A 57,671-nucleotide genomic window follows, 5' to 3' on the forward strand; every position below is an offset into this window, starting at 1 on the left:
TACATTCATAAAGGAGAGTTAGACAGTGCTGTACGTGATGTGAAGATGGGTTTGACCATAGATGCTGTTAAACCTGTTGGTTATTCCCTAATGGGTTATATCTACCTTAACAAAGAGGAGTACCAAAAGGCTGAGAAAGAATTTACTACTGCTATAGAGCAAGATTCCTTGTTTGTCACTGCATATGTATTTAGAGCAGAGACTTATGTCAATACACATCAGTACAATAAAGCAATTCGAGATTACACAAAGGTGATAGATTTATCACCGTCTTCAGCGATGTATTATCAGAGAAGAGGTCATACTTTCATGAAGATGAAAAAGTACAAAGAGGCACTTTCTGATTTTAATAATACCATTGCTTTAGACCCTAGAATAATCGATGCTTATATTTTTAAAGCAGAGATTAACACTATGCAAAATGAGTTTGATGAGGCATTGTCAACAGTAGAACAAGGACTTTTGATTGATCAGAATAACATCAAACTTTTAAGCTTGAAAGGAGATTGTTTATCGAATTCAATACAGTTTTCAGATGCTTTAAAAGCCTATAATCAAGCTTTATTGTACAACCCTCAATATGCCTATGCTTATTGTAGAAGAGGGGAGCTGTATGCTAGACTTGAGAAAAATAAAGAAGCTATAAATGATTTTAATAATGCTATAAAGTGGGCACCATCTTATGGTTTCGCCTATTATAAAAGAGGTATCTTGTTGACTAAATCAAGAAAGTACCTTGAGGCATTAAGTGATTATGATAGTGCGTTGAAATATTTTCCTACCTATTATAATGCCTTAGTTGAGAAAGGAAAGACGGAGTTAGCATTAGGGAGACTAGATGATAGTATGGCTTCTCTTTACAAAGCCATTGAAATAGATCCTTCTAAAGCTTATACCTATGTATTGATGGGAAATGCTTATTTGGGTAAAAAAGAATATACTCAAGCAAAAGACTTTTTCTCTGAAGCGATATCACATTCTACAAATTATGGATATGCTTACATGCAACGTGGTTTTGCTTATAAGCTTTCAGAGGAACTTGATTCGGCATTAACGGATCTAGATAGAGCAGTAAGTTTAATGAAGAATAACTCGAAAGTATATTCTTATTTAGGAGATGTCTATTCATTAAAAGGAAACTTAGAAGAAGCTCAAGCAAATTATACAAAAGCATTAGACATTACCCCTCAGTTTTCTTATGTTATTCATCAAAGAGCATGGACATCTATCAAATTAAAGGATTATGAAAATGCTTTAGAAGATTTCACTTTACTTCATAACCTAGGTAAATCCAAGTACGTTGATCTCTATGGAGAGGGTGTTGCTTTGATGGAATTAGGGGATTTAACGAAGAGTAATGAAATATTGGAAAGTGCGGTGCAAAAATATCCAGATTACTCTTCTGCTAGAATCTTACTGGGCTACAATTACGCATTACTTGGTGATAATGATTTAGCAGAAGATCAAATTGTTGATGTATTAAAATTAGATGCCAGTGCAGAAGAAGTGAGTGGTGTTAGGGGCATAATCGCTTTCAATAATAAAAATTATAAGAAGGCATTAAAATATTTGAATTCGGCATTGAAGAAGAATCCAAAGGATAAGAAATTATACTATTACCGTTCTCTCACTTTTACGAAGTTAGGAAAGGCAAAAAAAGCTTTAGACGATAAATCGAAGGCAGTAGCATTGGGATATAAAAGTAGTTCGGTCCCTCTAGGTTCTGAATTAAAATAAAAAAATAGAGCATGTGGATTCATGCTCTATTTTTTTTAGGTACTAAGTCAAAAATAAATAGAATTAGTATTAAATAATTTTGTAATAACACACTGTAAAATAAATTCTCGTTAATTAATATAACTCCTTTTATGAAGGATTAATGGTAGTGTGTTGTGGTTCGCGAGGACGTTTTAATAAAACGTCCCTACAGAACTGCATTTTAGAAAAATTATTATAAAACCTTTGTCTTTTAACATGTAATCAGACCATCATTTAGTAGTATCTCCCTCGGCCTAGAAATGAAATTCTGAACGCTTTTGACTTCAAAGCCTTGACTTTTTTGCTTCGTTTTTGTGTTAAGACAAAAATGAAGAAGAAGAAAGTTTGAAAGTTTATCCTATAAATGCTGGCAGAAAGGTTGATTGAAAGTTGACGAAAATTTAGTTTACAATTTGCTTAGTATTTAATGATTTTTTGTGGAGGAATGTTAGTGTATTGTGCTAACAGTTCTAATGAGTTTTCAGGAAGTGAAAATAGAGCTTCATCTTGATAACGTTCAATGTTTGTGTGAATATAAAGCACACTACCTCCTTTGATATATTGAATTACTTTTTTATGATCTTGATATGATACCGCAGGACAACCAAAACTTCTTCCCATATATCCATTTTGATGAATAAAATGCTCTGAAACATATTTAGCAGGGTGGAGAACAATCGCTCTCTTTCGTGCATTATCATTAATGTTTCTCTCCAATCCATCTAACTTAAGTGACAAGCCATACTTACCAGTGTAAGTTTCTGCTGCTTTGTAAATACCTAATGAACTTTGTTTCGAATTGACGATATTACTAAAGTTCTCTGCGTAAAGTAAGCCTGAGTTGACCCCATGAGACACATAAGTTTTTAAAAGTAACTTTCCTGACGTTACATCAATGATATAAAAACGCTTGGCGGTTGAAGGTTGGTTGAAATCGAGTATACTTACTACTCTTGTGTTATTGATTTGTTTTTTATTAATCAAATTTAAGTAGGCAATCATTCCCTTTTTAAAGGCATCAAAAGACAAACCCTCATCCTTTAGGTGAGCAGTATCGTATAAAGTAGATAAAAGGGACTCATTTTCCATCTGTAGTAAGTTGTCATCTTTATAATGATAAGTACTGGCATTAGGTGAAGATGTTGTTACAGTGATAATGAGTAAGAAGAATAAAAAAGTTCTTAAAAAGATCATTTTAAAATTTCTTGTTGTAGTTTATAAAGTGCCTGTGTTAGGCTGCTCTTAGTAGAACAAAAATACATCAACTTGAAACTATTTTAAAGTATATGATGTTAATAAAGAATTTTTATGCTGATAATCAGTTCTTTTTCAATAATTAATGGAATTAAATCAATTTTTTAGATGAAAATTGATTTATCTTTCACTCTTTTGTGTTCATATTATAAAGAGGTAACGATAATAATAGAATGTTAGATCTACTCACAAAATATATTTCACTACTCTTCATCAGTGCTGTGAAATTCTTATTTGGACCTATAATAGGACTAACGACTGGACTTACAATCGTAGAGACTACAGTGATCACAATTTTAGGTATGATGCTGACTGTTGTTACTTTGACATATATGGGAACCAAAGCAAGAAAAAAGATTCTGGAGTGGATGAACCGTGGTAAAGTACGCCGTTTATTCACGAAAAGGAATCGTATGATTGTGAGAGTTTGGCAAGGCTACGGAATGAAAGGAGTTGCTTTTTTGACCCCAATTCTTTTTGGACCACCTATAGGAATGTTAATAGCGTTGTCTTTTGGTGAAAAAAAACGCAGAATAATATCATATATGTTTTTAAGTGCCGTATTTTGGGGCATAATAATGAATATTGTCATTTTTTACTTTGGTGAGCATTTTGAATGGGTTAGAAATAACACGATCACCACTGATTAATAAATTAATAGACTAAAACATCAAACGATGGCTTTTGAGTTTCATCAGGATAAAGAGGTATATTTTTCATATCAAACTGATAATGCTAACAAATATGTTATTCCCTTTATCGAACAATCATATCCTATAACAAAAAACACCAGAGTACTAGAAGTAGGTTGCGGAGAAGGAGGAGTGTTGAAAGCTTTTTTAGATAGAGGCTGTATTGGTATGGGTATAGAGTTAAATTTGGATAGAGTAGCTTTAGCAAATCAATTCCTAAAAGAATACATTGATCAAGGACAGGCAAAAGTCATTGGTAAAAATGTTTATGACATAGATGTTGAAAGAGATTTGGATGATAAGTTTGATTTGATTGTGTTGAAAGATGTCATTGAGCATATTCCTAACCAAGAGAAAATTATCCACTATTTCAGAAGTTTCTTAAAACCTAAGGGAAAGATATTTTTTGGATTTCCACCTTGGCAAATGCCTTTTGGAGGTCATCAGCAAATTTGTGCTAGTAAAGTATTATCAAAACTTCCTTATTTCCATTTACTGCCGGCTCCAGTTTATAAGTTTATTCTTAAAAATGGAAATGTGGCAGAAGGACATGTTACTGAATTAATGGAAATAAAGGAAACAGGTATATCTCTTGAACGATTTGAGAGAATCAGTAAGGCTTCGGATTACAAAATCATTGATAGAACTTTATACTTCATTAACCCAATCTATGAATATAAATTTGGGTTGAAACCAAGAAAGAAAATTCCTGTTTTAGGTGATATTCCTTGGGTAAGAAATTTTGTGACCACATGTGGTTTTTATCTGATCGAAAAGCAATAAAAAACACCTGATTATAAATTAACCAGGTGTTCAATGAAAAATAAGTTACCCTTTTTAAAAAGGGAAAAATCCCTACTCAAATGACTAGGGATTTTTTGTTTCGTGGATGTATTATATTGTGTTCCTAGAATCAAGAAGGATTAGTTTCTTGGCTCTTTGTCTAATACTGTGATGTTGATTTTTTCAGAAATCACAATGTTAGCTACTACAGTTTCTTGGAAAGAAGCAATAACATCATATTCTCCTTTAACTAGACCTTCTACTTTAGCAGTCATAGTTGTGTTGATAGGACCTTCGATTTCAGGCATTTTACCCATTAAATCAAATTCAAATGTCTCACCAGTTTTAACGTTTGTGAAAGACACTTTAGGTTCTGCAATTGTACCGCTTAAAGAAGAAACAGCTGTTTCTAAATCGAAAGCAATAGCACTTGTAATTTCAGCACCATCTTCTAAGTTTGTAATTTCAATAGAAGATACAGGTTCTGGTGTAATTTCATCGTTGTCTTTGCTACAGCTTGCAATAGTCAAAGCAGAGATAGCAACTAGGAAGAAACGTAGAACGTTTGCAGAGATCGTCTTAGTAGTAAACTTCATTTTATTTTAAGATTAAATTATTATTAAAAATTGGTTTTGATAGTTACTATAACGCCAACAACACGCTCTAGATTTACCACTTTAGACTTTTTGTTTACCACTTTAGTCGTAAAACTTTAATAAGCATTAATGACTGTATTTTTCCTCAATTCTGATGGAGTATACCCATAATGTTTCTTGAAAACCATAGAAAATTTAGATAAATGGGGGTAACCAACCTCTTTAGCTACCGTTGAAACTGGTTTGTCTGTCATCTCAATGAGGCGGTGAGCATCTAACATTCTATGCGTTGTCACAAATTTGAATATGGGTTTTCCAAAAATGGATTTAAAGCGCTCTTTTAATTTGGTCTCACCAATCCCAAACTCTTTTGCGATGGTAGTAATGGTAGGGATGTTCTCATAATCTTGCAGTAAGTAATCTTTAATCTCATAATAAAGCTCTATTTCTTCTTGAGACATTTGATTAGTTTTAATGCTTTGATTTTGGAACTTCTGATAAGTTTGAGTGAGGAAGCGTCCTGCAAGTTCTAACCCTTTTCCAATAATGATAGAGGAGCGACCTATAATAGTACTATTCTGAACTTTTACAATCTCTTCTATTATGTGTAAAGTTTCTGATGTTACTTGATCTATAATAACGTTTTCTGAAAGATAGTTTGCTAATTCTTGGTAAGCTTCAACGGAGTGGTCAAGTAGAGAAACTAATTGATCTCTATTCAAGCGAAGTCCCACTAATGATAAAGACTGATCCTTTGGGAATTCTAGAATCACTTTATTAATATTAGAGTAGATGATGAACTCGTGCTTCTTTACTTCTTTCAATTTTCGTTCTCCCGTATTTGCCAAAATAGAACCATCTTCTTTAACAATGAGCATATACACATTGCCTTCTCCATTATCAACGTTATTATAAATATGTACTGTTTTATTAAGGCTAATTTGATTAATGCTGATATTAAAATCTTTGATATGATTAAAAGATTCTAAGTGTACATTACCTAAGTTGGTATTACCAATGATTCTATTATCAATCCTCTCTCCTCCAATATTTTGGTGGATACTAGCATATAGGCTATCAATAGTAGTTGAATCTAGTAAGATGTTGGTTTTATTTTTCATTATAAAAACGGATGGTAGTCTTTTGTAAGTGAGATATATTCTTTAGAGTATTCTCCCTTATCGTTGCGTATATTAAAGTCTATAATTATTTTACGTGTTTCAACCTTATAGAGATACTCCAGTAATACTCTTTTAGGATGTTTTGAGGAATTATGACTGATATTAACCTGTTTATCAATGTGGAAGTTGTAATTCAAGGCCACTTGATTAAGCTGTGGAAGTTGGTCAAAAGGATAGATGATAATTAATTTACCACCTTCATGAAGCAAATTGGATGAGAATTGAAATAAGTCACCCATACTTAAATTGTCGGTATGTCTAGCAGTATTTCTTTGGATGTTCTCTGCCTTGAGACTGTCTTTAAAAAAAGGAGGGTTACTTACAATGGCATCAAACTGAATTTGATCCTCATTTTTAAAATCTTGTATAGAAGAATGTACACTTTTCAATTGGTCTGAGAAGGGCGATTTTTCAAAATTAATTCCCGCCTGAATGCTAGCTTCCTTATCAATATCTAACCCTATAAACTTAGTATCTCCATATCTTTGTGCACACATTAGTGCGATCAATCCAGAACCAGTTCCAAGATCTAATACATTTCTGCAACCGATTAAATTAGCCCAAGCACCCAATAAAATTCCATCGGTGCCGATTTTCATGGCAGAATTTTGATGACCTATGTCAAACTTTTTGAACTTGAAGGTTAGATATTTATCCATATATTCCAATTTTCTATTTTATAAGGTTTTGTTAGTATAGAAGTGATAAAAATATTTCTATTTTTGTGACAATTAAGTGAGTTGTCGATCGTCTATCATAGAAAAACAGTCACAAAGTATATAGGTTAACTGATGCATGAAGTTATCAATTTAATCTGTAAACTTACATACAAACATTATTATCTACTTATAAGACCAAATATTACAAATGTCAAAATTATTTCCATTAAAAGGAATCGTCCAAAACTACGCATGGGGAGGAAGTTCATTCATCCCCGAATTAGTATCTATACCACAAGAAGACAAGCCTTACGCCGAGTATTGGATGGGTGCACACAATAATGCTCCAGCTCAAATTGGTGAATCTCAATTGTTGAACAAGATGATTGAAGAAGATCCAAAAGGAACTATCGGTACTTACATCAATGAAAAATTTGGCCGTTTACCATTTTTATTCAAAGTATTGGATGTAAAAGATGTTCTGTCAATCCAAGTACACCCTACAAAAGTGGAAGCTGAAAAAGGGTTTGCTAGAGAAAATGAAGAAGGTATTCCTTTAACAGCATCGCATAGAAACTACAAAGACGATAATCACAAGCCAGAAATCATGGTGGCGTTGTCGGAGTTTTACTTATTGCACGGTTTCTTACCAAAAGACAAACTGAAAGAGGTCTTAACTACTGTACCTGAGTTTTCTGACTTAGTTGAAGTTTTTGAAAACGGAGGGTACTATGAATTATATAAAACTGTAATGGAGTATACTCCTGCACAAGTGAATGAAAAATTACGTTCTCTTGTGGACAGAGTGATGCCATTGTACAATGAAGGAAAAATCGAAAAATCATCTCCAGATTATTGGACAGCAAAATCTGTTGCTTTACAGGCTGAAGGAGAAGATTTAGATAAAGGTATTTACTCGATTTATTTCTTCAATATCGTAAAAGCTGACGTTGGAGAAGCAGTATTCCAAGATGCAGGTCTTCCTCACGCTTATTTGGAAGGTCAAAATATGGAGTTAATGGCCAACTCAGACAACGTATTGAGAGGTGGTTTAACACCTAAGCACGTTGATGTACCTGAATTATTAAAACACGTTACTTTTGATGAAACACATCCAAATGTGATGGATGGTGAGTTACAAGCTGACGGTTTAGAGAGAATCTACAAGAGCCCAGCTCCAGATTTTGAATTATCTAGAATCTCATTGAAAGGTGGAGATCAGTATACACATACTGCTAAAACTGCTCAGATCATCATTGTTTCTGAAGGTGAGGCAACAATTACTGAAGGCGATGATACTTTAACTTTAACAAGAGGTGAGGTAGCATTGTTGTTAGTAGATGCGAACTATTCTATTTCAACTTCAAGCGAAGCTGTATTATTCAAAGCCACTGCTCCAGTAGCATAAGGCAGAGAAATAAGGATATAAAAAAACGTATCAAGGTGACTTGATACGTTTTTTTATGCTTAATATTTTGCATTGACTATCTTAAATCAACTACTTCAACATCAGGGTGAGAAGCAGTGTTAAATTTGAAGTCGCTATCTGAAACAGAAACGTTTTTATCGAAGTTGTTGATTACATATACATACTTCATTAAGTTCCCTTTTTCATACATTTCCCATTTTACCAACTCTTTCGTAGAAGATTTGATATACATTCTAATACGGAAATAATTAATGTCTAAACTTTTATCTGGGCTAAGATCAATAACATCTAAACCATTCTCTTTACCTGTATATAAGTACTTAAAGTTTTTTTGATATAACGTGTAAATTTGAGAAGGTGAACCCGTTAAACTTTCATCGTCTCCTTCAGCAGATTCAATAGTAACCTCTTCCATTTCTTGATCATATCTATATACATTTTTAGTGTCACTGTAAATAGTTTGACCATCTAATTGAAGCTGATATTTATTTCCACTGATAATTGCTTTCATATCAATATCACCTAATTTTCCTTCACTTGTACTGATGGCTTCTTGGTGAACGTCAGCACTAAATGCATCAAGTCCTTGATAAAAATTACTCATTTCATCTAATATCTTCTTTGCTTTTTCATCTTGCTGAGCGAATAAAGATTGAGTAGAAATAAATAAAAAAGAAAGTAATACGAATATATATTTTTTTGTGGTTGTCATGCTAAATTATGATTCTATTTTGTTCAGTTTTTTGTTATAGCCTATTTAAACGTAAAAAGAAGGGTAAAATGTTTCAAACTTTATTCTAATGTTCTTAAAAGAACTTCAAGATCCATTTCAGTTTTTACATTTACTTGTCTTGCTTTACTGCCTTCAAATGGCCCAACAATTCCAGCTGCTTCCAATTGATCAATAATTCGGCCAGCTCTATTATATCCTAAACTTAATTTTCGTTGAATTAATGATGTACTCCCTTGCTGATGTCTTACAAGTAAACGTGCTGCTTCTTCGAAAAGATCATCTCTATCGTCAACACTTCTTCCACCAGCATCTTTACCTGCTGGCTGTTCTTCTTCGAACTCTGGTAACATATATGCTGTAGCGAAGCCTGTTTGATCCGCAATGAAATCACAAAGCTTTTCTACCTCATCAGTGTCAATGAAAGCACATTGCAAACGAGTAATATCATTACCAGTAGATAATAACATATCACCCATACCAATTAATTGATCGGCTCCTCCAGCATCTAAGATCGTTCTTGAGTCAATCTTAGAAGTTACTCTAAATGAAATTCGTGCAGGGAAGTTGGCTTTGATCATACCCGTAATGACGTCTACAGAAGGACGTTGAGTGGCAACCACTAAGTGTATACCAATTGCTCTGGCTAATTGTGCCAAACGAGCAATAGGGCCTTCAATTTCCTTACCTGCTGTCATCATCAAGTCAGCCAATTCATCAATTACTAATACAATGTATGGTAGGAAACGGTGTCCTTTTTTAGGATTAAGTCTTCTACTATTGAATTTTGCATTGTATTCTTTGATGTTTCTAACTCCTGCAGATTTCAATAAAGAGTAACGCATATCCATTTCTGTACATAGTGAATTCAAGATATGGATTGCCTTTTTAGTATCTGTAATAATAGCTTCCTCTGCATCAGGTAAACTAGCAAGGAAGTGTCTTTCAATTTTATTAAATAGTGAAAGTTCTACCTTTTTAGGATCTATCATTACAAATTTCAACTCCGAAGGATGCTTCTTATAGAGTAAACTACTCAGAAGAACATTGATACCAACTGATTTACCTTGACCTGTAGCACCTGCCATCAAAACGTGAGGCATTTTTGCAAGGTCCGTCACAAATACTTCATTGGAGATCGTACGGCCAAAAGCGATTGGAAGGTCCATTTTTGCTTTTGCAAATTTTTCGGTTGCTAAAACTGAAGAAATAGAAACCATTTCTCTATTACTATTTGGTACTTCAATACCAATAGTACCTCTACCAGGAATAGGAGCAATGATACGAATACCTAAAGCTGATAAGCTTAGTGCAATATCATCTTCGAGGTTACGGATCTTTGAAATTTTAATGCCTACCTCTGGTACAATTTCATAAAGGGTAACTGTGGGACCAATCGTCGCACTGATAGATGAAATGCCTATTTTGAAATGTCTTAAGGTATTTACAATGCGTTCTTTATTCTCTTCAAGCTCCTCTTTAGTAACCTTTGCTTTATTTTCAACAGGAGGATTTAAAAGCTCCAAGCTAGGGTGTCTATAATGACTTAAATCGAGCTTAGGATCATACTCATCCAAATCTTCCACCTGAATGAAATGTTCCTCTTCTTCTTCATCAAATTGAATATTCAAATCAGCTTTGTCTACATCATCAGTGTTGGAGACATTACTCAATTGATGAGGATCTATCGATTTGTCTACCTTTGGTGCCGGAGCAGGTGGATCTAAGGCGATAGGATCTGATTTTTTATTTTCTTTTTCTAATTCATAAGAAGGAGCAGGCTCTGCTTCTTTAGAAGTAGAAGCAGGAATTTCTTGTTTCGGAGGAACCGGAGGTAATGGTTCTTGCTTTGACTTTTGAGTTCTATGTTCAGAATAGTTTTGTGATGGTGGAACCGGAGTAGCTTCACCTACTTGAACATGCTCTACTTGAATGTTGACGTCAACAGAAATTGGATCTACCTTAATTTGTTGAGGTGTATTTTGATCTTGTTTCTCTTCCTCAATTACAGCAGGCGGAGTGATATCAGAGTGAGGTATGATTTCAGCAGGAGTTGGGGTGTCTTTTTCTAAAATAGTATTGACAATCTCATTTTCTAATGCCGTATCTCTTTCTTCTGCTACCTCCTCTTCTTCAATTTCATTCTTAACTTCTGCTTCCACTGAATCTTCTAAAGTAGTATCAACATTGTCTTGAATCTCTTCTTCTTCTGTTTCTTCAATGTTTTCTGAAGGTGGTGGTGTTGAAGTAATAGGCTCTTCTACATTATTCTTAGTCACTCTTCCGATTAGAGAAGTGACTTTTTTAAACTTTGTGATATAAACTGTATGGATTAAAACCGATAAAATCAGTAAAATTACGGTTCCCCACCCAATCAAACTGTAAAGTCCGTCAGCTACAGTAAAACCAATTTTACCACAGAGAAAACCCAAGAAATTAGGAGAGTCATTGACAACTACAAAGTAGCCGAGCAAAATACTACTCCACATCATGTAAAACAGACAGATATAAGATAGCTTTCTAAATCGGATTAATTTTCCTTTACCCAAAGTGAATAATTCATATCCGCCAATAAAAAGCATTGGAATCAATAATGCTGTACCTACACCAAATAGGTTGTAGATCAATAAGTGAGACAAAGATGCACCCAAAAGGCCAAGCCAGTTTTGCACCTCTTTACCAGATGAAATTAAATTGCTAATTCCACCAACATTTTCAATGACGCTTTGATCTGCTTTACCCGTGAAAATAAAAGAGAATAAAGCAAGGAATGTATATATGGAAAGGAACATTAAAGATAACCCAAGGCTTGTCTTCAATCTAGGATCACTAAACTTATTGTTACTGATTGATATGCTTGGCATTTTCACTCTTGAAGGCCTTTCCGTTCTTTCTTCATGTGGGGTAGCAGAAGTGGGTTGAACGGTAGCATTGGGTTTATATATGTTCTTTCTAATATTTCTATTTCTTTTTGCTTCTGAAGCCATATAGTAATTTGCTTAACGCTAACAGTTAAAAAAATTAATTACAGAAATAGTGATCTCTTTCAACGCTGGATTATTAACTAAATAGTTTATCGTTAATAATTCTATTGCATTTTCACTCTTCTTCCGATATCAAAAATTGATTATGCAATGTATCTTACAAAAATCCTATCACTATCTACCCAAAATTAGGGTTTTCTATTGTTAATCGAAATTTTCTCTGTTGATAATTACTTTAAATTATTGATAACCTCCAATTTTAATTCATATAAGCCTTTTTCAAGCCCTACAGGGTATTCGTGTGGATTATAAAAACGCTTGATACTATTGTCAAATCGGCTTAATTCGGTTAAAGTTTTTTCTTTTGAAGTATGAATACTAGGTTTTTCATACACTAATTTTCCTCCATCGAAAATTTGAATCAATAAGTCTTCTCCTTGGTCTTTTTCAGTGATTTTTTTCGATCGAATACCATTATTAGGATCGATTAATGTACAATTTTCACTCATCGAAAATTCTTCATTGTAAATACCATCAGCACTATATTTCCCTTTATCATCTCTAAATCGTCTAATTTGTAATATTCCGGGTGTTGAAATTTTATTGACCTGTTCCGATAATTTTACTTTGTAATCGAATTGCCCTTTCTCATTTTCAATTGCTCCAAGCTTATAGACACCTCCTAATGCAGGTTGATCATATGCCGTTACAAGTTTAGTACCTACTCCCCAAACATTAATTTTTGCATCTTGTTCTTTTTTTAAGTTGTTGATCAAATATTCATCTAAGTCATTACTTGCTACAATATTAGCTTTTGGGAATCCGCCATCATCCAAAAGCTTTCTAGCTTCTATACTTAAATAGGACAAATCTCCTGAGTCAAGGCGGATACCTATCATTTCATATCCTTTTTCTCTTAATTCCAATCCCACTTTGATGGCTTTTTTTACACCTTCTAGGGTGTTGTAGGTGTCAACTAGAAAAATGCAATTTGTAGGCATTGCTTCAGCATAAGCTTTAAATGCTTTTAATTCATCATCATATGACATTATCCACGAGTGTGCATGAGTTCCTTTAACAGGAATATCCAACAATTTTGCAGCTAATACATTTGAAGTAGCATCAAAACCACCAATATAAGCCGCTCTTGTAGCCGCAATTCCCCCGTCTATACCTTGTGCTCTCCTTAATCCAAATTCTAACAAAGTATCCTCTTGAGCAGCTATTCTTAATCGGGCCGCTTTAGTAGCAATTAATGTTTGGAAATTGACAATGTTTAAAATAGCCGTTTCTAATAACTGACACTCAATTAAATTACCTTCCACTCTTATAAACGGTTCATTTGGGAAAATTGCTCTTCCTTCTTCAACAGCGTAAACATTCACGGATAGTTTAAGGTTGGACAAATAATCTAAAAACCCTTTTTCAAATAATGGTTGATCATTATTGTCCTTTTGTTGAGCAAGAAAAGCAATATCATCGGGAGTGAATTCAAACTGATTGATGTAATCTATCACATATCCTAAGCCTGCACAAATTGCATAACCGCCTTTAAAAGGAGCTTTTCTAAAGTATCCATGGAAAACGGCTTTTTGTTCACCTTTACCTTGCTTCCAATACCCATAAGCCATGGTGATTTGATAGAAATCGGTCAATAAAGTCAGTGATGTTTTGTATAAGTCTTTTGAAATATTCATTTGTGCATGATTTTTATACTAAAGAAAAATGAATTTACGTTTCTTTTTTGAGTGATAAAATAACATAAGTTTTTAAGTACATTTGTTACAGGAACTTTTTATTTTATGAAATGAGCGAAGAGAAGAGGGGAAGCGAACTATAGCAGAGCGTTTAATTTTTAATATATGAACATTTTTCAGCAGATATTTTCAATAGGTTTAGATAAAAATATTCAAGGGATTACAAGAGAGAAGGTGATCACATCCAATCAGTTTGCCTTTTACCTGACCTTTTTTCAGATGTTTTATCTTATACTTTCGATCATGAAAGCCCCTGTACTAATGCAGTGGCCATTGATGGGTATTCTGGGAAATTTGGTTGTACTTACTTTGAACCACCTTCGATTATTTCAGGTATCAAGGGTGATTTTATGTTTAGTACCAATGAGTATCGTAATCATCTATAATTCTTATCTAACACCTGAGGGGGCAAACCCTCGTACATCAGGATTTATTGTTGCAATGGTTCACTTATTGATTCCATTCTTAATTTTTGATGTTAGAGAGAAAAAATTTCAATGGTCCTTATTTATTATTTTGGCAGGTTTCTTATTGTCAATGTTCAAATTACAAGATGTTCTGAACGACCCATTGATTGACTACGATACACTTTACGCCCCAAATTCCACTCGTGGAGCTTATTTAGGTTTGTTAGGTATGGGTATTCTGATGCTGTTAATGCAGAGAGAAAGAATGAGTTACCGTTTAGAGTCTGAACGATTAAACCGCGAGAGCATTGCAAGAAATATAGAGCTTGAAAAATCAGATAAAGAACTTCGTGAAGTGTTGGAGAAAGTTCAGATTACAAAAATAGAAGATGAACAAAGAACTTGGACCACACAACGACTTGCAGAGTTTAATGATTTAACGAGAACGGTAGAAAACTTAGACGATCTTATTGATCATTCGACAAGCTTCTTGGCTAAAGTTTTAGATTTGAATCAGGTTGCTGTTTTCTCAAGAGTAGAAGACAAAGAAAGAGGGGATTACCTGAGGAGGCAGTCTGTTTATGCTTATGATCGTAAAAAATATTTGAACTCAAATAAAATAGAACAAGGCGAAGGTCTCATAGGTCAATGCTTCTTGGAAAAAAAACCTATTGTATTAGAAGATGTTCCATCAGGTTATTTGAATATCAGTTCTGGCCTTGGAGATATTACCGCTTCATTTGTGGCTATCTATCCTTTAAAAGCTTATGATAAGGTCGAAGGGGTCATAGAAATAGCTAGTTTTAAAGTTCTCGAAAAATATAAATTAGAATTCCTTTCTAGAGTTTGTGAAAGTCTAGCGATCACCATTTTAAATAAACTTGCATCCGAAAAACTAAAAGAATTGCTTGCGATATCACAACAGCAGGCAGAACAAATGAGGTCACAAGAAGAGGAGATGAGACAAAACCTAGAAGAGATGCAAGCAACTCAGGAGGAAATGAAGAGAAATGAGGACTTTTATCAAACTGAATTAAGTAGAATTCGAAAACAAGGAGAGTAATTAAAGTATCTAAAAATCAGTAACTTATAATTTTAATTTGTAATTACTCGCCTATTACTCTTGTAGATTGGTAGAGTTTATATACTTTTGTATTGTCAAGACGATAAAAACATACTTTTTTTTTTAGTCAGACTCTTTCAATTATAATCTTTAAAAATTAATCCAATGAGCGTAAATTTATACAATGACAATTTAGTACCTGTAGGGGAAAAATTAAGAAATCAACCAATAGGAGTTGTTTACAGTTCTGAAACTTATGGAGCTGGAGAAACAAAGATGTCTTTATTCTCAAAAGAGCAAAAAGAGCAGTTAGATGCGATTTGTGATAGAATTTTGATGAATTTAACAGCTAATCCTGACCGAATGTATAGAATCTCATTGGAAGGTAGAGGTCAAGCTTCAGGTGAAGCAGATGATCGTAATTTAAAGTTAGCATCATTGAGAGGTAAGTACATGAGAGATGCAGCTTACAAGTATATGTTAAGTTATGAGAAAGGTGGTCAAACTATCGCTTCTTTCGTCTTATCAGGTCAATTGACACTAAGAGTAATTGATATTAAACCTTTCTACGATGTAGACAAAGGAAGAATTCTTTGGGCAGATGGAATTGCTGGAGATGCAACATATCAAAGATCGAAATTAAATGTATATTATGAGTCCAAGTTGAGGTAACAACTGACTTGGATTTTGAAAGGTTATATATAAATAGGGCTACATTCTTTATTGAATGTAGCCCTATTTTTTTGCAAAAGTTGCAATGATGATACTGACCTAGAAATTAACCATTAACAATTAAAACATCAATTATAATCACTATGATGTCATATGGTATTGTTCGCCATTCCAAATAACTGATAGACCTCCATTATATTCTGTAATGGAAACAGATTTTTTGGTATCGTCTTTTTTGTAAAAAGTGATTACACTAGGTGTATTCGCATTATACTTTGGTTCATAGCCATGTAAGACTTCTCTGTGTTCAGAACCGCTTTTATCCATGAATTTTAAGACGAGATCTCCAGAAACTTTATCATAGGAAATACTAACATTTACTTCAGAAGAATGTCTAAACTCGACGATATAGAGTTGAATTTTGTCCTCAAATTTTCCACCTTCAGTATAAAAGCTAGCGAGTAGGGGATAGTTGTCGTTTTGAACCTGTGCAAATGAATTGTAAGAGATGAAGAGTAAAGTAAAAAGTAAACTCTTTTGTAGTAATTGTTTCATGTAAGGGGTGTTTAATTGTATTGTTGTGCAGATAAAAATAGTAAATACTTATTAAAAAGACTATTAACTTTACCTTAAGTGATGTACTGTATTTCGAAATTACTAAGAAAAATCTTCTTATTATTTTGTAGAATTGTAATTACTTACACTTTTTCAGGGACAATCTAGTATTGTCACAATATTTAATATTACACCTCAAGCACAATGACAAATAGAAACTTCAGTCTATCTCATCGCCTACTTCACTGGCTGATAGCATTTACGATGCTCTTTATTTTGATGACGATTTTCCTTCGAGAAAATTGGATGAGCAAGTACTATATGCGTGATGTAATTCTAAACTATTTAGGAACATTCGATATCGAAATCACAAAAGATCAAGCTATGAAAGTTGCCAAAGCTATTCGTGGTAACATGTGGCAGTGGCACATCAATGCAGGCTATCTATTGATTGGTCTTTATGTATTAAGACTTCTCACGAATGCAAAAGAAAAAGGAATAAAGCTAAACTTCCTGTCTTCAAATGATATGACTGGCAGAGAAAAAGTAGAAGGATGGGTTTATTTCATTTTTTATGTTTGTATCGCTGGTTCTTTGATCACGGGAATGAGCTTAATTTATGATATTGGAGATCATGAATTAATGGAGGATATGCATAAGCTATCACTTTATTATTTAGTGAGTTTTATCGTGATTCACTTCTTTGGTATTGTTGTGGGTGAATTGAGAGATAAGAAAAACATTGTCTCTAAAATGATTCACGGTAAAAACAACTAAGAATGATTTGAAAGGTGACTTTCGTCATGTATATTTGTAGTACTCGAACCTAAAATATACCACTATGCAAGGAGAAGGAATAATATATAAGATACTATTTATCATCACTCTGAGTACAGTATTTCCAATGATAGGATATTACTTGGACTACAGACATAAACGTAAAATGTTTAGACAGCATCCTTCTCAAAAAGGAAAGTCTGTTCAAGAGAATAAATAAGGTGACGTAGTGCACACAAAACAGCCCTGTAACTATTATAAAGTTACAGGGCTGTTGTATTTTATGACATGTGTGCTATTGTTTCTAGAAGATATAAAGATAATATCCATAATATATCAGTCCTGCTCCCACCATTACAAAGATGTGCCAGACCGCATGATTATATCTTAGCTTTCTCCATAAATAAAATGGAACGCCCAGTGTATAAGCTAAGCCTCCTGCTATAATCCATTGCATACCTTCTCCTAAGGCTTCTAACATTTCAGGAAATACAAAAACACCTACCCATCCCGTTAGTAAATACAGGGTGATGGAAACCCATTGGTAGCGGTCTGCAACAATCATTTTGAATATAGTACCAAGAATGGCAATCACCCAAATCACAATGAAAAGTTCAGTTCCACCTTGATGAGGTATTTCGATCAGACACATAGGCGTGTATGTACCAGCAATGAGCCAATAAATAGCAGAGTGGTCTAAAATGACTAATGTTTTAGTGTAGTTGTCGTCTGAGTGAAGGTGAAGAAGTGTTGAGCAAGTAAATAAAATGATCATACTTCCTCCAAAAAGGATCGCAGAGATGATGTATTTAGGGTCATTGGCATCTATTTGATTGAGTAGGATTGCTAATCCCACTGCACTTAGTAGTGCTGCAATACCGTGTGTTATGCTATTGACGACTTCCTCTTCGGGGGTGTCGCGAGGTATTTCTAGTTCATCTGCGGTAGAGGCTTGGTTAAGTTCGTCGTTTTCTAAAGTGGATGTATAAGAAAGTTTCTTCATGGGATAATTATATTTATCAGAGATAGGTTCAGGGTGATGAAATTTAATGCGTCATCTATTAATATTATGACAATTATGTTAGATGAGTAGCCAAAATAATTTTTTAGTATGCACAACAGGTGAATGTTAATTAAACTTTTTGAATGGGTTATTGGAATTAATATACATAATTTTTCTATCCTAAACAACCTTTTTGTTAATTTGTGAATCGCTAAAAACTCATTTTAGTTGAATTAAAAAAAATATTAGAAAAATACAATATATAAATACATGATAGACCATAGATACCTAGCAACAAACCCTTCAATCTGGACTGGAAGAATAGATGGAGAAACATATGATGTTTTTAGATGGCATCAGAAGGTTCAAGTTGTCAACTTGGAAACGGAAGAGATGCCGACTTTGCAAGAAGGAGAATCAGGGGTAGCTATTATTGGATTCATGTGCGATGAAGGTGTTAAGAGGAATAATGGTAGAGTAGGTGCATTGGATGGACCTTACGCAATGAGAAAAGTAAGTGCTAACTTGCCCGTTCATTTCCCTGAATCAGTACATCTTTTGGATCTTGGGAATATTCAATGTGTTGATGAGGACTTAGAAGGTGCTCAGGAAGCTTTGGGTAAAGTGATTGAAATGGTCTTGACGAAAGGTTATAGACCACTTGTGTGGGGTGGTGGTCATGAAATCGCTTATGCTCACTATTTAGGGGTCAACGCGTATATGAATAAAGTACACCCAGGAAAGAGATTAGGTATCATTAATTTCGATGCTCATTTTGATTTAAGAGAGCCGAACCCACTTCCTAGTTCGGGTACGCCTTTCTATCAAATAGCTCAAAAGCAACAAGAGCAAAATAAATCGTTCAATTATTTAGTGATTGGTATTCAGAAAAACAGCAATACACAAAAACTTTATGATACGGCTAACGAACTTAATGTAAAATACATCACCGGTAGAAGATTATCAGAAGCTGACAAAGTGGGAACAACTCATAAGTTGAGTGCCTTTTTGGATAGTGTTGATTTTGTTTATCAAACTACTTGTATGGATGTGTTTGCAGCACATTATGCTCCAGGTGTAAGTGCATCTGCCTACAATGGGGTTGAGCCTAACCCTACTTTTATGAGATTGTTCAAGAAGGTGTACAAAAGTGGTAAAGTCATTTCATCAGACATCGCCGAATTGAACCCACGTTTAGATATTGATAAGCGTACCGCGAAACTTGCAGCAGCCTTATCATTCGAAATTGTAAAAGCATAAACTATAAATAATATGGAGTTGCCAATAGGTAACTCCCTTTTCATATATGGAAGTAAGAATAGAAACATCTTGGAAGGATAAACTAAATACGGAGTTTGAACAACCCTACTTTGCAAACCTTGTTCAGTTTGTAAAACAAGAGTATGCCACCAAAACAATTTTCCCTCCCGCAGGTAAGATTTTTAATGCCTTTGACCACTGTTCTTTTGATAAGGTGAAAGTTGTAATTTTAGGGCAAGACCCTTACCATGGAGAAGGACAAGCCAATGGTTTATGCTTTTCTGTCAGTGATGGAATCAAACAACCTCCTTCATTGGTCAATATTTTTAAGGAAATTGAAGCTGATTTAGGTATTCCTAGACCTGCCTCTGGTAATTTAGAACGTTGGGCAGACCAAGGTGTATTATTATTGAACGCAACTCTTACGGTAGAAGCTCATAAAGCGGGATCGCATCAAAACAAAGGTTGGGAGCAATTTACAGATGCTGTGATTGAAAAAGTAGCCAATGAAAAAGAAGGTGTAGTATTTTTCCTTTGGGGTTCCTATGCTCAGAAAAAAGGAAGAGTCATCGATCCTAAAAAACATCTTATTTTAAAGTCTGTACATCCTTCACCTTTGTCAGCACATAGAGGTTTCTTTGGAAATCAACAATTCCAGCAAGCCAATAATTACCTGGAACAACAGGGTAAAACACCAATTAATTGGTAATTAAGTACTAAGGCGAAATTATTTAATACTAATTCTATTTTTGACTTAGTACTTAACACGAACTACTAACTTTTATCGTTGATACATTGTAGGCCATTGAGCCCACAAGTGGAACTTATCCCCTAATTGCAAAATTTTTAATAGACCAATGAAGAAAAAAATCGTTGGAAGTTATCCTTATACTAACGTACTATTCAGTATCTCAGCAGCATTATTTATGATCGCTCTGTTTGGGCTTTTTGCTATTGGAACTAAAAGATTAGCCAATAGACTATCAAGTGGAATAGAGATGCAAGTGATTTTAGACAAGGACATGACAGAGCAGGAGCAAGAAAGCTTAGCCGCTTCGATTCAAAACTTTTCTTTTGTTTCAAAAGAAGAAGCACCGCAGTTTATCAGTAAAGAATCAGCAGCTGAAATAATGATCGAAACTACAGGTGAAGATTTTGTACGTTTTCTTGGTGAAAACCCTTTAAGAGATGCTTTTGCTGTACGTGTTGACGTTGGGGTTGAAACAAGTGCCTTGGAAGATGTTAAGTATCAATTGGGGTCTTTAACAGGAGTTTATGAAGTGGTTTACACTAAAAATATGCTTCAGAATATCAGAGGAAATATGCGAACAATTGGTTTTGTTGTCATTGCGTTATCCTTGATATTTTTCTCAACGGCTATCATCTTAATCAACAATTCGATTCGATTAGCCCTTTATTCCCAACGATTTTTAATTCGTTCGATGCAACTTGTAGGGGCCACACAAATTTTCATTAAACAACCCTTTTTGATCAGAGGAGCAATTCAGGGAGCCATCGGTGGTGGAATTGCTTCATTATGTTTGGCGTTGGTGGCGGCATCAGCAATTGCCTCCATGCCAGAATTGGTTTATCTGATCTCTTCAAAAGATATTGGGTTTATTTGTATATTAGCGGTCATTTTGGGATCTTTAGTAGTAGTCTCAAGTGTATACTTTTCAATAAGTAAATATTTAAAGTTAAAGTTAGACGACCTGTATTAATCGAACAATCATGGGGAGAAAAAATAATAATGACGGAGGCGATTGGAAAGATCGTTTAGGTGTAGTTTTCAGTACTGATCCTGATTATGAATATGAAACAGAATCAGATTTCGAGGAAGAAACATTACCACCCAACCAACAAGACTTAAGAGTAATGTTGGATCGTAAAAATAGAAAAGGAAAATCAGCCACTTTAGTGACAGGTTTTGTGGGGAGTGATGATGATTTAAAGGATTTAGCCAAAACGCTGAAATCAAAATGCGGCGTTGGAGGAAGTGCTAAAGATGGAGAAATTATCATTCAGGGCGACTTCAGAGACAAGGTCATGGAACTGTTGAAAGCAGCAGGATACAAGGCTAAAAAATCTGGGGGTTAAAAAAACAAATATAAAGACTTGTTGTTGTGAAAAGTTGTATTTTTACACTAATAAATAAGATATGAATGGACCTCGATCTATAATTTTTGTAGAAAGAGGTTTTTTCTTATTTAATGAATTTTTTTATCTATTGTCAGTTTACTAGCTTTAAATAGAGATTCCCATTATTAAAGTGCATTGTAAACCAAATTTGATCCATGATAAGATAAGTGATGATCATTAAAAGAATCATGGTTTTAAAATGGATGTTATTTGAAGATGAGCATAACTATGTTTACAATGTGTATAGTACTTATCATAAAATCTGAAGATATTGACTTTTTATTATGAAAAAGACACTTTTTACCATATTTCTATTCCATATATCTATGTTGCTCTCTGCACAAGAAACCTTCCATCTTGTACAGTTTCACGATAAAGCATCAACCACTTTTAGTTTATCCAATCCGGAGGAATATCTTTCAGCGTCAGCGATTAATAGAAGAACATCAATGGATATCGCAATTGATTCTTCAGACTTACCTGTTGTACAATCTTACATTGATGATGTTGCATCGACAGGTGCTAAAATATGGCACCCCTTAAAATGGTTCAATGCCGTAATTGTCAGTAATGCAGATCCCGTTGAAATCGAGAAAATTGAATCCGTATCTAAAGTGATGGACATGTCAGATAAATCGATGGGGGGGATAGAGAGAGATTTAAAATCAAAAGTGTATGACTATGGTAAATCGGAACAACAAAATGCTCTTTTGGGGATTGATAAAATGCATGAAGATGGTTATAAAGGGGAAGGAATCCACATTGCAGTTTTAGATGCAGGATTTCGTAATTACTCTTCTAATCCATTTTTTGAAGATTTGATTTTAGGCGAATCTTTTGATTTCTATGATAAAAATTCAGAGGTTGCTGATGATCATTCACACGGAGCTGATGTTCTATCTACAATGGCCGCATTTGATGAAGGAAGTTATGTAGGTGGAGCCCCTGAAGCGACATATTACCTATACAGAACAGAAAATACAGCCTTTGAAAGTAGAATTGAGGAACTAATGTGGGTCGCTGCAGCAGAGCGTGCTGATTCTATTGGTGTAGATATTATCCAAAGTTCTTTGGGATATTATGATTTTGATGATGCCACACAAAATTATACTCATGATGATTTAACGGGACATAAAGCATGGATCACCATAGGTGCAAACCATGCTTATTCAAAAGGTATTTTGGTAGTTTCATCTGCTGGAAATGAAGGTGGAGGTAATTGGAAGAAAATATCATTTCCTGCTGATTCACCTTTTGTATTGACGGTAGGTTCTGTAAACAGTTCTACTCTTAAAAAAGCATTCTCAAGCTCTGTAGGTCCTTCAGCTGATGGACGTGTAAAGCCGGATGTTATGGCAGTCGGAGAAGGAGCATGGGTAGTAAGATCAACTGGAGAGGTAAAAACCTCTAACGGAACATCATTTTCAGCACCACAAATGGCAGCATTGTGTGCAGGTTTACTGCAAGCATTGCCTGAAGGTACAATGCCTATGGATGTAATTTCTAGGTTGAGAAGATCAGGAGATAACTTTTCATCACCGGATACATTGTATGGCTATGGAGTTCCAAATTATAAAAGAGCTTTGCTGGTAACAGGTTTAGAAGAAAATGAAAGCTTATTTAAGAAAGTAAAAATATACCCCAACCCGGTGGATGGAACAACGGTTAAAGTTGAATTACCATCTAAATTGAAAAGGGTGGAATTAGAGTTTGTATGGTATACAATGGCAGGGCAGCCCATAGAGAAATTGGAACGTAAGAACGATTCTGCTGTCATCTCTCTAGATCTACCTTCAGGCTATAGAGGACAATACTTATTATTAAGAGTATCTACCGAAGAATATTATAAGACCTATAAAGTGAAAGTGAATTAATTTGATCTTATTAGAGTTAGAATTATTAGGTCAAATCATCTTAAGATTAATTTTTAAATAAAATGTCAAAAAATCAAGTATTAGTAACAGGAGGAACTGGCTACATCGGTTCTCATACAGTTGTTGAACTTCAGAATCAAGGTTATGAAGTAATAATAGTTGATGATTTATCCAACTCAGAAATAGAAGTTGTTGATAGAATAGAAAAAATAACAGGCCAAAGACCCTTTTTTGAAGAGCTCAACTTAGTCAACGAAAGTGGTGTTGAAGCTTTGTTTGAAAAATATCCAAATATCGGTTCTGTAATTCACTTTGCCGCTTTTAAAGCAGTGGGTGAATCCGTAAAAGAACCGTTGAAATACTACCAAAATAATATCTGTTCATTGATCAATTTATTGAACAGCATGAAGAAGTACAAAGTGGAAAATATGGTATTTTCGTCTTCTTGTACGGTTTATGGTCAGCCTGATGATTTGCCTGTAACTGAGTCGGCAAAAGTGCAACCTGCTGAATCTCCATATGGTAATACAAAACAGATCTGCGAAGAGATTTTGAGAGATACGGTCAAAGCTTTTCCTGAGATAAAAGCGATTGCACTTCGTTATTTTAATCCTGTAGGAGCACATTCTTCAGCATTGATTGGAGAGTTGCCAAAAGGAGTTCCTCAAAACTTGGTGCCGTTTATTACGCAAACAGCCATTGGCCTTAGAGAACAATTATCTGTTTTCGGTGATAATTACAATACACCTGACGGTTCAGCAATTCGCGATTACATTCATGTAGTTGATTTGGCTAAAGCTCATATTATTGCGGCAGAACGTTTGATAGACAAGAAGAACGAAGAGGGATATGAATTCTTTAACTTGGGTACAGGAACAGGTTCTTCAGTGTTAGAAGTGATCAATGCTTTTGAAAAAATAAATGACATTCCTGTCAATTATAAAATTGTAGATCGTAGAGAAGGAGATGTAGAACAAATTTGGGCAGATACAACGATTGCCAATGAGATTTTAGGCTGGAAGGCTCAAAGTGGAATTGATGAGATGATGGAGTCTGCTTGGAAATGGGAACAAGCAATTAGAAAAGGAAATGCATAAGCTGCATTAATAACCTGAGTTCGATAAAAAAGGCATTATTCTGATTGATGAATAATGCCTTTTCTTTTTATAGAATATTTAGATTCTGTTCTTTAATTTTTTCCAACTCATCTTTCATATTCACCACAATTTTTTGAATATCGACGTCATTGGCTTTAGAACCTATTGTATTAATTTCTCTACCGATTTCCTGTGCAATAAAACCAAGTTTTTTACCGTTTGATTTTGGTTGCTCTAAAGTCTGAATAAAGTATTTTAAGTGCTGAGAAAGCCTTACTTTTTCCTCATTGATATCTAATTTTTCAATATAGAAAATCAATTCTTGCTCAAATCTATTGGCATCAAAGTTTTCGTTATTCTCAAACTCAGCAATTTGATTTCTCAATCTCTCTTTTAATCGCTCAATTCTTTGAGGGTCTAACTCTACTACTTTCTCAAGGTATTCAGTAATCTTCACTACGGCACTTCTTAGTGCCTGTTCTAAAGCATTACCTTCCTCTGTTCTAAATTCTATTGTTTTAGTAATTGCTTCTAAAATACCTTCATTGATAATAGGCCAATCTTCTTTGGTAATATCTTCTTGGTTTTCCTTTGAAAAAACCTCAGGCATATTCATAACTATTTCCAAAAGATTATTTGAGTCCGTATCTAAATCTTCAGAAATACTCTTTAAGCTATTGTAATAACTTTTGATCACTTCTGTATTTAGCGAAGCCGTTAAACTTTCAGAACGTTTAGAAACATAATTCAAGATCAGGAGAATTTTACCTCTTTGAAGTTTTGAACTTAATAAATTTCTTAACTCAATTTCCTTGTCTGAAAAAGTTGATGACATTTTAATATTGCAATCAGCATTCTTAGAATTAAGTGTTTTAATTTCTATTGAAGCACTGAAATGCTCGTTTTCTATTGCTACTTGGCCGAAGCCAGTCATCGATTGTATCATAGGTGAGTTTTATACTTTAAAAAAAACTTCTGTAAATATACTCTATTCTCCTTACCTTATTATTATCCAAAAGAATAATATTACTAATTATAACTTTTAAACCATGAAAAAGGATCGGTTAGGCTAGAAATCATCAAAAATTATTATCTTTTACTAATTTTTTGAAATACGAATAATCACTAAATTATTAAAATGAAATCTTTTGAATACTCTTGGCAAACAGCAGATAATATAGATATATACGGGAAATGTTGGTTACCTGAAGATGAAAAGCCTAAAGCTATTATTGCTATGATTCATGGTTTTGGCGAACATATTGAAAGGTATGCTCACGTTGCTGCTTTTTTTAATGAAAATAATTATGGTTTTATAGGTTATGACCAAAGAGGACACGGTAAGACGCCAGGTAAAAGAGGGGTTGTGCCAAGTTATGATGCTGTATTGCATAATGTAACCGAGTTGCTCTCTTTAATCAAAGAAAAGTTTCCGGATCTACCTATTTTTCTTTATGGTCATAGTATGGGCGGGAATATCGTTTCTTCATATCTATTAAAAGAAAACCCTTCTTTCTTAAAAGGAGCCATTGTGACTAGTCCTTGGTTGAGATTGGCAGTTGATCCTCCAGCTTGGCAAGAGAAAATAGGGAAATTTATAGGCGGTATTTTTAAAGATTTTGTAATTCCATCAAAGTTAAATCCTGCTGACTTATCGACTGATTTGACCGTGGGAGAGATCTATGTAAAAGATCCTTTGGTTCACAATAAGATTTGTACGGCGTTGTATTTTGGCGTAAAGGAAGCAGGGGAATGGGCTATTGAAAATGCAGGACAATTGAAAGTAAATACTTTATTGATGCATGGAGATGATGATAATATTACCTCTTATAAAGCGTCTGAAGAATTTGCGAATAAGGCTCCTTCTGAAAATATGACTTTCAAAATATGGAAAGGATTAAGGCATGAAATGCACAATGAGAAAATCAAAGAAGAGGTGTTGTCAGAGATCCTCCGTTTTATTGAAAAAAGATAAATAAAAATAGCCTCAACTACTAAATAATGTAGTTGAGGCTATTTGATGAATTAACCCTTAATAGCTAATCGTGATTTTATAGTCCTCCAATAATTTGAGCGACAATAATAATAGCAACCAAAGCAAATGGATATACAGTGGCATAAGCTACTTGTGGAGCATCGCTTTCAGTCATATTGTCCATGGCACTAAGTCCTGGAGTAGAAGTCATACCACCTGTTAAAGCACCCATCAGAGACAGGAAGTTTACTTTAAAGAAAACGTGACCTACAATTGTTACAACTAACATAGGGATTAAAGTAATCAATGCACCTATTCCAAATAATTGGAAACCATACTCACTAATTGTCGATACAAGCTTAGTACCTGCACCTACACCAACAGGAGTTAGGAATAACAATAAACCGAACTGTCTTAATAGTGCATTGGCGTTACTTGGTAAGTGCCAAATAATAGGGCCTGTTTTTCCAAGTCTACTCAATCCTAAAGCAGCCATCAAAACTCCGCCTGTAAGGCCTAATGAGAAAGATGAACCACCAGGAATAGGAACTTCAAGTTTACCTAAAAGTACACCGATGATAATACCTAGTGCTACAGGTAAGAAACTAGGAGTTTCCACTATTTTGATACTATCACCAAATAGCTCTGTAAGCCCTACAATGTTTCCTTTTGTAGACGAAATCAGTAATTTGTCTCCAAATCTTAAACGAGTAGAAGGTCTTGGCGATAAATCTAATCCAGCTCTTCTTACCCTTGTAATCGTAGCAAGGTAGTTGTTGTGCAAATCCAATTCACCCAGTGTTTTACCAACTACGTTTCTTGATGATACAACAAACCAACGAATTTCATGTATACCTGATCGAGGTATTTTTTGGTCAGTTGGTTCACCTAGTAAAAGTTCTACTCTTTTTAAAGCATCAACAGTACCAACGGCTTTTACCAAATCTCCTTTATGAAGAACAGTATCTTTCATTGGTGGTTTACTCTCTGTATTAGGTTCCATAACACGAGAGATGTTTGCTTTAGTCATAAAACGAATGTTTAATTCACCGATTGTTTTTCCGTGAACATTATCGTTGGTGACAATAAAGTTTTTGTTGCTTAAGTCAGGTGTATCTGCTGTTGCCTCCTCTTCGTATTTTCTTTCCGTTTCTTCAATGCTGACACCGAAGAACTTAGGAGCTAATTTTACAAAAAGAATGACACCAATTACACCAAAAGGATAAGCGATACCATAACCAATAGAGGCTAGTGGTGATTGTGAACTTTCAATGGCTGCCGCAAGACCTGGTGTTGAGGTTAATGCTCCTGTAAGTAGACCAACTGCGATTTTAAAGTCTACATCAAAAGCAACACCTAAAACAAAGGTTACGAGTCCGCCTGTAACAACAGATAAAGTTGCTAAAATGATCAGTTTACTTCCTTGCGATTTAAAGGCCTCAAAAAATGAGGGACCTGCTTGCATACCGATCGTAAAAATAAATAATAATAAGCCAATTTTTTGAATGATACCTGGTATTGCAAAGTCTTCAAAACCCAGTGCATTCATAAGGTATCCATAAAACATGGCTACGAAAATCACTGCCGATAATCCAAAGGATACACCTTTAACACTGATTTTACCTAATAAAATACCAAATGCAATAATTGCGAATAATGCTACATAGTCTGACTGTAGTAGCTTTAGAAACATCTCCATATGATGAAAGAATGTTTTGTGTGTGAGATAATGAATAATTTGATATTACAAATGAACAACCTTTTATTAATAAAGTTGCTATTTAGATTTCTATAATTATGATGATCTTTTTCATCCTTTTTATTAGAAAAATGTGCTAGTATATATAAGTGTAAAAAATACTATGTAACATTCTATAAACAAAAAAGGTGAGTAGTAACGAGTACCACTCACCTTTTAGGAATTTCACAATTATAAATATTATTTAATTAAATTCTGTCAAAGAAGTTGAAAATATCCAAGGTTTGATTTTTATTTTTATAAATAAGAATCGGAATATTGATATCTGACAGGAGCAGTTTTTCAGCTGTACTTCCCAGTACCATTGACGCCATAAACGTTCTACTTTTAGAGCCAATTATGATCACATCTGCCTTTTCATCTTTAGCGGCTTTGTATATGGCATCGGCAGTAGAGTCATCTTCATCAATCAGTACAGACTTCGTTTCAATGTTATGATCATCAATGGCACTATTGACAAAGTGATCTAATTTCTTTTGAGAGACTTCTTTTAATATTTCCACCATTTCATCATAACTTTTTCCGGTTGAACTATATCCATGAGGTATACGGAAGCAGTTGATGGCGAGCGCCTTAAGGTCACGAATGTGTGTTGCAATTTCTTCAACTTGTTGTAATGTATCTTTACTTGTTTCAGAAAAATTGATAGGAATTAAGGCCTTAGGTTCTTTATCGTATTGCAATAATTCAGGAGCAAAAAGAATAGAACAAGGTGCAAAACTCGCAATCTTTCTTGCTACAGAACCCGTCCCTTTCCCTTGGCTGTTTTTTCCAAGAATCACAATATCAGCTTGTTTCCTCTTGACAAGTTTAATGATGGTTTCGGCTGGGTTACCCTCTTCTATTAAGAGCTCGTGATTAATGTTATCTATGTTTGGGATATGTTCATGAATGAGCTTATCCATACTTACTCTAATAGATTCATCTAACGGGCTAAGCATATTAGGGTATTTATCAGTGACTTCTTTAGGAAGGTCTAAAGACTCTTGTACATGAACGAAGTAAATTTTTTCAGCTTCAGACTCATTGATGTATTTATTGGCATGTTTTAGTAAAGGAACGTCCTTTTTAGATGCATCTAACGCTACGAATATTCTATTTAGTAATCCCATAATATTGATCTTTTTTGGTTAAGTTAATTCACTTTCACTTCCTATTATTAAATACGTTTTCTAGTGATTTTGTATACATAATTTTCATAAATATTTATTAATATCCAATGATGGTGATCAGTAAATTTATTCTTTAATGAAACTTATATTTTTTAACAAAAAGTAAGGCCTTGCTTCTAAAGAAACAAGGCCTTACTTTATAATGAATAACGTATTGATACTGATTATTCTAGCTTGCCAAGACGCATCATTGCGGCAGCATAGTAATTTCCTAGAGGATATTTTCTGATATATGTTTTATATCCTTCAATAGTATCGATTTCTTGTGCACGGTTCCAATCGTCTTCCTCTTTTGCTTGAGAATCATTTTTTAGGGAACTGATTTTATCTTTGGCCTCCTTCCAGTATTTCTTCTGGGTGGTTAGGTTAAGGTAATTAAAGTATGCTCCTAATGTGTTTTCCTCACATGTATTTTTCCAAAGATCTTCTTCGTCCTCATTTACCTCAAATTCATCGTTCTCGAATGATAAACTCTCAATTGGAGATTGTGTTTCGATTTCAGGCTGAGTTTCTGTTTCAATGTCTACTTGAGGTGCAGTTTCAGTTACTGAAGAAATTTCACTGCTATCAAAACCATTTAGAGTACTAGGTTCTTCATTGATGATGGAATCAATACCTTCCTGTAACGTCTCTTCGGAAGAGGAATCACTAGATGTGATTTCTTCAATTTCGAAAGTCGGTACTTCAACCTCAGGTATATCTACTGAAGATGAATCCGCATTATCACTGTCATCTACTGTGTCAAATGAAGTAGGAGTGAAGTCTATCGTTTCAAACTCTTCGCTTGGTGAATTATCTACAATATCTCCATTTTGTATGGTATTGATATTAGAATAAGCATCAGCCAAGTAATCATTCGCTTCAGTACGGTTCAGATATTCTTTGTAAGCGTCTATTGTATTAATAGAAAGTGCTGTATTCCAAAGTGTCTCCTCATCCATTCCATCTATAAATACGGAATTGTTTACCGGCGTTTCTTCAATTTCACTTTGAGGTGCTTCAACCTCGGGTTCTGTTTGAATAGGTTGTTCTTCAACCGTCTCCGCCTCGGGCTCTTCAATGATTGTTTCTTCGACTGTTGGCGGTGCTACTTCATTGAAAGTGATTTCAGGAGTTTCCCCTTGATCAATCTTATTGATTCTATAATACGCTTCAGCAATTTGATCTGCTGTTTTGGTATAGTTGATGTATTCTAAGTACCCATCTTTGGTATTCAACTTCTCCGCACGGCTCCATAATTCTTCCTCGCCTAATTCTTCAAGAGCATTACTTTCAGTAGGAGTAGATGATACAACCGATGAAGAGGTAGTATCAGAAAGGTCTACCACTTCTTCTGTAATTATATCATCTATGACTTCATCAGAATTTTTCTGAGCAGCTTCCGACAGCTGTTGTGCTTCTTCGAGTGAGAAAGAATCTGATGAAACTTCATTGACCTCTGTTTCAGCAAAAGTTACTTCGGTTTCCTCTGCTTGAACTACCGTCTCAGTTGCGGTTTCAACCTCATTAGTAGGAACAACAGTATCTTCCTCTTCTTCTAACTCTTTGATCGCCTCATTCATTACTTCATCTAGTTCAGAAATAATAGGTGAGGGGATAGGAGCAACGTATTCATTTTCCTCTTCATTTCTTTCAAGTAGAATACGCTCGTTGTCTTTCCAAAGCAATACTTCACCTTTTAGGCCTCTTGCTTCTTCAATCTTGGCTAGAATATCTTCTATTGGTTCCATTCTAAGGTCCATTAGAAGTGCTCTATCAATATTAAGTTCTTCTTTCTTTGTTTCTTTTTTATCAATGATTTGAGCAGCAGGAATAGGAGTGATTTCCTCCATTTTCTTTGCTAAAGTCTTCTTGTGAATTTGATCAATTCGCTGGTTAGCTTTATCAATAAAGTGTCCTTCAGGGAACATAGAAAGATAGAATTGATACCCCTCTATACTGTTCCAAATCGCTGTTTTTTTCCAGATTGTGGTTTCCAGCTCTTGTGTTACTTCATCTTTTGCCTTCGGCATCAAGGAAGAAGAAAGCTCGTTTTCAATTTGAGATCTTAATTGTTCTTTTAATTCTGACTCTTTGTTTTTGATTTGCTCTTCTACTTCTTTATCAAGGTCTTTCTTGATTTCCTCTTGAAGTTCAGCTTTAATCTCTTCTCTCAGCTTTTCCTCACGTGATAAGATTTTATCACATTCTTCTTTTCTGCGGAGTACTACAGGGTCTTTTCTATATTCTAAAGCTTTACTGTAATGCTCTTTTGCGATTGTGAATTTATTTTCAAAATAAGCTTTATCTCCCAAGTCAATATGAGAGGTAAACTTCAATTCATTATCACAATAATTGACTTTATCGTTGTACAATCCATTGGTTGAATCGTACTTCAATAATTCAGTATATGTTTGTTTAGAAGCTTCAAAGTCTTCATTGTCATATTGAATATCAGCAATTTTTTCTAATGACTTAATGATTCCTTTGTAAGCAGTGTCTTCATTAATGATTTCCCAAGCTGCTTGGTATCTGTTCTTGGCTGCATCGTAGCTTTCATTCGTAAACATCTGATCGGCTTGATGCAATGTTTCGATGAAAGTAGCCATATTGTTGAACTCATCGTCATTTTCAAAGAGTTCAATACCTTCTTTTAATAAAGGTAAAGCTTCCTCGAACTTCTTATCATTGAATTTATTTTCAATTTCTGTTCTCAGCTTTTTTGCCTTAGAAAACCTTTTATTTAGGCATACTGGAATGTCACCTTCTTCATTAGTGATAAATAATACCTCACGGAGAGATGCTTCCTTACTAAAATGCTTTTTGACATCATTGAGCGTCAATACTTCTCTTTCTTCCTCAATTCCTGTTTGGAACAAGCTCGTTAATTCAGAAGCGATAGTCTGATTAGAATTAACGTTCCCGAATTCAGATACAATATATGTTTTCTTTGGGCCTGTAGGCAGAAGTTCTTTTATAGTAGAAGGGTCTGTATTTTGATCTGACTTTTTAGCTCTTCTGTAGTCAGCATCTAAAATTAAGAACACACGTTTAGCTTCAGATTCATCAATGATCTCCAAGACTTCGCTTAATGGTATACCATTAATATGGCATTGATTAATAGTCGTATGTGGAGAAGAAAGAATCAATTTACCTTTTCTTTCTATGAGGTATCCGGAGTAAAACAAGATCAATGTATCCTGAGTAGCATCGGCCACTTCAGCAATACGTTCTTTAATCATTGTATTCCCTTCTGAATCAACTAAAGAAACAATATCTCTTTCGTGAATTCCAAGAATCTGAGTGTCGGTTAATGTATCTCTTAATAAGCTGATATCTTTATAAACATGCTCACGTCTATGGAGATCATCGTCTTTTAAGAAAGTACCTATACCTATGAGTATAGCTCGAGATTTTGATGAATCAAACATCAATGGCATATTAGAGTATTAATGAAAGTAATTTCTAAAGTAAAAATAGCCTTCCTAATTAAGTGATTATTGGGATAAAAGGAAGCCTTTAGAGAAACAACGTGATATTGTTATCTGTATTGTACAAGAAAGTTTATAATTATCACTCTTCCAAGTCGTTTTCTTGAAAATCGTTGTTTTTTTGTTCCTGATCGTATTCTTTTCTTATAATATTAATATCAGCAAGGAAATCATCTGGGTAAGGACTGAATTTTTCTTCTTTAGAAAGTAGCTTTTTTTCTTCTTCAATTTTATCAACATCTACTTCCTCTTCATTAGAAACTTCGTTTGCTTTGTCTTCTGCTTCTAACGCATCCCAGTCAATTTCTTGATGCTGCTCTGATTTATCTTTACTCATAACTACCTTATTTACATTTACGATGTATTTCTCAGTCAAAATCTGCTCACTTACACTTGCAGTTTGATTACAAAAATAGCAAATATTGTAAGATAATTTTGTCTGAGTATCTAACAAATTATTATAAAAAAAATTGCACAATGAAAGATAAATTTCTCTCATTGTGCAAGACTACAAAAGATATTTAGATAAACATCTCTTTGATATGGTCTTCAAACTAATTGTTGAATATTTTTTCTAGGATTTTTAAAGTGATATAATAAGTTGGTTTTACCCCTGTTAATCCCAAACTACCATTCGCTAAAGTACTTCCGGTAATAAGTGGGTTATCCGAGGCATAGTAAGCATACCTTACTTTTACGTCTTTACTGATATTATTTCTAATTTTTGACGCACCTTGAATTGCTTTTTGGTAGTGGGCACCTTCCATTTCAAGCCCCATTACACCCCATGAAGAATTTTTGAAGTACGTTAAGATATCTTTGTTCTGTAATGAGGTTCCTAAAACGGTAACCATTGGGCCATCTACAAACTTCAGATCCTTGATATCTTTGAAATCCTCTGGCGTAAGGTCATTTTCTACAGGGTAATTGTCTGCAGTACCTTCAAAAATGTGAGCAGTTGGTGTCATCACATCACCTTTTCCTCCTTTTAGAATACCTGCTTTACCCATGATAGAAACACTTTGAACGTCAAGGTTGATTTGTTCGTTTTCTGATTCATATGGTTTCAACAGTTCATCCATTGTTTCAAAGGCCTGTTCACCAAAAGCATAATCCATTACCACAATGACCGGAGCATTTTCAGCATCAATACTTTCAGGCATTTTGATGTTGGTCGGAAGTGAAGCGGGTAGAATTTTAGCGGTATCAAAAATTTGAACTGAAATGTTTGTTCCTGAATCTTCCTGTACCTGAATCATTCCCTTCTCAACGGCAGAGTGATAAATTTTATCTCTCAAGTGACCATTATCTCCTTGGCTGACTTCTTCCATCAAATTAAGAAAGTCTGTATTCTTTCCTTTTTTACCCAATGCATCACAAGCATAAAACGTGTTCATAACACTATGCAGGTTTGAACTGATGATGTGGATTGGTCGTTGAATAAGTCCGTTGTGCAGTAAAGCTCTTTTGATTTTGTTGGCCCATCTTTCACCATAAATGTGGTGTCCAATTCTTTCACGAAGTGTTGGACTGAAACTGATGATACGATCTTCGCTTTTCAATTCTTCATTGATGGCTAATTTTCCTAACCAATAAACAATGTGGAAGAGGCCGTTATTCTTTTTAGAGTGTTTAATAAATCTGTGGTGGGCATCTCTAGTTTCTTGGTAAGTTCTACCCAAAATAGTCGCAAGGTAAGTAAATGCTACTTCCTCGTTTTCCTTTGTCAGTGCCTGTTCACCTGTTACAATTTTTTCTAATTGTTCCCACTCTCTCAGTGCATTTCCTTTTTTATCTTGAGCATGTTGTTTGATTTTTTCAGCCTCAATATAAATAAAGGTCAAGTGCGTGAGAATGTCATAGATTTCACTTCTACCACGAGTGATCTCTATAAACATTTGTTCTTCGTCAATACGATAGCAATTTCTTCGTCTTGCTTGAGGAATAATCTTAGTAAATGAAGATTTCTCGTACCCTTCTTCAGATGTCAATTTAATATATCGTGTTTCTTCAATTCCTTTAGGAAGACGATCAAAAACATAGACAAGTCCGTTAAGGTCGACTTTTTGAGGGTCAGCGAGTGAACCATAAATTTCTGGCTCAAGGATTAATAAATCTTGCATGATGGCATGACCAGAAGCCCCGCCAGGTTTGTAATACCCTCTGATGAAGAGATGTCTCATCACTACATACATTCTTTCAATTGCTGCTCTCGACGCCTGTGCTCTTGTTAATTCTATCATATAATCTATTTAAATTTGAAAAATAATTGATTTAGTGTGCGTAAAATACTTATTTCGATGGTCTTAGATCTTTGATAATGGATTGAATCGTCAATCTTAATCATTACTTAAAGTTAAGGAAACAAGATAGTGGTTTAAATCACCAACGTGAATTAAGTTGACCTTATAACCTGCTACTGCTGCATATTCTTCCAATACAGGGTAACTCACATAAAGCCAGTCAAATTTATCACCTTTTAAATCGCCAAATTCCATCCAATATTGGATTTGGCCATAGTATTCTGCTGTAAGGTCAATAAGGTATGAACCATCCTCATCTTCAAAAAGGTGTATGATATCTGAAGAATCAAAAATGATTTGTCCGTCTTTCTGAATGAAATTTTTAGCTTTTACTAAAAACTCTGCCAATCCTTCGAGAGTGCCTACAAGTCCAATTCCGTTCATGAGCATTAGTAGGGTATCAAACTTTTGACCATCATAATCATAGATGTTACCTGCAATGACGTTTTGTATACCTCTCTTTTTCATGGTATCAACAGCCAATGAAGAAATATCCATGGCAGTAACGTCTCTTCCTCTTTTTTGCAGTGCCAAAGCATGAGATCCAGCACCAGCCCCAACGTCAAGAATTTTCCCTTTACATTGGTCTAAGGCTAATGTTTCTATCTCAGGCATATCCTTCTCTTCTCTAAATAAGAGAGGGACAGGAATATCATCAGGTTCACTAAAATCAGAGTATACTTTTACACAGTAATCCTCATTTCTATCTTCTTCATAGGCCGCAATTGCAGCTCCCATTGCATCTTTTGCTGTATCTAATGTTCTCCCGTATGTGATATGAGACATGACCTTAAAATATGGTTAAAATACTAAAGTGTAAAATTTATGCAAGTAACCACAATTTTTCTGAATGGGCAATTGATTAATGTTAATAACTGTGATTTATAGGAGGGTGACTAAGCGATAAAAATCAATCATTGTAATTCTGAAAGCATTTTTTTCTTCAACGGTATCAAGAAATGGAACTCTTTTATTTCCAAATTCGACTTCAAAAGTGACTTCGTCTTTGTTGAGTAAATTGTAAATTTCTGAGGTAAATAGGAATTGGTCAGCCATGCCGCCTTGTTTATATCTAATTTCCCCTTTAAAATCATCTTTGTGGTCTACCCAATGTACTTTAAAATGTTGATACCCTTTAAAGAATTCGTTAGGGGCCAGCATGATAAAGGCATTGTCATTTTTATCAATAGTGACCAAGTGTAAATTAATGATAGCTTGAGTGGAATCTTGAATCGCTTTATCATAAAGCAGTACGTTCATATGGGTAGCCGTGTCAGTTTGGGGAAGACTGACTTCGTTGTAATAACTTGCTCTCACATTTTTAAAATACATTCTTGTTTGATCATACGTTACAAACTTAGGGGCAAAGGGATCAATGATGACATCTTTGTAAGGTTGACAAGCAAGAGTAATTGTGATGAGAGTTAGTACGATTAATAGTTTTTTCATGAAAACAAAATAAAAAATATGATTCATTTAGATAACTGAAATGCATGCCTTTTCAGTATAAATAGTAAAAGAATCTTTTGTTGTGAAACGTGTATAGTATGATAACTTGCTGGATTTAAAATAGTTATTTTTTTAAGCAAAAAAGTACTAGAACAAACCAAAATCAATGATTTATCCTAGTACTTATTTTAATCGAAAAATGGGATTAGATTATAAACGTTGCATTAATTTTGGTGTAATGCTGTTTTTCCATTCTCTAAAATCACCATCTAAAATATGTTGACGGGCCTCTCTTACCAACCAAAGGTAGAAAGTAAGGTTATGTACACTTGCAACCATTCCTGCTAAAGCTTCATTGGCTTTGAACATGTGACGTAAGTAACCCTTTGAGTAGAATGTACTCACATATCCGCCTAGTTCAGCGTCTAATGGAGTAAAGTCATCTTCCCACTTTTTATTTTTTAAGTTCATGATCCCTTGAGTAGTGAAAACATGACCATGTCTTGCTTGACGTGTTGGCATTACACAGTCAAACATATCTACACCTAAAGCGATATTTTCAAGGATGTTTGCTGGTGTACCTACACCCATCAAATACCTTGGTTTGTCTTCAGGAAGAATATCACAACAAAGTTCAGTGAATTCATACATCATTTCAGCAGGTTCACCTACTGACAAACCACCAATTGCATTACCTTCTCTTTCAAAGCTAGCAATTGTTTCCGCAGATTGTGTTCTTAAATCTTTGTATGTACTACCTTGAACAATAGGGAATAATGATTGATGATAACCGTATAAAGGTTCTGTTTCTGCTAATCGGTCTACACATCTTTGTAACCAACGGTGGGTCATGTGCATAGAGTTTTTAGCATATGTATAGTCAGAAGGATAAGGAGGACATTCATCAAATGCCATAATGATATCGGCACCGATTGATCGTTCAATATCCATTACTTTTTCAGGAGTGAATAGATGTTTCGATCCATCAATGTGAGATCTGAAAGTAACACCTTCCTCTTTGATTTTACGATTGTTGGCCAATGAGAATACTTGGTATCCTCCAGAGTCTGTTAGAATAGGACGATCCCAACCGTTGAATTTATGAAGGCCACCTGCTTTTTCAAGAATTTCTGTACCTGGTCTTAAGTAAAGGTGATACGTATTACCAAGAATAATCTCAGCATTAATATCTTCTTTTAATTCTCTTTGGTGAACTGCTTTTACTGTACCTGCTGTTCCTACAGGCATGAAAATAGGAGTAAGGATTTCTCCATGTGCAGTAGTGATTTTACCTGCACGTGCCTTTGTTTGAGGATCCTTTTGTTTTATTTCAAATGTTAATGCCATATTACTTTTCAGTCCTTTAAATTAATAAGCACCAATACAATAGTGAACAAACATTTTAGTGACTCTTTTTCATTCTATTCCACTTCAGGTTAACGATTTGCACTTTGAGCAAAACGAGTCGTACAACCTGGCTTTTGATTAGCATAAAAAATAATATAAAGATGTCTGTTTTCTTATGTGTTAGTACTTAGGAGCTTAGCGTTTGAATGAAATGCTCTTCATACATTTCATGGCTCACGCTTCGATATATTCTAAACCTATACTTCAATAAGCTATTTGCAAAGGTAAACAAAGACATTTAGATTTTCATTCCATTAAAAATACATTAAGAGTCATTATATTGATAAAAATTGAGTAAATTTGATTGATAATGAAACCTTTTTAATAATTTCATAGCAAAGGTGCTAGAATAATGTATTTTATTAATTAATATTGTTATAGAGTAAATTTCTCTTCATAACTATTATTTTAATTAGTATATTATTTAAAAAAACAAAATTACTGACTAGTTACTTTTAATTATCCATATTATAAATGAAACAAATTAGCTTTTTTAGAGCGATAAGGATTTATAATTTATTTCTTCTCATGCTGTTTCCAATCTTAAGCTTTGGCCAAGATGGAGAAATGATTATTTCTGGCGTTTACAAAGGAACCAATTTATACATTGAAAACCCCTTACTGTCAGATGGTACATTTTGTGTGAAAAAAGTATTAATCAACCACAGTCAAATGCAACGGCTACCACTAGCAAGTGCTTTTGAATTGGAGATGAACCACTTAAACAAAGGAGACGAAATCAGTATCGTTATATTTCATTCTAATGATTGTGTGCCACGTGTTCTTAACCCTAATGCGATTCGTGATAAAGGACATTTCCAATTTGTAGAGTTAGACATTACCGAGGATGGCCTTGAGTGGATTACTTCAGGTGAAGCCGCTGAGGGTAACTTTGTTGTATTACGAATGGAACATAACTCCTGGAAAGAAGAAAAGATTATTCAAGGAACATCAAAACCAAAACAAAATAAATACTTCTATAAAGTACTTCATCACTCTGGTGAAAACCAATATAAAATTAAGTACTTAGAAGTAACAGGAAAGGTTTACTATTCAAGTGTTTTAGAACACACTTCTAAGTCAGAGCAAGTCAAATTTTATCCAAATAGAGTTTCAAAAACATTATCTTTCACAAGACCTATCAAGTATGAGATCTTAGATCAATATGGTAAAGTGATTTTAACTGGCAATTCAAAAGAGGTGAATTGTTCAAAACTTGTGGGAGGAAGATACTACTTTGTTAATTACGATAATAAGACCGAAAGATTTTTCAAAAAATAAGCATTTTGTTTCACAAAAAAGCCTTCTTTAGTGGTTTAAAACTGAAGAAGGCTTTTTTGCGTAATGCCTAAAATATAGTATTTTAGAATTCTACTCATCAACTTTTTCTATTTCAATAAGTACATGCCCCTTATCTACAGAATTGCCTTCTACAGTGTCAATTTTCTTGATAATTCCAGACATGGGAGCTTTCAGAATATTTTCCATTTTCATGGCTTCTAATATAATTAAGCTGTCATTTTCCTCAATTTGATCACCTTCCTTACAGAGTAATTCTAATACCTTTCCGGGCATCGGAGCTTTGATGATATTTTCTTGGTTTCCTTTCTTTGAGTTCATTCCCAATTGATCTAATAATTGATCAAGTTTGGTTTTAGCCTCAAAAGAAACCTTCTTGCCATTAATTTTTAGTGTTACATTTTTGAAAGAAGTATCTGAAGCAATGACTTCAATATCAAAACGTTGCCCATTGTGATTTACACTAAATACATTGGGATGAGTTTCTTTGTAGTCAATATTGTAATTTTTATTGTCTATTACCACGGATTGTTTGTCCTTTAGAATAGAATATACTTTGTCATTTACTGAAATGTTGAGCATTGTGTTGTGTTTAATTTGGTGTTGATATTAAAGTATGTTTCTGAAGTTTTATTATCTAATCAAATAAGACGTCAGAGATAGTATCTGGTTGAGATACACTAAGTACAAATTCAAAATAATAAATTAGAATTAACTATGATTTATTTTTGATTTAGTACTTATTTTTGGTGTTTTATGTTCTTTAAATATATAAAAAAGGATTTAGAGAAAACTATTTATTTTGCTTATTATGAAAAAAAACTACCTCAAGATTTTAGGTTCCTTTTCCTTGATATTTGTCATGGGAATAATAAATAGCAGTTTTGCTCAGGAATATAAAAATCAAGATTCCCTTTCCAACTACCAATCGAAATACTACGCACCCGAAAAGAAAACCGTAGAATGGGGATTTTTTATGGGCCCTTCTTGGTCTATTCCGTCTGGTAGTGCACCACAATTAGAAACAGGTGCTCAATTCAGTAACGTTAGAGAAAGAGCAAGAACAACATTCTATTTTGGTTTTAAAGCTAACTTTTTTATTGAAGATCGTCTTTCAGTAGAATTTGATGCCTTGTTCAATTCAATGGGTCAAAAAACGGAATTTAGTGGCTTTAATCATGAGTTAGGGCAGTCTAATGAGACCGTGAAATACACAGAGGTTTTAAGTTATTTTGTATTCCCATTGACCCTAAACTATTATCTCAACGAAAACATCTATATCAAAGGCGGTCTTTATGGAGCTACTTTAGCTGGAGCTCAGAGAAGAGAAGGCGGTCTTTTTGGAGATTATCTTGACGTAAACCATTTGTATAGAGGAGGAGATTTTGGCTTTACAGCAGGTATTGGAGCAGAAGCAAAAGTGTTATTTGTAGAGTGGAGATACAGTAGAGGTTTAATTGACGTCACTTTTGATGATGAAAAATATTATAACCAAAATATTCAATTAGTTGTAGGTTTTAAATTTGGAGGATAAGATGTATAAAAATTTACTATTAGTCATTGTAGCAGCATTATTTTTCAGCTGCGGTACTGAGCTCGATAATCCAATTAATAATATACCTGATAATAGCAACTATGTGTACACCTCACAAGTGAAATATTATACAGTACCGGGAGGTGAGCCTGAACAAGAGCAAAGCTTCAGTGGTTATCTTTCAATGAGTATTAATGAAGGCAGTGGAAATGGTATAATTGAGATTCAACCAGAATATGGTGTGAATTGGACGTTGAACATTGATAATTTATTGACAATTGATGGTGATTCGAGCGTGTTAATGATTCCTGAACAAAACGTGATGATCAATAATGATAATTATTCGGTGATTGGTATGGAAGTTTATCAATCAAATAATACAGTTTTTCATGTATTAAAAACAGCTGATTCGATTTTTGTGAATTACAACTCTTTTTACTTAGGTAATAATTCAGATTATAAATACACTGAGGGCGAAATTAAAGGAAGAAGGTTTAGATAAATAAGCAGTTGAATAATTGCTTCAATCAATAAGGGCTTGTGCATGCACAGGCCCTTATTTTATTTAAAGAAGTTAATATTACTCATTGCAAACTAAATTAATGTTAACTTCTAGTCGATCTTTCTACAACCTTTTAGAGGTTCTACTTTCAAACTTCCTTCTTCTTCATTTTTGTCTTAACACAAAAACGAAGCAAAAAAGTCAAGGCTTAGAAGTCAAAAGCTAAATTCCATTTCACTCGCCTAAATGATTTTAAACTCGCTGCGCTCAAACAGCAAAATCATTTTTAACGGCTCATTCCATGAAATTCTTAACGTTTTTCCCTTCAAGGCCGATGGAGATACGGCAAAATGATTATCTAATTACAGGGAAAAAGACAATGGTTTATAATTATCTTATAAAATGCAGTGTTGTAGGTAAGTTGCATTCTAACGTTCTCACGAACCATAATACACTACCATTTATCCTTCACAAAAGGAACTACATTACTAAACAAAACTAATGCATTTAACCTTCCATATAGTAAATTCTTTTGACTCTCGAGCTGACAGAAGTAAGGATTTCATAAGGTATGGTTCCAATTTCCTTTGCAATGGTTGATATGGAGCGGTTTTCTCCAAAGACGATCACTTCGTCACCAACACTGGCTGGAATATTTGAAATATCTACCATTGTCATATCCATGCAGACATTACCAATTACTGGAGCTAAGTGACCATTGATTACTACTTTACCAACTCCATTGCTAAGCCTTCTGTCAAAACCGTCTGCATAGCCAATTCCTATGGTTGCAATTTTCTTAGGTGTATCCACTTTTCCTTTTCGGCTATAGCCTACAGTTTGCCCCGCTTTCATTTCTTTGATCTGAGCAATTACTGTTTTTAAAGTGGCTACAGGTTGCAAATCATCTTGTTTGAGGTTGTTGACCTCCACGCCATGCAATCCAATACCTAGGCGTACCATGTCCATTTGAGCGTCAGGGTAACGCACAATTCCAGCGGAGTTAAGACAATGTTTGATTACAGCATAACCTAGGGCATCTTCAAGCTGAGAAGAGAGTAATTGAAACGCTTTAATTTGCTCTTTACTGTAGGTATCGTGTACGCTTTCATCCGCTCCTGCTAAATGGGTAAAAGCACCTTTAACCTCTATTTTATTACCCAGTTTTAAAAGTCGATCTTCAAGCTCTTTATAATTTTCAGTGGTGAACCCTAAACGATGCATGCCTGTGTCAAAGTTGATCTGAATAGCAAAAGGTTCATCATGATTTTCTTCAGCAATAAATTCCTCCAATGCAGAGAGCATTTCGAGGTTGTAGATTTCCGGTTCTAATTGATGCATACGCATCATTTCAAAAGAGTCAGGAGATGGAGTTAATACCATAATAGGTGTTCTAATTCCATTTTGTCTTAATTCTACCCCTTCGTCAGCAAAGGCGACTCCCAGGTAATCGACTAAGTGATATTGTAATATATTAGCCAATTCGCTTTTGCCACTGCCGTAGCCCAAGGCTTTCACCATTACCATCACTTTGGTTTGTGGTGAAAGTTGAGATCTATAAAACATTAGGTTATGTACAACAGCATCAAGATTGATTTCAAGCTGCGTACTATGAATTTTCTTTTGAAGTAAAGTAGCAATTTTTTCAAACTCAAAATGTCTAGCTCCTTTTAGTAGAATCAATTCTTTATTGAATTGTAGCGTCGAGTTTTTGATAGCCGTTCTTACTTCGTTAGTATCATTAAAGAAGTGTTTTTCCCTTATATTGAAGACTTCTTCGTAAGAATTCAGCTGTTCACCTACACCAATGAACTTGTCAATATTGTATTCTTTACAAAGTTGATTGACTCTTTCATACAATGCTTTTTTATCTTTATCTCCTTGTAGAAGGTCGGAGAAGATAAGTGTTCGTGGATATGTTTCTTGATTCTGATTTAGAAATGATAAAGCAATTTGAAGTCCTCCTAAATCATTGTTATAGAAATCGTTGATGAGAACCGTATTATTGATGCCTTCCTTACGTTCCAAGCGCATCGGAATCCTCTTTAGCTTATTGATCCTACTTTGGATGGTTTCAAAAGGGTATTCCAAGCAAACTAACATGGCCACACAATGCATCGCATTTTCAAAAGAAGCATCGTCTAAAAATGGGATGTTCATTGGAAACGTTTCACCTTCGTAGTTGACCATGATTTCATAATCAGCCACTTTCATGATGATAAGGTCAGCATCTGGATGTTCACCCCATGAGAAAGTAGGGACATCTAATGCCGATAATTTTTCATCAATCAACGGATGATCTTTGCAGTAAACAACAATTTCACAATTTTGGAACAGTTTTGCTTTCTCATCAATTTTTTGCTCTATGGAATCAAAATCTTTATCATGGGCGGTTCCAATATTAGTAAATAAACCAATGTTGGGTTGTATGATTTCTTCCAACTTGTGCATTTCATTAGGTTGAGAAATGCCAGCTTCAAAAATGCCTAAATCATGTTTTTCATTAATCTGCCATACAGAAAGTGGTACTCCAATTTGTGAATTGTAACTCTTAGGGCTTTTGACCACGTTATAATCCATTTCTAATAGAAAATACAGCCATTCCTTTACTATCGTTTTCGCATTAGAACCTGTTATGCTGATCGTAGGTAATTGTTGATGTTGTTGTCTATGCCATGCAGTGAGTGCTTGTAGTGTAGCTAAAGTATTTTCAGTATATACGAATGTGGCTTCTTTATAAAGATATGCTTTATCAAATGAACTTGTAACTACGAATTTACGCACTCCTTTTTCATAAAGTTCAGGGATGAAAGATTGTCCTGTCCTTTTCTTTCCCTCCAATGCAAAAAATATTGTGTTTGAAGGTGCCGAAAGCTGTCTGCTATCAATCAGTAAATATTCGGCATTCCAAAATGAGGTAGAAAAATCAAGGTTCGAATTAGGCATATCTTCCTTATTATTTTTTATTAATGTGAAATGAAAATTAAAGATAAGTTTCAGATTTTTACTTTTAAAGGGCATTGGTCAGTAAATTTTGAAGCGTTTTAATGTTTGTTTTAAAGTGGTTGATATACAGTGTTTTAAAAGGGTGGTTGATGATTTGGTATTTGATTTAATATTGGTTAACCAAATCATTAATTTATCAAAGAATTGAAAAACAACACGTATGTTTGTAAAACTTTTACAATCGATACATTTTAGCTCATAATAATCAATCATTTCAAAAATCACCTAATCACAAGCACGCATAACTTTCACCTATTGGCTTTAGGTATTTTGATTGAGATAAGAGCGAGAAGAGAACACTTTAAATGAGAAATCTGTTAAATACATATAAAACGCATTACAAAGATACTATTCGAATAGCAACACCTGTTGTAATTTCCCAGGCTGGTCAAAACCTAACCAACATTGTAGATAACATGATGGTAGGGCACTATAACACTGTCGATCTAGCAGGTGCCGGTTTTGCGAATAGCTTATTTGCCATATTCTTGGTATTTGGAATTGGCTTTGCTGTAGGTGTGACTCCTTTGGTAGGGAAAGCTTATGGTCAAAGGGATTTCAAAGAAATGGGAAGTTTATTCAAACATAGTATGACGTTGAATGCTTTGTTTTGTGTATTCCTTGTGGTGGTATTGTTGACTTTATCCACGTTAATGGATTACATGGGGCAAACACCTGAAGTAGTGGACGCTGCTAGGCCTTACCTATTGATTAATACATTTTCATTGGTGCCGTTGATGTTGTTTTTTACAGCAAAGCAATTTGCAGAAGGAGTGAAATACACTAAAGTAGCCATGTATTTTACACTTTCCGCCAATATTATCAACTTTTGTTTAAACTATATATTAATTTATGGAAAGTTCGGTGCTCCGGAATTAGGTTTAACGGGTGCCGGTATTGGTACTTTAGCTTCAAGAATTGTTGGGGGTGTTGGTATGATGATTTATGTGCTGAACAGTAAACATTTCCATCGATATTTAGAGAATTTCAAGACAACAAAAATACACGCAAGTAAGTTATTACAACAGTTGAAAATGAGTCTTCCTATTGGTTTACAAGCACTAATGGAAGTAGGAGCATTTGCAGTTGGAGCCATGATTGTGGGGTCTGTTGGTACACAGCCAATGGCAGCACATCAAATTGTGATGAGTATGATTTCTCTTACTTTCATGATGGTGAGTGGTGTAGCATCTGCAGTATCTGTAAGGGTAAGTAATTTTTATGGAGAAGGCAACTGGCAACAAGCTCGATTGGCAGGGTTTACAGGAATGCAATTCGCATTATTAGCCATGTCTATTTCAGCCGTTACATTTTTAGTGTTCAATGAATTTCTACCCTCCCTATTTACTGAAGACGTTGAAGTAATACAATTTGCTGCATCCATGTTGTTTTTTGCCGCATTGTTCCAGTTGTCAGATGGTGCACAAGTGATTATGACAGGAGCTTTAAGAGGAATTTCAGATGTAAAAGTGCCAACAGTCATCTGCTTTATTTCTTATTGGGTAGTGTCATTACCTTTAGGTTTTGTACTGACACATTATACAGAATGGAGCTTTTTAGGGGTTTGGATTGGTCTTTCTACAGGTTTGACTTTGTCTGCTATTTTATTGTTTTCTAGATTTACATTAAGAACAAATCAAGAACTCAATAAAAAGAAGGTAGACCAAGAAGCCTTAGTAAAAAGCAATGCATAATCAAAAGGAGACTTTAAGAAAAAAAATTATACAACAGCGAAACCTCTTGTCTAAAGCACAAGTGGATAAAGCTGAAAATGAAATAGCAGCAACTTTTTGGGAGAATAATACCCAAGAAGTTGCTGTTTTGCATACGTACATTCCCATCAATAATGAAGCATCAACGTTATTGATTATTCAAAAGGCACTTTCACTAGGTTGGACGGTTGTAGTACCCAAAACACTTCCAAAACGCCAATTAAAACATTTGGTCTTGAGTGACCTCTCGCAACTGAAAGAAGGAAAGTTTGGTACTCTTCTGCCTTTAGATGAAATTGAATACAACGGAGAAATAAACTATGTTTTAGTACCTGGTGTTGGATTTTCAGAAGAAAAAGGGAGAATGGGGTATGGAGGAGGTTACTATGATACTTTCCTTTCAGAATATCCTAAAGCAATCAAAATTGGAATTGGATATGACTTTCAAGTTATCCCAAAGTTACCCATAGAAGAACATGATGTACCTATGGACCGACTCATTATAGCAAAGTTGTAAACTTAAAGTAAATTATCCTTTAACCTTTTTTGGATTACAAAAAATAATAAACGGAAAAAGTATGTTTGCCCTACAATTTAACAGACATACGATGAAGTTTATTACAAATCTTACATTTATTACAATAGCAGTTTTAGCATTGGGTTGCGAAACATCTCAAAAGAAATATAAAGATCCTCGTGAGCATGATTCAGCGATGAAATCGGCTTATGATATGCAATCTAAAATACCTCATGCAGTTACTGCCGATGTTGAAACGGTTCCGGTAAATTCTCCAGTGGATGCTGATGCAGCAGATGATCCCGCAATTTGGTATAACGCTGAGCACCCTGAGCAATCGATTATTATCGGTACAGATAAAAAAGCAGGATTATATACTTATAATTTGAAAGGTGAACAACTTGATTATGTTGCAGTAGGTAAAGTAAACAACGTAGATGTGCGTCGTCAATCTATTGTCAACGGTGATACGTTAACGTTAGTAGCAGCTTCAAACAGAACGCATCATAATGTGAGCATCTTTACAATGGATAGCCTTGGTAAGTTGTCAGAAATTAAGATGCCTCAGGAAATCTTGTTGGACGACTCTTATGGTTTCTGTATGTACCAAGATACAGCTTCAACTCCTTATTTCATCATGAATTCAAAGGACGGAACGATCAAGCAATTCGCTTTGACACTGAAGGAAGATCAATCAGGAGAGCTCTCTTTAGTAAGAGATTTTTCGGTTCCTTCTCAACCAGAAGGAATGGTAGCAGATGACGCAACAGGTATTTTATATGTAGGTGAAGAGGCAAAAGGTGTTTGGAAAGTAGATTTGACTAATGCCGACTCTAAAATGGAATTTATTGCTGCAACTGCAATTGAAAACAATGATGCTTTGGTGGCGGATATTGAAGGAATAGCGATTTACAAAACGGGTGAAAAAACAGGTTATCTTATTGCTTCTAGCCAAGGAAACTTCTCTTATGCTTTATTTTCATTGGAGACAGAGGAATACTTAAAAAGTTTCAAAATTATTGACGGTGCAGTTGATGGTGTAGAGGAAACAGACGGTTTAGAGGTTTGTAATATGCCAATCGGTGACCAATACAAAAAAGGAATTTTAGTAGTGCAAGATGGCTTCAATTACGATGGAGATTCATTAAAAGCACAAAACTTTAAAATTATCTCTTGGGAAAAGATTCAAAATATCATAGATCAAGCTATTTAATTTAAAAATTACGCATTGAAACAGAAGTAATTGCGTCTTTTCTCCATACAATTTGATTACAGCAAGGTCGCTTTCTTCGGGAAGTGGCCTTTTTTGTTTGTATTTTATTTACTAATTAATAAAAAGTGTCAATTGAAACTATTATTTTTGTGGGTTAATAAAGTTCTTCGTTTGATGAATGGAGACTAATACAATCTAGCAATATTCTTCAGATTGAGTAATACAGAGACAAAGAAAAAAGAAAGCAGATGGGTAAGACTTAGGAAACTTTTTTTGATAAGGAAAGTACTGAGGCTTTTACGTGTTTGGATTTTTAGATTCGCTACTCTTTTTATTTTTCTTTGGATCAGTTTAATTAGTCTTTCACAACTATCTTCAGTACAAACTTATCTGACGCATCAAGTGGCATCAGTAGTGACGAAGAAGACATCACACCCTACAACAGTTTCTTCTGTAAAGTTCGACTGGTTTGATAAATGGCGTCTGGAAGAGGTGAAAATCCTTGATCTTGATAGTATCCCTTTGATTGAAGTTGAGTCTGTAGTGTTGGATTTTTCATTTATATCCATGCTTTACAATGAAGATCAATACATCCATATCGAAGAAACAATCTTAAATTCTCCAAGAGTAGAAATGATCATGGATTCTGGTTTAGATTCCATGAACAGCATGACGAAATGGATTCGTTATATGGCTGGAGATCCCACTGGAGTACACCGTTTTGATTACAAAGAACCTGGAGATATTCACCTGCTTTTTGAAAAGGTGAAATTAAATAATGGTACATATATCATGCTTAATCCTGATGCGAATTTTCGTGAAAAAGGAAAGTTTGATGTCTATGATATGGAGTTTAGTGGCATCTATGCCGACATTACCCAGTTTAAAATCGTTCGTGATACCATTGCGATGGATGTTCAAAACCTGAGTGCCATTGAACGAAGAACGCAGCTCAAAGTGTTTGATATTGATACCTATTTAGCCATTTCCACCACTGGTTTGTCGTTACATGATCTAGATGGTGATATAGGTTCAAGTACTTTAAAAGGAAGAATTGATTTCATATACGATGATTATAGCGACTATAATGACTTTTACCATTGTATAGGTTTAGATGTAAAATTAAAGCAGTCAACATTACATACGGATGATCTTGCTAGCTTCTTCACTTATTTTGATTCCCTTCATGATTATGTTGTGGGAGATTTCCATCTGGAAGGAACCGTTAATGATTTTGTGGTAAAGAATACCAACCTCCGTTTTGGTGGTGGTAGTACAGTTAAAGGTGATTTCCAATTCAATAAAGTCATCGCAGAAGAAAGGACAGAAATGGATTTAGTATTCCATGATTCCTATTATTTTACTGAAGATTTGATTCCCTATGTTCCTGATTTTATGCGAGAGTACATCAATATGTTTGGTGCAGTTGCCTTGGATGGAACATTTAAAGGAAACCTTGAAGATTTTGAGTTAGATGGGGTATTGAATTCAGATTATGGTGTCATTACTCCCAAAATGGATATTTCCATACCCGAAGAATCGTATGTAGGCTATCTGAGAACAGATAGTTTAAACCTTGGGAAAGTTTTTGATACACCACTTTTAGGGAATTTTGATTTTGAAGGAGATATAGTAGGAAAAGGTTTTAGTGTCGATGAGTTGGCTCTTAACCTCAATGCTTCCATCAAAAGACTTGGAATAAAAGGGTATGACTATACCAATATTTATCTTGATAGCACGTATATGAAAGAAGGGTATTTCAATGGTGAATTAGTTGTCAAGGATCCTAATATTAAATTTTACTTGAAAGGGCTTCTGGATTTCAATGATAGTACTTTTAAATTCCAATCAGGAGTAGATATTCCTAACTTCAAAAAAATTAATTTATCCTCAAAAAATGTAGGTTTATTTACAAAAATGGAAGCCTCATTTGATAGAGTAATTGATAATGGAGTGTCTGGTGGTTTATCATTTTATGATACTAAAGTCTTCAATAAAAAAAGGGAACTCAATATCGATAAACTGATGGGCGTCACGAACATCATGCCTTCAGGACTACGATTGGTCAATATAGAATCGGATTTTATGAGCTTTAATATGGCGGGCTTTTTCGATCTGCCAATGCTCACAAATGATATTATTGATGCAATTGATGAAAGCTACCTGTCTCTTTTTGGAGATGAAGAAACACAGCATAAATACTACACAAAAAAGAAAAAAAGGAAAGAAGCATTTGGCGAGAAAAACTATTCTGTAGATGCAGAACTAAGCTTTATGAATGTCAATGATGTGATTTCTATTTTCACAGATAGTATACAAATTGCCGATGACACAAAATTGATTTTAGAAGCCTCTTTTGGTAAAAATGTAGGTTTTCATTCCAAACTCTTTAGTGATCACCTTCATTTCTATGGTGTCAATTTAGACTCCAATTACGTCAATTATTTTGCGGAGAAAGACGGTTATTCTAGTGATTATAATACCTCTTTGGAAGTAAAGTCAAAAGCTCAAGACATCAATGGCTTTTTATCAAAAGATTTTAATTTTTCGGCTTTTACCGTAGATGAACATTTGGTTTTTGATACTAAAATTGATGTTTATAATTATGATCTAGCACTGAACTTGAAAGGAGACATTTTATTAGATAAAGACAGTGTGGTGTTTAGATTGCCTCAGTCAAATATTTTCTGGGAAAAAGAAACATGGACAACTGAGGATTCTGAGCCTTCAAAGATTGTGTTATATCAAGACGGTGTTTATTTCCACAACTTTAATGTTAGAAATAAAGAGGAAACGATTTACCTGAATGGTTGGGCCAAAAAGAATGTTGATAAATACCTTCATCTAAAATCACAAAATCTAAACTTATCTTCCTTTCAGAAATACCTTGAGCAAGACATAAATGGTCAAGTAGATTCCTTGGACCTATATATTGAAGATTTATTTATCTCGCCGAGAGTGTATGGGCATGTTGCTGTAGATTCGTTGAGTATTGATGGTTATTTTCTTGGAGATTTAAAAGGAGAATCGGAGTGGACGAAAGAAAAATTAAATGTCAACCTTCAGATATTAGACAATACAGAGAAGCGTTTTAATTTATCCGGAAATTATTACCCCGAGAATAAGAATAATCAATTGGATATGAAATTGGAAGTCAATGATCTTCCGTTAGGTATTTTCCAACCTTTCATTTCTGAAGTTGTTGAAAAACTAGAAGGGCAAACGACCGGTTGGGTTAAAATTTCCGGTAATGCCGATAAGCCAAAACTTTGGGGAAGTGTCTACGCCAAAAAAGGATTGATACGCTTAGTGTACCTTGGGGTAGATTATATTTTTGGGGATACACAAGATCTACCAAGAATCCTTATTCGCCCTAATAAAATTTATACTGAAAACTTAAGGACAGTAGACGAGTACGGACATTATGCTTACATCAATGGTGGAATTAATTTCAAAGAAGGGTTTGATGAAATGAACGTTGGACTTGACGTTGATTTTGATGATTTCTTCATTATGAAAAAAAATGAAAAGGGGAATGATCTATTTTATGGTACGGCTTTCGGTACTGGAAATGTAAACGTATCAGGTCCTTTTGATGATATTATTATTGATGTCAATGCAACAACAAACAAAAGAACTAAGATCTATATACCATTAAATGAAATAGACTACTCAGAAACAGACCCTTATATTGTTTATGTACAGCGAGATACTTCTCAAAATAATACAGATAAAGAGGAAGTAGAAGAACCAACAAGTGCAGCAACAAAACAGGCGAACTTTCAAATGAAAATGAATCTTGATATTACGCCTGATGCTTATTGTGAATTAATTTTCGATAAAAAAACGGGTGATATTATCAGGGGTAATGGCTTAGGGAAAATTCAAATGAACATTGACAAGAACAGAGAGTTCGAAATGTATGGCAATGTTGAAATTGTAAAAGGAGCCTATAATTTCACCATGAAAGTGGCAGAGTTTAACTTAGTAGATAAAAAGTTTGTCATTGACAAAGGTTCTACACTTTCGTGGAATGGTGATCCTTACGAAGCTCAGATGAATATTATCGCAAAATATGAGCAAAGAGTGAGTTTATTACCCTTAATTGACATACAGGACAGTACAGTGAGAAATGCTCCGGAAATTGTGAAAAGGTATCCTGCCGATGTGGATTTGATGATCAAAGGAGATCTTTCTAATCCTCAACTTGCCTTTGATATTGATATCCACGATTATCCTGCAACTGTAGTCACGCAAGCAGGACCTGTCTCTTTAGAAAGTTATGTTGCGGCTTTTGAGGAGCGTATCCATAGAGATGAACAGGAACTGAACCGTCAGGTATTTGGCTTGATCGTAATGCGTCAATTACTCTCTAATGATTCTTATGGTGGTTTTGGGCAGACAGCCTCTAGTAGTGTGAGTGAATTATTGACCAATCAGCTCAGTTATATACTTTCTCAGGTGGATGATAATTTTGAGATAGACCTTGATATGAGTGGTCTAGACCGGGAAGCATTACAAAATTTACAGATGCGTCTGTCGTATACTTTTGCTCAGGGAAAAGTGAGGGTGACAAGGGATGGAGGGTTTACGGATAATCAAAACCAAACAACCGCCGCTTCAGTGTTGGGAGATTGGACTGTAGAAGTAGTCATTTCTCAAGATGGTGCATTAAGAGCAAAATTCTATCAGAAATACAGACAGGATGTTTATTATACAACAGCAAATCAAGATAATACATCCCTAACAGGGGCAAGTGTTATGCACACAAAAAGCTTTGATAATTTTAAACAAATTACTTCCAATAAAAATAAACTGGAAAAAACGAAGCGCCCTAAACACTATAGAAGACACCTTAGAAAACTTAAAAAAGAAGAAAAGCGAAAAAAAAATGAAGCAAATACAGAGTAGTGAAATTACGGCCTGGTTCAAAGGGCTGCAAAACGATATATGTAGAGATCTGGAATTAATTGACGGTAAAGCTAAATTCCAAGAGGATCTGTGGGAACGTCCTGGCGGCGGCGGTGGCAGAACAAGAGTGATCAAAGATGGTAATATCATTGCAAAAGGAGGAGTTAACTTTTCTTTGGTTGAAGGACCTTTATCCGCTCAAATGGCCAAAGCTTTAAAAGTAGAAGCAGCGGAAACATTTAAAGCGACTGGTGTTTCAATTGTACTACACCCTCAAAGCCCAATGGTTCCTATTATTCATATGAACGTACGTTACTTTGAGCTTTCTAATGGAGAGTATTGGTTTGGGGGAGGAATTGATTTGACGCCACATTACGTTGATCAATCCGCTGCAGCTGATTTCCATCAGCACCTGTTCGAGGCATGTGAGAATACCAAAATAGGATATTATGACCGCTTTAAAGAATGGGCAGATAACTATTTCTTTATCCCTCATAGAGATGAAACAAGGGGAATCGGTGGTATTTTCTTTGATCGATTAAAGCCAGATGTGGAGGGATTAAATCCTGACCAATTATGGCACTTTGTTCAAGATGTCGGAGAATCTTTCATACCTGCTTATAAGGAACAAGTAGAGAAATTTAAAGATGTGCCTTTTGGAGAAAAAGAGCTGAACTGGCAGAAATTAAGAAGAGGTAGATACGCTGAGTTCAATTTGGTGTGGGATAGAGGTACTAAATTTGGTTTGGAGAGCCACGGTCGAACAGAGTCGATTTTAATGAGTTTGCCTCCTCAAGCCAATTGGGAATATGATTATAAACCAAAAGCAGGATCTAAAGAAGAAGAAACTTTAGGTTTACTAAAGAAAGGAGTGAATTGGTTAAATCAATAAAACACCAATAAATTACCTTATTTACTACACTGTAAATTAAATTATAGCAATTCCTTTTATGAAGGATAAAGGGTAGTGTATTGTGGTTCGTGAGGACGTTGCAATGCAACGTCCCTACAGAACTGCATTTTAGAAGGTGAGTACAAAACTCTGGTCTTTGATCTATAATCAGTCATTTAGTGGTAACTTCCTTGGCCTTGAAGGGAAAAGCGTGAAGAATTTCATGTATTGAGCCGTTAAAAATGATTTTTTTGTTTGAGCTTTAGCGAGTTTAAAATCATTTAGGCGAAATGAATGAAATTTAGCTTTTGACTTCAAAGCCTTGGATTTTTTGCTTCGTTTTTGTTTCAAGACAAAAATGAAGAAGAAGGAAGCTTGAAAGTAGTTCCTATAAAATCTAGTAGAAATACGGATTGAAAGTTTGCTGTAATTTAGTTTACAATGTATTTGCTATAACCTTCCTTATTCATTGAAATAGTATAAGGAAGGGTTTTTGTATCGTAAAATATGAACATCTAGTTGATCAGCTAGATATTAGAAATAAGTACAAAGTCAAAAATAAATCATAGTTAGTTCTAATTTATTTTTTGTGAGTACAACGCTAAAAAACGTATTAATAGTGGTTCTATTGAAAGTTTTTTGAAGGAAGTAATCGCAAAACAATAAATAGAATTAGTATTAGATAATTTTGAATTTGTACTTAACTAACTTAAAGAGTCACAAACTATAATGTACAAACTATTACTATTCTTTTTCTTATTGCCATCAATGGTTCATGCTCAAGTGAATTTGGATGAATTTTTAGACAAGTATTCTGATCTATGTCCCGGTGCTGTAAACTTAGTCATCAATGATAGTGTAATTATTGATGAAACTGAAATAACACATTTAGAATGGATGCTAAGTGTTCATTCGCAGTCTTTTAGTAGAAGGTATTATAAATCACTTTTACCTGATACCGTTTGTTGGATGAATAATGGTAGTACCAATATTGAGCTTACAAAACACTATTTAAGGTATCCAGGCTTTAGGTATTATCCCATGGTAGGGGTTTCTTATGATCAAGCGGTAAATTATTGTAAGTGGAGATCAAAAGTGGTCAATCATTACTTACCGATAAGAAAAGAAAAATATAAAAAGCTAAGAGATTATACTATCGAAATAGAATACCGTTTACCTACAAAGGAAGAGTGGGAAATAGCAGCCTCATCAGGTTTAGACCTCAAACAGTTTCCTCATGGAGTTCGTCGCCCTTATGATCCAGACTTTATTTCTAAAGAGACGAATAGAAAAAAGAAAAAGTCAAAAGCGAAATGGTATAAAGATCAAATCAATAAAATAGAGGAAGCATCCAACAAAGACCTTTTTTTATCAAAAGAGTTGATACCAATGGAGTTTAATGTCTATGAAAATTATTACTCTCCAGATATGCAGGCGTATAGGTTGGAATTTCAAAAAGAAGGAATGAATTCTCATACTACATGGGTTTATGAAAGTAACCCCAACAAATATGGTATTTATCAAATGATAGGTAATGTTTCAGAATTGACGGTTGAAAGAGGGGTAGCCAAAGGAGGTTCTTACAAAGACAAGATTAATGACTTCACAATAAAAACAGATTTTAAATATACGAAGCCTTCTGAAAGTATAGGCTTTAGATGTGTTGGAGTTTTGAAAGTATACAAAAAGGGAGAAAAGGCTCCTCCAGTTAATATTCCTCTAAAAAAGCAAATTACTCTAGATCTTAATTATGAGTTAGTGAATAATTATCTGACAAAGGTTGAGAGTGAAGAAAAAGAGTATTCTGTAATTAGGAAATTAGGTCATGATGAACTGAATAAGTATTCAGATGGTATTACTTCATCAGTCGTTAATGATTCTTCAAGTCTTTTAAAGCAAAAAGCTCGTTTGATGTTAGAGGCTTATTCTAAGGCTAACAAACTCTTTCCAACTGAATGGATTCCTAAAAGTGATCTGGAGGAATTAAAAAGAGAAAGAATAGCACTTTCGGTTGATACCTTATCTGTATCGCAACTTTTAGCGATGAATGTGCAAGAATGGGTTGAAATTAAGATTGACCTTTTAAAACTTGAAATGAATTATGAGTTAGTTCATAACTACTTAAGACTTATTGAAACTGATAAAGCGTCTGACTCTTATCTTCAAAAAATTGACCCAAGTATTCGAATTCTATATACCAATAATTTATTGATACAATATTATAAAGAGTCTTATGAGAAAGCTTTATACAATCTAGAAACTTTCCGTAAGGAAAATTCACATTATGGGGATTTGAGAGAAAAGTTTCCGACGGTCTACCCTAAACTAGTAAGAGAAAATAGAATAGCTCATAGAGATTACTGGGTGTCTTCCATAAGGTATTTTTTGGAAGACTATTATTTAAAAGGAAAACTGTTCCCAGAGCATTGGATTCCAACTCATGAAAAAAATAAACTTATGAATGAGTCCTATTATCTAGAATTGGGTGAACAATTGCGAGAATTAGAAAGGCAAAGCAGTTTATTTTAAAAAAGAATGAATACACTGTAAACTAAGCTTTCAGCTATTTGTTTTTTTTTGAAATCAGGAGATTTCTGATGATTTATAGGATACGAATGAAATTTAGCTTTTGACTTCAAAGCCTAGATTTTTTGCTTCGTTTTTCATCAATGGAAAAATGAAGAAGAAAGAAGCTTGAAAGTAGACACTATAAATCTTGTAGAAAGATCGATTGAAAATTTGTATTCAAAGGAAAATATTATAACTGATACTGTACATACATTGAATGAAGAACAGTATGAATAAATATGAACGCTACCTCATAATTATGAGGTAGCGAATTTTATATTAAAATTTCCCAGAGTTATTCCAGGTATCTTGAGGACCGATTTTTTCCATTACATCCCAATGCTCGACAATTTTTCCATCTTTCACTCTAAAGATATCAATCACACACCAATCTTCATCTCCCAATTTTACATGAGATAAAGAAGCAGCAAAATTACCTTGTACTAAAACCTTATGTACTTTTTCATATTTCATAGGTGTACCTGCTGCTACTAATTCTTGTGCGAACTTTCCAAAACCTTCCAACCCATCACCAACAGCAGGGTTATGTTGCAAGTATTCTTCCGTAGAAATGTAAGTGGTTACTTGGTCAAAATCACCACCAATGAGAACGTTATTGACAAAACCAGTGATGACCTTACGGTTGTCTTCTGTCTTATCTAAGTCTTCGATTTCAGTAGTTCCATCTACCATTGTTCTTCCAGAAACCGTTTCTTTTACCTCTTCTTGGATGACGTCCCAATGCTCAATGATCTTGTCGTTACTATCTGTATCAAAAATATCGGCTGTAACATAGTACCACTCACCGTTATTCAAACTTTGGTGTACATGAACAAAAACATATTGTCCATCCTCAATCGTTCTTTTGACTTGTATGTCTCTTACGGGGTTTCTTTTTAAGAAAGGTATAAAAAATTCAAGAAAACCCTCTTTTCCGTCTGCAACACCTGTAGAATGTTGAGTGTAGCGGTCCCCGATGTATTTATCGAGTGCTTCATGAGGTTTTCCCTGATTGATACCTTCCATGTACAATCCGACAGCATTGTCTAATTTTTGTCCCATAGTTTTTGGATTATTAATAAATGAATAATGAACTGAATGGATTTATTAAATAAAAATCAACTTTTCTGTTTAACGTTTTTGTTTGAATATTTTACATTTTATTTAAAATATCCATTTCAGTAACGTGTTTTGTAGAAGTGCAAAATAGAATATTCAAGTCACTTTTGATTTTAATTATATATGATTTTGTTGCAATATTTTAATAAGTGTAAACAACTTGGTAATCATATTCTTAAATTAGATAAGATGA

At 34.4% G+C, this 57,671-nt stretch carries 45 protein-coding genes (1 of these 45 cut by a window edge); 24 read left to right on the top strand and 21 right to left on the bottom strand.

The features are described 5' to 3' along the window. A protein-coding gene (locus IC221_RS03800; protein WP_188167681.1) for a tetratricopeptide repeat protein crosses the window boundary here: on the top strand, positions 1 to 1,737 show its 3' portion. 201 nt of this gene lie to the left of the window's left edge; 1,737 of the gene's 1,938 nt are visible here — the last part of the coding sequence; its start codon lies beyond the left edge, outside the window; its stop codon occupies positions 1,735 to 1,737. A gap of 438 nt (positions 1,738 to 2,175) precedes the next feature. Here the strand turns inward: IC221_RS03800 and IC221_RS03805 are convergent, their stop codons facing one another. Then, the gene (locus tag IC221_RS03805) at positions 2,176 to 2,952 is read right to left on the bottom strand and encodes a murein L,D-transpeptidase catalytic domain family protein (protein ID WP_223241285.1); all 777 of its coding nucleotides are present in this window, start codon (positions 2,950 to 2,952) and stop codon (positions 2,176 to 2,178) included. A 233-nt stretch (positions 2,953 to 3,185) separates the two neighbouring features. Here IC221_RS03805 and IC221_RS03810 point away from each other — a divergent pair, with 233 nt between their 5' ends. Together IC221_RS03810 and IC221_RS03815 are read left to right on the top strand one after the other, a co-directional pair. Continuing rightward, positions 3,186 to 3,662 carry a hypothetical protein gene (locus IC221_RS03810; protein ID WP_188167682.1) on the top strand — a complete coding sequence of 159 codons (477 nt, stop codon included), beginning with the start codon at positions 3,186 to 3,188 and terminating at the stop codon, positions 3,660 to 3,662. A gap of 27 nt (positions 3,663 to 3,689) precedes the next feature. Next, positions 3,690 to 4,487 carry a bifunctional 2-polyprenyl-6-hydroxyphenol methylase/3-demethylubiquinol 3-O-methyltransferase UbiG gene (locus IC221_RS03815; RefSeq protein ID WP_188167683.1) on the top strand — a complete coding sequence of 266 codons (798 nt, stop codon included), beginning with the start codon at positions 3,690 to 3,692 and terminating at the stop codon, positions 4,485 to 4,487. A gap of 140 nt (positions 4,488 to 4,627) precedes the next feature. Here IC221_RS03815 and IC221_RS03820 read toward each other — a convergent pair whose 3' ends face one another. The 3 genes from IC221_RS03820 to IC221_RS03830 all read right to left on the bottom strand — a co-directional run bounded on the left by IC221_RS03820 (position 4,628) and on the right by IC221_RS03830 (position 6,923). Then, positions 4,628 to 5,083: a hypothetical protein gene (locus tag IC221_RS03820; protein WP_188167684.1), complete on the bottom strand. Its 456-nt coding sequence runs from the start codon at positions 5,081 to 5,083 to the stop codon at positions 4,628 to 4,630. 116 nt (positions 5,084 to 5,199) lie between these two features. Continuing rightward, positions 5,200 to 6,204, bottom strand: a complete 1,005-nt coding sequence (locus IC221_RS03825) for a helix-turn-helix transcriptional regulator (RefSeq protein ID WP_188167685.1) — start codon at positions 6,202 to 6,204, stop codon at positions 5,200 to 5,202. Next, a complete protein-coding gene (locus IC221_RS03830) occupies positions 6,204 to 6,923 on the bottom strand; it encodes a tRNA1(Val) (adenine(37)-N6)-methyltransferase (RefSeq protein ID WP_188167686.1) in 720 nt (239 codons plus the stop codon). The genes IC221_RS03825 and IC221_RS03830 overlap by 1 nt, the downstream gene beginning before the upstream one ends. A gap of 208 nt (positions 6,924 to 7,131) precedes the next feature. Between IC221_RS03830 and manA the strand changes: the two genes are divergently transcribed. Continuing rightward, complete coding sequence (gene manA / locus IC221_RS03835; protein ID WP_188167687.1) at positions 7,132 to 8,331, top strand: mannose-6-phosphate isomerase, class I; 1,200 nt, start codon at positions 7,132 to 7,134, stop codon at positions 8,329 to 8,331. Positions 8,332 to 8,407: 76 nt separating this feature from the next. Here manA and IC221_RS03840 read toward each other — a convergent pair whose 3' ends face one another. The 3 genes from IC221_RS03840 to IC221_RS03850 form a co-directional block, all read right to left on the bottom strand. Then, positions 8,408 to 9,064 carry an outer membrane lipoprotein carrier protein LolA gene (locus tag IC221_RS03840; RefSeq protein WP_188167688.1) on the bottom strand — a complete coding sequence of 219 codons (657 nt, stop codon included), beginning with the start codon at positions 9,062 to 9,064 and terminating at the stop codon, positions 8,408 to 8,410. Between the two features lie 80 nt (positions 9,065 to 9,144). After that, the gene (locus tag IC221_RS03845; RefSeq protein ID WP_223241286.1) at positions 9,145 to 12,069 is read right to left on the bottom strand and encodes a DNA translocase FtsK; all 2,925 of its coding nucleotides are present in this window, start codon (positions 12,067 to 12,069) and stop codon (positions 9,145 to 9,147) included. A 227-nt stretch (positions 12,070 to 12,296) separates the two neighbouring features. Continuing rightward, positions 12,297 to 13,763: a nicotinate phosphoribosyltransferase gene (locus IC221_RS03850; protein ID WP_188167689.1), complete on the bottom strand. Its 1,467-nt coding sequence runs from the start codon at positions 13,761 to 13,763 to the stop codon at positions 12,297 to 12,299. Positions 13,764 to 13,928: 165 nt separating this feature from the next. On the opposite strand from IC221_RS03850, the gene IC221_RS03855 reads away from it, so the two are divergent. Continuing rightward, positions 13,929 to 15,293 (top strand): GAF domain-containing protein, encoded by a 1,365-nt coding sequence (locus tag IC221_RS03855; protein ID WP_188167690.1) that lies wholly within the window; start codon positions 13,929 to 13,931, stop codon positions 15,291 to 15,293. A 165-nt stretch (positions 15,294 to 15,458) separates the two neighbouring features. After that, entirely contained in the window at positions 15,459 to 15,965 is a 507-nt protein-coding gene (locus IC221_RS03860) for a hypothetical protein (RefSeq protein ID WP_044211025.1), read from the top strand. 141 nt (positions 15,966 to 16,106) lie between these two features. Here IC221_RS03860 and IC221_RS03865 read toward each other — a convergent pair whose 3' ends face one another. Then, complete coding sequence (locus IC221_RS03865; protein WP_044211023.1) at positions 16,107 to 16,520, bottom strand: hypothetical protein; 414 nt, start codon at positions 16,518 to 16,520, stop codon at positions 16,107 to 16,109. Between the two features lie 204 nt (positions 16,521 to 16,724). Here IC221_RS03865 and IC221_RS03870 point away from each other — a divergent pair, with 204 nt between their 5' ends. After that, positions 16,725 to 17,297 carry a cytochrome b/b6 domain-containing protein gene (locus IC221_RS03870; RefSeq protein WP_188167691.1) on the top strand — a complete coding sequence of 191 codons (573 nt, stop codon included), beginning with the start codon at positions 16,725 to 16,727 and terminating at the stop codon, positions 17,295 to 17,297. 64 nt (positions 17,298 to 17,361) lie between these two features. Then, positions 17,362 to 17,517, top strand: a complete 156-nt coding sequence (locus IC221_RS03875; RefSeq protein ID WP_188167692.1) for a hypothetical protein — start codon at positions 17,362 to 17,364, stop codon at positions 17,515 to 17,517. 84 nt (positions 17,518 to 17,601) lie between these two features. Here the strand turns inward: IC221_RS03875 and IC221_RS03880 are convergent, their stop codons facing one another. Next, the gene (locus IC221_RS03880) at positions 17,602 to 18,300 is read right to left on the bottom strand and encodes a hemolysin III family protein (RefSeq protein WP_188167693.1); all 699 of its coding nucleotides are present in this window, start codon (positions 18,298 to 18,300) and stop codon (positions 17,602 to 17,604) included. A gap of 270 nt (positions 18,301 to 18,570) precedes the next feature. Here IC221_RS03880 and hutG point away from each other — a divergent pair, with 270 nt between their 5' ends. The 6 genes from hutG to galE all read left to right on the top strand — a co-directional run bounded on the left by hutG (position 18,571) and on the right by galE (position 24,670). Beyond that, positions 18,571 to 19,560, top strand: a complete 990-nt coding sequence (gene hutG, locus IC221_RS03885) for a formimidoylglutamase (protein ID WP_188167694.1) — start codon at positions 18,571 to 18,573, stop codon at positions 19,558 to 19,560. Between the two features lie 46 nt (positions 19,561 to 19,606). Beyond that, positions 19,607 to 20,269: a uracil-DNA glycosylase gene (gene ung, locus IC221_RS03890; protein ID WP_188167695.1), complete on the top strand. Its 663-nt coding sequence runs from the start codon at positions 19,607 to 19,609 to the stop codon at positions 20,267 to 20,269. A 148-nt stretch (positions 20,270 to 20,417) separates the two neighbouring features. Beyond that, positions 20,418 to 21,281, top strand: a complete 864-nt coding sequence (locus IC221_RS03895; protein ID WP_188167696.1) for an ABC transporter permease — start codon at positions 20,418 to 20,420, stop codon at positions 21,279 to 21,281. A gap of 10 nt (positions 21,282 to 21,291) precedes the next feature. Further along, positions 21,292 to 21,657, top strand: coding sequence for a translation initiation factor (locus IC221_RS03900; protein WP_188167697.1), 366 nt, complete (start codon positions 21,292 to 21,294; stop codon positions 21,655 to 21,657). 326 nt (positions 21,658 to 21,983) lie between these two features. After that, positions 21,984 to 23,573 carry a S8 family peptidase gene (locus IC221_RS03905; protein ID WP_188167698.1) on the top strand — a complete coding sequence of 530 codons (1,590 nt, stop codon included), beginning with the start codon at positions 21,984 to 21,986 and terminating at the stop codon, positions 23,571 to 23,573. Between the two features lie 62 nt (positions 23,574 to 23,635). Continuing rightward, positions 23,636 to 24,670, top strand: coding sequence for a UDP-glucose 4-epimerase GalE (gene galE / locus IC221_RS03910; RefSeq protein ID WP_188167699.1), 1,035 nt, complete (start codon positions 23,636 to 23,638; stop codon positions 24,668 to 24,670). 67 nt (positions 24,671 to 24,737) lie between these two features. Here galE and IC221_RS03915 read toward each other — a convergent pair whose 3' ends face one another. Continuing rightward, entirely contained in the window at positions 24,738 to 25,616 is an 879-nt protein-coding gene (locus IC221_RS03915) for a YicC/YloC family endoribonuclease (protein WP_188167700.1), read from the bottom strand. Between the two features lie 192 nt (positions 25,617 to 25,808). On the opposite strand from IC221_RS03915, the gene IC221_RS03920 reads away from it, so the two are divergent. After that, on the top strand, positions 25,809 to 26,645 hold the full coding sequence (locus tag IC221_RS03920) for an alpha/beta hydrolase (RefSeq protein ID WP_188167701.1): 837 nt from the start codon (positions 25,809 to 25,811) through the stop codon (positions 26,643 to 26,645). A 76-nt stretch (positions 26,646 to 26,721) separates the two neighbouring features. On the opposite strand, the gene IC221_RS03925 is transcribed toward IC221_RS03920, so the two are convergent. From IC221_RS03925 to tgt, 8 genes are all read right to left on the bottom strand, one after another. Continuing rightward, positions 26,722 to 28,344 (bottom strand): aspartate:alanine exchanger family transporter, encoded by a 1,623-nt coding sequence (locus IC221_RS03925; RefSeq protein ID WP_223241287.1) that lies wholly within the window; start codon positions 28,342 to 28,344, stop codon positions 26,722 to 26,724. Between the two features lie 248 nt (positions 28,345 to 28,592). Then, positions 28,593 to 29,516 (bottom strand): universal stress protein, encoded by a 924-nt coding sequence (locus tag IC221_RS03930; protein WP_188167702.1) that lies wholly within the window; start codon positions 29,514 to 29,516, stop codon positions 28,593 to 28,595. Between the two features lie 224 nt (positions 29,517 to 29,740). Further along, positions 29,741 to 32,986 (bottom strand): hypothetical protein, encoded by a 3,246-nt coding sequence (locus IC221_RS03935; protein ID WP_188167703.1) that lies wholly within the window; start codon positions 32,984 to 32,986, stop codon positions 29,741 to 29,743. Between the two features lie 142 nt (positions 32,987 to 33,128). Further along, positions 33,129 to 33,383, bottom strand: coding sequence for a hypothetical protein (locus tag IC221_RS03940; protein WP_188167704.1), 255 nt, complete (start codon positions 33,381 to 33,383; stop codon positions 33,129 to 33,131). Positions 33,384 to 33,600: 217 nt separating this feature from the next. Continuing rightward, on the bottom strand, positions 33,601 to 35,289 hold the full coding sequence (locus IC221_RS03945; RefSeq protein WP_188167705.1) for a hypothetical protein: 1,689 nt from the start codon (positions 35,287 to 35,289) through the stop codon (positions 33,601 to 33,603). A gap of 96 nt (positions 35,290 to 35,385) precedes the next feature. Continuing rightward, complete coding sequence (locus tag IC221_RS03950; RefSeq protein WP_188167706.1) at positions 35,386 to 36,135, bottom strand: bifunctional 2-polyprenyl-6-hydroxyphenol methylase/3-demethylubiquinol 3-O-methyltransferase UbiG; 750 nt, start codon at positions 36,133 to 36,135, stop codon at positions 35,386 to 35,388. A gap of 96 nt (positions 36,136 to 36,231) precedes the next feature. Continuing rightward, positions 36,232 to 36,798: a hypothetical protein gene (locus tag IC221_RS03955; protein ID WP_188167707.1), complete on the bottom strand. Its 567-nt coding sequence runs from the start codon at positions 36,796 to 36,798 to the stop codon at positions 36,232 to 36,234. A gap of 210 nt (positions 36,799 to 37,008) precedes the next feature. Further along, positions 37,009 to 38,145 (bottom strand): tRNA guanosine(34) transglycosylase Tgt, encoded by a 1,137-nt coding sequence (tgt, locus tag IC221_RS03960; RefSeq protein WP_169654406.1) that lies wholly within the window; start codon positions 38,143 to 38,145, stop codon positions 37,009 to 37,011. 534 nt (positions 38,146 to 38,679) lie between these two features. On the opposite strand from tgt, the gene IC221_RS03965 reads away from it, so the two are divergent. Further along, complete coding sequence (locus tag IC221_RS03965) at positions 38,680 to 39,486, top strand: hypothetical protein (RefSeq protein WP_188167708.1); 807 nt, start codon at positions 38,680 to 38,682, stop codon at positions 39,484 to 39,486. Positions 39,487 to 39,576: 90 nt separating this feature from the next. Here the strand turns inward: IC221_RS03965 and IC221_RS03970 are convergent, their stop codons facing one another. Continuing rightward, a complete protein-coding gene (locus IC221_RS03970) occupies positions 39,577 to 40,086 on the bottom strand; it encodes a biotin/lipoyl-containing protein (protein ID WP_188167709.1) in 510 nt (169 codons plus the stop codon). A 280-nt stretch (positions 40,087 to 40,366) separates the two neighbouring features. Here IC221_RS03970 and IC221_RS03975 point away from each other — a divergent pair, with 280 nt between their 5' ends. After that, the gene (locus IC221_RS03975; protein ID WP_188167710.1) at positions 40,367 to 41,038 is read left to right on the top strand and encodes an outer membrane beta-barrel protein; all 672 of its coding nucleotides are present in this window, start codon (positions 40,367 to 40,369) and stop codon (positions 41,036 to 41,038) included. Position 41,039: 1 nt separating this feature from the next. Further along, a complete protein-coding gene (locus IC221_RS03980) occupies positions 41,040 to 41,540 on the top strand; it encodes a hypothetical protein (protein ID WP_188167711.1) in 501 nt (166 codons plus the stop codon). A gap of 507 nt (positions 41,541 to 42,047) precedes the next feature. Here the strand turns inward: IC221_RS03980 and IC221_RS03985 are convergent. Then, entirely contained in the window at positions 42,048 to 44,486 is a 2,439-nt protein-coding gene (locus tag IC221_RS03985) for a bifunctional UDP-N-acetylmuramoyl-tripeptide:D-alanyl-D-alanine ligase/alanine racemase (protein WP_188167712.1), read from the bottom strand. A 365-nt stretch (positions 44,487 to 44,851) separates the two neighbouring features. On the opposite strand from IC221_RS03985, the gene IC221_RS03990 reads away from it, so the two are divergent. The 6 genes from IC221_RS03990 (at position 44,852) to IC221_RS04015 (ending at position 56,320) form a co-directional block, all read left to right on the top strand. Continuing rightward, positions 44,852 to 46,240: an MATE family efflux transporter gene (locus IC221_RS03990; RefSeq protein ID WP_188167713.1), complete on the top strand. Its 1,389-nt coding sequence runs from the start codon at positions 44,852 to 44,854 to the stop codon at positions 46,238 to 46,240. Continuing rightward, the gene (locus IC221_RS03995) at positions 46,233 to 46,775 is read left to right on the top strand and encodes a 5-formyltetrahydrofolate cyclo-ligase (RefSeq protein ID WP_188167714.1); all 543 of its coding nucleotides are present in this window, start codon (positions 46,233 to 46,235) and stop codon (positions 46,773 to 46,775) included. Before IC221_RS03990 ends, IC221_RS03995 begins: the two co-directional genes overlap by 8 nt. 91 nt (positions 46,776 to 46,866) lie before the next feature. Beyond that, on the top strand, positions 46,867 to 47,988 hold the full coding sequence (locus tag IC221_RS04000) for a phytase (RefSeq protein WP_188167715.1): 1,122 nt from the start codon (positions 46,867 to 46,869) through the stop codon (positions 47,986 to 47,988). A 402-nt stretch (positions 47,989 to 48,390) separates the two neighbouring features. Further along, positions 48,391 to 52,899: a translocation/assembly module TamB domain-containing protein gene (locus IC221_RS29850; RefSeq protein ID WP_188167716.1), complete on the top strand. Its 4,509-nt coding sequence runs from the start codon at positions 48,391 to 48,393 to the stop codon at positions 52,897 to 52,899. Then, entirely contained in the window at positions 52,880 to 53,791 is a 912-nt protein-coding gene (hemF, locus tag IC221_RS04010; RefSeq protein ID WP_188167717.1) for an oxygen-dependent coproporphyrinogen oxidase, read from the top strand. Before IC221_RS29850 ends, hemF begins: the two co-directional genes overlap by 20 nt. Positions 53,792 to 54,520: 729 nt before the next feature. Then, entirely contained in the window at positions 54,521 to 56,320 is a 1,800-nt protein-coding gene (locus tag IC221_RS04015; protein WP_188167718.1) for an SUMF1/EgtB/PvdO family nonheme iron enzyme, read from the top strand. A gap of 318 nt (positions 56,321 to 56,638) precedes the next feature. Here the strand turns inward: IC221_RS04015 and IC221_RS04020 are convergent, their stop codons facing one another. Continuing rightward, the gene (locus IC221_RS04020) at positions 56,639 to 57,421 is read right to left on the bottom strand and encodes a nuclear transport factor 2 family protein (RefSeq protein WP_223241288.1); all 783 of its coding nucleotides are present in this window, start codon (positions 57,419 to 57,421) and stop codon (positions 56,639 to 56,641) included. Between the last annotated feature and the right edge of the window lie 250 nt (positions 57,422 to 57,671).

It is taken from the genome of Flammeovirga sp. EKP202 (genome assembly GCF_014534745.1).
Classification (GTDB): domain Bacteria; phylum Bacteroidota; class Bacteroidia; order Cytophagales; family Flammeovirgaceae; genus Flammeovirga.

Bases quoted from the DNA above. Each gene is read 5' to 3' on its own strand.
- IC221_RS03950 (WP_188167706.1), bottom strand. From the start codon at position 36,135: ATGTCTCATATCACATACGGGAGAACATTAGATACAGCAAAAGATGCA.
- hutG (WP_188167694.1), top strand. From the start codon at position 18,571: ATGATAGACCATAGATACCTAGCAACAAACCCTTCAATCTGGACTGGA.
- IC221_RS03900 (WP_188167697.1), top strand. From the start codon at position 21,292: ATGGGGAGAAAAAATAATAATGACGGAGGCGATTGGAAAGATCGTTTA.
- IC221_RS03920 (WP_188167701.1), top strand. From the start codon at position 25,809: ATGAAATCTTTTGAATACTCTTGGCAAACAGCAGATAATATAGATATA.
- hemF (WP_188167717.1), top strand. From the start codon at position 52,880: ATGAAGCAAATACAGAGTAGTGAAATTACGGCCTGGTTCAAAGGGCTG.
- IC221_RS03990 (WP_188167713.1), top strand. From the start codon at position 44,852: ATGAGAAATCTGTTAAATACATATAAAACGCATTACAAAGATACTATT.
- IC221_RS03970 (WP_188167709.1), bottom strand. From the start codon at position 40,086: ATGCTCAACATTTCAGTAAATGACAAAGTATATTCTATTCTAAAGGAC.
- IC221_RS03810 (WP_188167682.1), top strand. From the start codon at position 3,186: ATGTTAGATCTACTCACAAAATATATTTCACTACTCTTCATCAGTGCT.
- IC221_RS03845 (WP_223241286.1), bottom strand. From the start codon at position 12,069: ATGGCTTCAGAAGCAAAAAGAAATAGAAATATTAGAAAGAACATATAT.
- manA (WP_188167687.1), top strand. From the start codon at position 7,132: ATGTCAAAATTATTTCCATTAAAAGGAATCGTCCAAAACTACGCATGG.
- tgt (WP_169654406.1), bottom strand. From the start codon at position 38,145: ATGGCATTAACATTTGAAATAAAACAAAAGGATCCTCAAACAAAGGCA.
- IC221_RS03855 (WP_188167690.1), top strand. From the start codon at position 13,929: ATGAACATTTTTCAGCAGATATTTTCAATAGGTTTAGATAAAAATATT.
- IC221_RS04015 (WP_188167718.1), top strand. From the start codon at position 54,521: ATGTACAAACTATTACTATTCTTTTTCTTATTGCCATCAATGGTTCAT.
- IC221_RS04020 (WP_223241288.1), bottom strand. From the start codon at position 57,421: ATGGGACAAAAATTAGACAATGCTGTCGGATTGTACATGGAAGGTATC.
- ung (WP_188167695.1), top strand. From the start codon at position 19,607: ATGGAAGTAAGAATAGAAACATCTTGGAAGGATAAACTAAATACGGAG.
- IC221_RS03895 (WP_188167696.1), top strand. From the start codon at position 20,418: ATGAAGAAAAAAATCGTTGGAAGTTATCCTTATACTAACGTACTATTC.
- IC221_RS03995 (WP_188167714.1), top strand. From the start codon at position 46,233: ATGCATAATCAAAAGGAGACTTTAAGAAAAAAAATTATACAACAGCGA.
- IC221_RS03905 (WP_188167698.1), top strand. From the start codon at position 21,984: ATGAAAAAGACACTTTTTACCATATTTCTATTCCATATATCTATGTTG.
- IC221_RS03930 (WP_188167702.1), bottom strand. From the start codon at position 29,516: ATGGGATTACTAAATAGAATATTCGTAGCGTTAGATGCATCTAAAAAG.
- IC221_RS03965 (WP_188167708.1), top strand. From the start codon at position 38,680: ATGAAACAAATTAGCTTTTTTAGAGCGATAAGGATTTATAATTTATTT.
- IC221_RS03805 (WP_223241285.1), bottom strand. From the start codon at position 2,952: ATGATCTTTTTAAGAACTTTTTTATTCTTCTTACTCATTATCACTGTA.
- IC221_RS03955 (WP_188167707.1), bottom strand. From the start codon at position 36,798: ATGAAAAAACTATTAATCGTACTAACTCTCATCACAATTACTCTTGCT.
- IC221_RS03880 (WP_188167693.1), bottom strand. From the start codon at position 18,300: ATGAAGAAACTTTCTTATACATCCACTTTAGAAAACGACGAACTTAAC.
- IC221_RS03875 (WP_188167692.1), top strand. From the start codon at position 17,362: ATGCAAGGAGAAGGAATAATATATAAGATACTATTTATCATCACTCTG.
- IC221_RS03915 (WP_188167700.1), bottom strand. From the start codon at position 25,616: ATGATACAATCGATGACTGGCTTCGGCCAAGTAGCAATAGAAAACGAG.
- IC221_RS03925 (WP_223241287.1), bottom strand. From the start codon at position 28,344: ATGGAGATGTTTCTAAAGCTACTACAGTCAGACTATGTAGCATTATTC.
- IC221_RS03870 (WP_188167691.1), top strand. From the start codon at position 16,725: ATGACAAATAGAAACTTCAGTCTATCTCATCGCCTACTTCACTGGCTG.
- IC221_RS03935 (WP_188167703.1), bottom strand. From the start codon at position 32,986: ATGTTTGATTCATCAAAATCTCGAGCTATACTCATAGGTATAGGTACT.
- IC221_RS04000 (WP_188167715.1), top strand. From the start codon at position 46,867: ATGAAGTTTATTACAAATCTTACATTTATTACAATAGCAGTTTTAGCA.
- IC221_RS03980 (WP_188167711.1), top strand. From the start codon at position 41,040: ATGTATAAAAATTTACTATTAGTCATTGTAGCAGCATTATTTTTCAGC.
- IC221_RS03860 (WP_044211025.1), top strand. From the start codon at position 15,459: ATGAGCGTAAATTTATACAATGACAATTTAGTACCTGTAGGGGAAAAA.
- IC221_RS03840 (WP_188167688.1), bottom strand. From the start codon at position 9,064: ATGACAACCACAAAAAAATATATATTCGTATTACTTTCTTTTTTATTT.
- IC221_RS03825 (WP_188167685.1), bottom strand. From the start codon at position 6,204: ATGAAAAATAAAACCAACATCTTACTAGATTCAACTACTATTGATAGC.
- galE (WP_188167699.1), top strand. From the start codon at position 23,636: ATGTCAAAAAATCAAGTATTAGTAACAGGAGGAACTGGCTACATCGGT.
- IC221_RS03940 (WP_188167704.1), bottom strand. From the start codon at position 33,383: ATGAGTAAAGATAAATCAGAGCAGCATCAAGAAATTGACTGGGATGCG.
- IC221_RS03945 (WP_188167705.1), bottom strand. From the start codon at position 35,289: ATGATAGAATTAACAAGAGCACAGGCGTCGAGAGCAGCAATTGAAAGA.
- IC221_RS03865 (WP_044211023.1), bottom strand. From the start codon at position 16,520: ATGAAACAATTACTACAAAAGAGTTTACTTTTTACTTTACTCTTCATC.
- IC221_RS03820 (WP_188167684.1), bottom strand. From the start codon at position 5,083: ATGAAGTTTACTACTAAGACGATCTCTGCAAACGTTCTACGTTTCTTC.
- IC221_RS03850 (WP_188167689.1), bottom strand. From the start codon at position 13,763: ATGAATATTTCAAAAGACTTATACAAAACATCACTGACTTTATTGACC.
- IC221_RS03815 (WP_188167683.1), top strand. From the start codon at position 3,690: ATGGCTTTTGAGTTTCATCAGGATAAAGAGGTATATTTTTCATATCAA.
- IC221_RS03830 (WP_188167686.1), bottom strand. From the start codon at position 6,923: ATGGATAAATATCTAACCTTCAAGTTCAAAAAGTTTGACATAGGTCAT.
- IC221_RS03985 (WP_188167712.1), bottom strand. From the start codon at position 44,486: ATGCCTAATTCGAACCTTGATTTTTCTACCTCATTTTGGAATGCCGAA.
- IC221_RS03975 (WP_188167710.1), top strand. From the start codon at position 40,367: ATGGGAATAATAAATAGCAGTTTTGCTCAGGAATATAAAAATCAAGAT.